This is a genomic window from Thermophagus sp. OGC60D27, from assembly GCF_052400625.1.
Classification (GTDB): Bacteria; Bacteroidota; Bacteroidia; order Bacteroidales; family Marinilabiliaceae; genus Thermophagus.
The window spans coordinates 1-57,671 of sequence record NZ_JBQTGH010000005.1 but is presented as its reverse complement, the minus strand read 5'-3'; the positions used below and the strand labels follow the sequence as shown (position 1 = coordinate 57,671).

At 39.0% G+C, this 57,671-nt stretch carries 35 protein-coding genes (1 of these 35 running past the window's edge); 11 read left to right on the top strand and 24 right to left on the bottom strand.

The annotated features are described in order from the left end of the window. Both ACT29H_RS07480 and ACT29H_RS07475 read right to left on the bottom strand, forming a co-directional pair. On the bottom strand, window positions 1-1,260 hold the 5' portion of the coding sequence (locus ACT29H_RS07480; protein WP_444820994.1) for a TonB-dependent receptor. The gene continues 1,053 nt to the left of window position 1, outside the view; only the first 1,260 of its 2,313 coding nucleotides appear in the window; the start codon lies at window positions 1,258-1,260; its stop codon lies off the left edge, out of view. A 134-nt stretch (window positions 1,261-1,394) separates the two neighbouring features. Continuing rightward, window positions 1,395-2,516 (bottom strand): helix-turn-helix domain-containing protein, encoded by a 1,122-nt coding sequence (locus ACT29H_RS07475; RefSeq protein ID WP_444820993.1) that lies wholly within the window; start codon window positions 2,514-2,516, stop codon window positions 1,395-1,397. Between the two features lie 244 nt (window positions 2,517-2,760). On the opposite strand from ACT29H_RS07475, the gene ACT29H_RS07470 reads away from it, so the two are divergent. Continuing rightward, window positions 2,761-4,902: an FUSC family membrane protein gene (locus ACT29H_RS07470; RefSeq protein ID WP_444820992.1), complete on the top strand. Its 2,142-nt coding sequence runs from the start codon at window positions 2,761-2,763 to the stop codon at window positions 4,900-4,902. On the opposite strand, the gene ACT29H_RS07465 is transcribed toward ACT29H_RS07470, so the two are convergent. From ACT29H_RS07465 to porU, 4 genes are all read right to left on the bottom strand, one after another. Then, window positions 4,875-5,210 carry a thioredoxin family protein gene (locus tag ACT29H_RS07465; RefSeq protein WP_444820991.1) on the bottom strand — a complete coding sequence of 112 codons (336 nt, stop codon included), beginning with the start codon at window positions 5,208-5,210 and terminating at the stop codon, window positions 4,875-4,877. The genes ACT29H_RS07470 and ACT29H_RS07465 overlap by 28 nt on opposite strands. Window positions 5,211-5,282: 72 nt before the next feature. Then, on the bottom strand, window positions 5,283-5,762 hold the full coding sequence (ispF, locus tag ACT29H_RS07460) for a 2-C-methyl-D-erythritol 2,4-cyclodiphosphate synthase (RefSeq protein WP_444820990.1): 480 nt from the start codon (window positions 5,760-5,762) through the stop codon (window positions 5,283-5,285). Window positions 5,763-5,822: 60 nt separating this feature from the next. Beyond that, complete coding sequence (porV, locus tag ACT29H_RS07455) at window positions 5,823-6,992, bottom strand: type IX secretion system outer membrane channel protein PorV (protein WP_444820989.1); 1,170 nt, start codon at window positions 6,990-6,992, stop codon at window positions 5,823-5,825. A gap of 141 nt (window positions 6,993-7,133) precedes the next feature. Further along, complete coding sequence (porU, locus tag ACT29H_RS07450; protein ID WP_444820988.1) at window positions 7,134-10,934, bottom strand: type IX secretion system sortase PorU; 3,801 nt, start codon at window positions 10,932-10,934, stop codon at window positions 7,134-7,136. 662 nt (window positions 10,935-11,596) lie between these two features. Here porU and gldJ point away from each other — a divergent pair. Together gldJ and ACT29H_RS07440 are read left to right on the top strand one after the other, a co-directional pair. Continuing rightward, entirely contained in the window at window positions 11,597-13,087 is a 1,491-nt protein-coding gene (gene gldJ / locus ACT29H_RS07445; protein WP_444820987.1) for a gliding motility lipoprotein GldJ, read from the top strand. A 228-nt stretch (window positions 13,088-13,315) separates the two neighbouring features. Then, window positions 13,316-14,614: a UDP-N-acetylmuramoyl-tripeptide--D-alanyl-D-alanine ligase gene (locus ACT29H_RS07440; RefSeq protein ID WP_444820986.1), complete on the top strand. Its 1,299-nt coding sequence runs from the start codon at window positions 13,316-13,318 to the stop codon at window positions 14,612-14,614. On the opposite strand, the gene ACT29H_RS07435 is transcribed toward ACT29H_RS07440, so the two are convergent. From ACT29H_RS07435 to mtaB, 4 genes are all read right to left on the bottom strand, one after another. Beyond that, window positions 14,584-15,669 carry a glycosyltransferase family 2 protein gene (locus ACT29H_RS07435; protein ID WP_444820985.1) on the bottom strand — a complete coding sequence of 362 codons (1,086 nt, stop codon included), beginning with the start codon at window positions 15,667-15,669 and terminating at the stop codon, window positions 14,584-14,586. The genes ACT29H_RS07440 and ACT29H_RS07435 overlap by 31 nt on opposite strands. A 122-nt stretch (window positions 15,670-15,791) precedes the next feature. Continuing rightward, window positions 15,792-16,682: a lysophospholipid acyltransferase family protein gene (locus ACT29H_RS07430; protein ID WP_444820984.1), complete on the bottom strand. Its 891-nt coding sequence runs from the start codon at window positions 16,680-16,682 to the stop codon at window positions 15,792-15,794. 237 nt (window positions 16,683-16,919) lie between these two features. Next, window positions 16,920-17,717 (bottom strand): inositol monophosphatase family protein, encoded by a 798-nt coding sequence (locus tag ACT29H_RS07425; protein ID WP_444820983.1) that lies wholly within the window; start codon window positions 17,715-17,717, stop codon window positions 16,920-16,922. A gap of 20 nt (window positions 17,718-17,737) precedes the next feature. After that, window positions 17,738-19,108 carry a tRNA (N(6)-L-threonylcarbamoyladenosine(37)-C(2))-methylthiotransferase MtaB gene (gene mtaB / locus ACT29H_RS07420; protein ID WP_444820982.1) on the bottom strand — a complete coding sequence of 457 codons (1,371 nt, stop codon included), beginning with the start codon at window positions 19,106-19,108 and terminating at the stop codon, window positions 17,738-17,740. Here mtaB and ACT29H_RS07415 point away from each other — a divergent pair. Further along, on the top strand, window positions 19,107-19,232 hold the full coding sequence (locus ACT29H_RS07415; protein ID WP_444820981.1) for a hypothetical protein: 126 nt from the start codon (window positions 19,107-19,109) through the stop codon (window positions 19,230-19,232). The genes mtaB and ACT29H_RS07415 overlap by 2 nt on opposite strands. Window positions 19,233-19,279: 47 nt before the next feature. Here ACT29H_RS07415 and ACT29H_RS07410 read toward each other — a convergent pair whose 3' ends face one another. After that, window positions 19,280-20,620 carry a PhoH family protein gene (locus ACT29H_RS07410; protein WP_444820980.1) on the bottom strand — a complete coding sequence of 447 codons (1,341 nt, stop codon included), beginning with the start codon at window positions 20,618-20,620 and terminating at the stop codon, window positions 19,280-19,282. Between the two features lie 757 nt (window positions 20,621-21,377). Between ACT29H_RS07410 and ACT29H_RS07405 the strand changes: the two genes are divergently transcribed. The 3 genes from ACT29H_RS07405 to ACT29H_RS07395 all read left to right on the top strand — a co-directional run bounded on the left by ACT29H_RS07405 (window position 21,378) and on the right by ACT29H_RS07395 (window position 24,031). Continuing rightward, window positions 21,378-22,382 carry an alpha/beta fold hydrolase gene (locus tag ACT29H_RS07405; protein ID WP_444820979.1) on the top strand — a complete coding sequence of 335 codons (1,005 nt, stop codon included), beginning with the start codon at window positions 21,378-21,380 and terminating at the stop codon, window positions 22,380-22,382. 10 nt (window positions 22,383-22,392) lie between these two features. Continuing rightward, a complete protein-coding gene (locus tag ACT29H_RS07400; RefSeq protein ID WP_444820978.1) occupies window positions 22,393-22,638 on the top strand; it encodes a hypothetical protein in 246 nt (81 codons plus the stop codon). Window positions 22,639-23,320: 682 nt separating this feature from the next. Beyond that, window positions 23,321-24,031, top strand: coding sequence for a lysostaphin resistance A-like protein (locus ACT29H_RS07395; RefSeq protein WP_444820977.1), 711 nt, complete (start codon window positions 23,321-23,323; stop codon window positions 24,029-24,031). 153 nt (window positions 24,032-24,184) lie between these two features. Here the strand turns inward: ACT29H_RS07395 and ACT29H_RS07390 are convergent, their stop codons facing one another. From ACT29H_RS07390 to ACT29H_RS07350, 9 genes are all read right to left on the bottom strand, one after another. Further along, complete coding sequence (locus ACT29H_RS07390; RefSeq protein WP_444820976.1) at window positions 24,185-24,955, bottom strand: S1C family serine protease; 771 nt, start codon at window positions 24,953-24,955, stop codon at window positions 24,185-24,187. Then, window positions 24,945-25,562: an OmpA/MotB family protein gene (locus tag ACT29H_RS07385; RefSeq protein ID WP_444820975.1), complete on the bottom strand. Its 618-nt coding sequence runs from the start codon at window positions 25,560-25,562 to the stop codon at window positions 24,945-24,947. The genes ACT29H_RS07390 and ACT29H_RS07385 overlap by 11 nt, the downstream gene beginning before the upstream one ends. Before the next feature lie 908 nt (window positions 25,563-26,470). Further along, window positions 26,471-28,072 (bottom strand): hypothetical protein, encoded by a 1,602-nt coding sequence (locus ACT29H_RS07380; RefSeq protein WP_444820974.1) that lies wholly within the window; start codon window positions 28,070-28,072, stop codon window positions 26,471-26,473. 2 nt (window positions 28,073-28,074) lie between these two features. Then, window positions 28,075-29,463 carry a hypothetical protein gene (locus ACT29H_RS07375; protein ID WP_444820973.1) on the bottom strand — a complete coding sequence of 463 codons (1,389 nt, stop codon included), beginning with the start codon at window positions 29,461-29,463 and terminating at the stop codon, window positions 28,075-28,077. Beyond that, window positions 29,456-32,578, bottom strand: a complete 3,123-nt coding sequence (locus ACT29H_RS07370) for a hypothetical protein (RefSeq protein WP_444820972.1) — start codon at window positions 32,576-32,578, stop codon at window positions 29,456-29,458. Before ACT29H_RS07370 ends, ACT29H_RS07375 begins: the two co-directional genes overlap by 8 nt. Window positions 32,579-32,801: 223 nt before the next feature. Further along, on the bottom strand, window positions 32,802-34,298 hold the full coding sequence (locus ACT29H_RS07365; protein WP_444820971.1) for a hypothetical protein: 1,497 nt from the start codon (window positions 34,296-34,298) through the stop codon (window positions 32,802-32,804). 10 nt (window positions 34,299-34,308) lie between these two features. Then, the gene (locus ACT29H_RS07360) at window positions 34,309-34,758 is read right to left on the bottom strand and encodes a hypothetical protein (protein ID WP_444820970.1); all 450 of its coding nucleotides are present in this window, start codon (window positions 34,756-34,758) and stop codon (window positions 34,309-34,311) included. 6 nt (window positions 34,759-34,764) lie between these two features. Further along, window positions 34,765-36,066 carry a hypothetical protein gene (locus ACT29H_RS07355; RefSeq protein ID WP_444820969.1) on the bottom strand — a complete coding sequence of 434 codons (1,302 nt, stop codon included), beginning with the start codon at window positions 36,064-36,066 and terminating at the stop codon, window positions 34,765-34,767. 920 nt (window positions 36,067-36,986) lie between these two features. After that, entirely contained in the window at window positions 36,987-38,174 is a 1,188-nt protein-coding gene (locus tag ACT29H_RS07350) for an Lcl C-terminal domain-containing protein (protein WP_444820968.1), read from the bottom strand. Window positions 38,175-38,665: 491 nt separating this feature from the next. Between ACT29H_RS07350 and ACT29H_RS07345 the strand changes: the two genes are divergently transcribed. Together ACT29H_RS07345 and ACT29H_RS07340 are read left to right on the top strand one after the other, a co-directional pair. After that, entirely contained in the window at window positions 38,666-39,172 is a 507-nt protein-coding gene (locus ACT29H_RS07345) for an RNA polymerase sigma factor (RefSeq protein WP_444820967.1), read from the top strand. Between the two features lie 4 nt (window positions 39,173-39,176). Beyond that, window positions 39,177-39,842 (top strand): hypothetical protein, encoded by a 666-nt coding sequence (locus ACT29H_RS07340; RefSeq protein WP_444820966.1) that lies wholly within the window; start codon window positions 39,177-39,179, stop codon window positions 39,840-39,842. A 1,219-nt stretch (window positions 39,843-41,061) separates the two neighbouring features. Here the strand turns inward: ACT29H_RS07340 and ACT29H_RS07335 are convergent. The 4 genes from ACT29H_RS07335 to ACT29H_RS07320 are packed head-to-tail and all read right to left on the bottom strand — an operon-like array spanning window position 41,062 to window position 48,580. Then, window positions 41,062-42,492: a SusE domain-containing protein gene (locus ACT29H_RS07335; RefSeq protein WP_444820965.1), complete on the bottom strand. Its 1,431-nt coding sequence runs from the start codon at window positions 42,490-42,492 to the stop codon at window positions 41,062-41,064. Between the two features lie 21 nt (window positions 42,493-42,513). Continuing rightward, complete coding sequence (locus ACT29H_RS07330; RefSeq protein ID WP_444820964.1) at window positions 42,514-44,409, bottom strand: RagB/SusD family nutrient uptake outer membrane protein; 1,896 nt, start codon at window positions 44,407-44,409, stop codon at window positions 42,514-42,516. Between the two features lie 16 nt (window positions 44,410-44,425). Next, window positions 44,426-47,521: a SusC/RagA family TonB-linked outer membrane protein gene (locus ACT29H_RS07325; protein WP_444820963.1), complete on the bottom strand. Its 3,096-nt coding sequence runs from the start codon at window positions 47,519-47,521 to the stop codon at window positions 44,426-44,428. Window positions 47,522-47,563: 42 nt separating this feature from the next. Next, complete coding sequence (locus tag ACT29H_RS07320) at window positions 47,564-48,580, bottom strand: family 43 glycosylhydrolase (RefSeq protein ID WP_444820962.1); 1,017 nt, start codon at window positions 48,578-48,580, stop codon at window positions 47,564-47,566. Between the two features lie 578 nt (window positions 48,581-49,158). Between ACT29H_RS07320 and ACT29H_RS07315 the strand changes: the two genes are divergently transcribed. Next, window positions 49,159-53,166: a hybrid sensor histidine kinase/response regulator transcription factor gene (locus ACT29H_RS07315; protein ID WP_444820961.1), complete on the top strand. Its 4,008-nt coding sequence runs from the start codon at window positions 49,159-49,161 to the stop codon at window positions 53,164-53,166. 196 nt (window positions 53,167-53,362) lie between these two features. Continuing rightward, window positions 53,363-57,436: a TIM-barrel domain-containing protein gene (locus ACT29H_RS07310; protein WP_444820960.1), complete on the top strand. Its 4,074-nt coding sequence runs from the start codon at window positions 53,363-53,365 to the stop codon at window positions 57,434-57,436. The last annotated feature ends 235 nt before the right edge of the window (window positions 57,437-57,671 follow it).

The window sequence follows — 57,671 nt, the reverse complement described above, 5'->3', positions numbered from 1 at the left end:
TGTTTTACCTGTCAGGCGATTGCTTATTCTGCTGTTTAGTGCGGTGTTAATAACCATGCATGTGTTGCTTTCACGATGATCTGCCAAGGGAATTTTGGTGCCATTACGCTGCAGTCGGTCACTTTTCATTTTAAATTGATCGTAGGTAGCCGCAACCGATGATTTTAAATACCCCTTATGTTTCAGGCTTATCTGATGAGAGATACCGACAGCGCCGACATCCGATCCGGTGTCATATTGGTTGTTGTCGAACGTATTGGTCCATTTCTGAGGCTCTTCTTCGGGGACAAAGGATACATTGCTAAGTCCTCCGACGCCCCATATCGAGAAAGTTCCTGTTTTGGGGGTAGGCAGAAAAAACTTAAAGCTCAGATCCTGGTAGGCGGGTAGGCCAAAATCTTCGGCGATCAGTTGCCCCACCAGCCCCATGGTGGAATATCTGTAATTGAAAAGATAGGAGGATGTATGCCGGGAATTAAGGGGGCCTTCCGAACTGATATCGATGCCCTGTGACCCAATTTGGAAGGAGGATTCCCGCCGGGTATTGTTGCCGTTGCGAAAGTTAATATCGAAGGCCCCGGAGAGGGCGTTTCCGTAGTCGGCAGGGAAAGCACCGGTTAGGAAGTCGGAATTGTCCAGCATATTGGCACTAAATACGGTTTCGATGCCACCCCCGTTGTTAACGCCGTTCAGATGATTGGGTGCCGGTATTTCCACCCCTTCCACCCGCCACAGAATACCTTTGGGGGCGTTGCCACGAACAACGATGGCATTGTCGTTAACCCCTTCGGCCATGGTAACCCCTGCAAAGGAACCGGCCAATCGTGAAGGGTCGTTCCATCCCCCTGCATATCGAGATGCTTCTTCGATGGAGAAGGAACGCGCCGATACGGTGGCCATACTGTTTTGGGGTTTATCTTTTCGAAATGAGGGTTTCACGACCACTTCATTGAGTTGTCTGAATTTCTCTTTTAACGCTACATTGATGACCACCTCTTTGGCCGAGCCAACGCTTATTTCACGGAAGAGGGCCGGCTCATAGCCCACAAAACTAAACTGCAGGGAATAGCGGCCAATCGGAACATTCGGCAGAATATAATAGCCTTCGGAATCGGTGGTGGTCCCGATGAGGGGGTTGGAATCGGGAATGATCACATTAACCCCCGGCAATGGGAGGTGCGTGTCGCGGTCCATAACGCGCCCTTTTATGTTTTGTGCCGGTTGTTGTCCAACACTCCAAAAAGGGATTAAGAATAACATCAGAAGAGAAATTGTTCTTGCAACCATAGTGTGTCGATCTGTTTAGTTTTGGGGGCAAGATTACTCTTCTTTTGCCGTGTGGCCGTTCGGTTTTATAAATTGGAACCTCTTTTTTTCAATATCATACCTTCGAGCTATTGGCTTTTTCCAACTTTGGTTTTGTATTCCGATGGAGTCATGCCGGTTAGCTTCTTGAAGGTGGTATTAAAAGCGGTTTTGGAATTGAAACCGGAATCGAAGGCGACACCGATCATGGTTTGTGTGGGATCCTCTTTTTTTAGTAATTCTTTGGCCTTTTCCACCCTGTGTCGGTTGACAAAACGAAAGAAGTTTTCGCCCAAACCGGTATTGATGATATAGGACAACTGGTGGGGCGTGACCTCCAAGAGGGCTGCCAGTTTTAACAGGTTGAGATCGCTGTCTAGATGGGGTTCTTTGACTTGCATGAGCTCTTCCAATTGCTGTTGGTAGGAAACGAGCTCCGAATCGGGTAATACTTTCTTTTTTTCGTGAGTGGCATCAGAAGGTTGTGGCTTTTCGGCAGCATTAAAAAGATCTTTGATTTCGCCTCGGGTGTCGGGGAAAATTTCCTTTTGTCTTAGTGAAAAATAAGCGATAATGAATACCGTTACCAACTGCAGACTGTTGGTAAACAAGTTGAGATCTGTGGTGCTCACAAAGATGTTATGCCAGATAATGATGAGGCAAAGAAGGATGATTTGAATAACGATGTATTCGAGCCAGTTGAGGTTAATACCTTTGGTGTTGGAGGAGTATTGCAAAATATTTTTTCTGTGTTGCCTGATTTTAATATAAGATAGGATGACGTACAGCAGCGACTGGGATAAAATCACTATAATGGCTGCCGGTTTCAGAAAGGGCCATTTTATTCCTTCGCAGCGGATCAAAAAACGGATTGCAATGTAAAGAACCGGCAGAACCAGATGGAGGCTATGTGTCGCGTCAATTTTGAAATGGGGTCGACTGTAGTACAAGATAGAAAAGTATAAGGCAGGAGGTGTGAAAATCTGTAACCCGTGAATGGTGGTCAGAAACAACGGATGGATGGGGCTAAAGCCAGAAAAAGATACGACCTCTTCGAGCCAGAAAGAGGCATAGAGCAGTAGAAACAGGGAAAAGGCGCGATTTCCTTTTTTGTTTATTCCTAACGGGTTGGTAAAAAAAACAAACGCCAAGATCACCAGAGCACCGAAAAACAGAATTATGAAAAGGTTGTTGATGGAGCTATATATCATATTTATATGGTTGTTGATGTCGGTTTAACCCGAATAATGCATTTTCGGGTTTAAGTCGTTATTGCAGGTTTCAAAAATAGGAATCAATATGCAATGGATGATAGGATTTTAGGGAAAGAATAAAAATACTCCTCCCCAATTATAGCGCAAATGTAACGACTATTTAAATGTGGCGGTCATTGTGTAATCGTCAGAAAGGGTTTAATTTCGCATTTATTTGCTGATTATTTAATTGATTGAATAGATGGTAATTCGCCGAAGAAAGACTGTTATGGGGAAGGTTCGCTTGTCCGGGCGATGGATGCGGGCTTTTCTGTTGCATCCCGATTGGATGATGGCCGCCAAAGCCACGATGGTGATGGGGATTGTGATCCTTCCGTTGGAAATATTGGGCTATTCGTTTTTTGCGGTAACAGCGGCATTGGGTGTTCTTGCCGGGGCCTTGTCGGAGACGGATGATCACCCGCGTGGTCGGATACAGTCGTTGGCTTTAAAAGTTGTGGGCTTTGGAATTTCCAGTTTGTCGGTTGAATTACTTCGTCCATGGCCGCTGTTGCTTGGTGGGGGATTGGGGTTATCGACCATTGTATTTATACTGACCGGTGGCATTGGCGAGCGATATCGTGGAATTACTTTTGGGGCTATATTGGTGGGATTATATGCCATGATAGGTTCTGAAATCAGTCCGGCCTGGTACTGGCAGCCGTTACTCCTTCCCGGCGGCGCTTTGTTTTACGGATTGATATCGTTGGGTTTTCTATATTTGCGGCCCTATCGGTTACTGGACGAACATTTGGGGCGTGGTTACATGGCATTGTCGCGATATCTGGATGAAAAGTCGCATCTTTTTCCCAGTGATAAGAGAAACCAGCGAGAGGTTCGGGCAAAATTGGCTTTGCTCAACGTCGAGATGGTCAATACGCTTGATCGTATCAAAGATGTATTGAACAGTTATCGGGATGCCATGGATGATGAGTCGGAACTGGCACCCTGGTTTCATTATTTTATGGTTTTGCAGGCCTTACATGAGCGGGCGGCTTCTTCGCATGAGCGATATGATCTTTTGAGTAATGATCCTGCAACGCGTGAATTGGTTGAGTTGGCGGGGCACACGTTGCATGAGCTGGCTCATGCGTCCGGTTTGTTTGCCGAGGCGTTGCTGGCAGGCAGTCATTATCGACGTCCATCTTCTCTAAACTGGATAATACAGACCCTTCTGGATCGTGTGGAGAAGCTTGACTTAGATTCAAACCATCCGTTGCGTCTATTGGTCGCCAATTTGGAGCAGGCCAATGCTTCGTTTAGCAGGCTGGCCGAGGTGCCGGATGTTCCGGTGTTGCCAAAATTGTTGCGTGACGATCGACCGCTTTGGAAAAAATTTAGCGAACAGTTGAGTTTTAGGCATCCCAGAATGCGCTATGCGCTAAGATTGGCCATCTGTTTCTGGATTGGTTTTTTGATTAGTGAAGTTGCGGATATCGAAAAGGGGGAATGGATTATTCTGACGGTATTGTTTGTGCTTCAGCCCAGCTATAGTGCCACGCGACGACGTCTGTTTCAACGGGTTTTGGGGACTCTCACAGGAGTGATTGTCGGGATATTGATTGTTCAACTCTTAACGATGCCGGGACAGGTATTGCTGATGCTGGCTTCGGCCTTTTTCTTTTTTGTGTGGCTTAAAAAAGAGTATTCGGTTTCGGTGGTGTTTATCACCACTTTTGTATTGTGCGCTTTCAACCTGATATCCAATATCGGGGTTGCGATGATGGTTCCCCGACTGGCCGATACTTTGATAGGTGCTGTGCTGGCGTTGGGAAGTGTCCGTCTGCTATGGCATCAGTGGCAATATAAGAAACTACCGGTATTGTTGGACGATGCTTTGACGAGAAACAGAAACTATTTGGAGGCGATCCTTGCTGAATATGAGCATCCCAACAGCATGGACGATCTGGAATATCGCATTGCGCGCCGGGAGGCTCATCAGGCCGACAATGCTCTTGCGATGGCCTGGCAGGATATACAGACCGAGCCCGAGAAATACAAGTCTTTTCATCGCAAGGCTTTTAAAATGACCTATTTGAATCATGCCTTGCTTTCCTTTATCTCGGCTTTTGGTGCCCATCGAGGCCGAGCAATTGATGTGGCCGAGGGAATCATTGATACAGGACGGGATATTTTGAAAATATTGGGTGACAAGAATCTTTCTCCCGTTATTCGGCAAGCCCAAATGGAGTCCGTTGTTCGTGATCTTCAACAGCGGTTGAAACAGGAAGCCCCAACAGTGAATCAGCAACAGCTGATATTATTGTACAATATCGCCGATATTGGTCACCGGTTGGTGCGTGAAACCGTGGCGGGTCAGTCGTCGCCAAACATCAGAGAATAGGGGCGGTCGATGGCTCCGGCCAATTCGTCAACCCCCAGATTACGACTGAAGCGGAAGGTCTCCTTGCCTTCGAAAAAGACCAACACCGTGGGTACGGCAAAGATGCGGTTTTGGGCTGCCACTTCGGGTTGTTCCACCGTGTTGCAGTAATACATATTCATGGCGGGGTACTTCTCCTTCAGCATAGTCTCGATCTTTGGTTTCAGTACTTTGCATACGCCACATTGTTCGTGGGAAAAATAGACCAGAGCTGCCGCTTCGGAAGAGGTTACCTGATGAAAATGTTCAGGAGATTGTATGGTGTTCATTTTTTAGTATAGAATTTAGTGTGGAAAATGACTGGAGGTCAGCCTGAAGAGGTTAGGGACGGTAATGAGGATTTATTTTTTCACTAGCAAAACCGATGCATAGGCTGCAATGCCTTTTTCTTCTCCCACAAATCCCAGCTTTTCGGTGGTGGTAGCCTTTACCGATACTTGTGATGGATCCACTTCCATTACGCTGGCCAGCGTTTCCTGCATTTGGGGGATGTGGGGGTTCAGCTTGGGCGCCTGAAGGCATATGGTGGAATCGAGATTTCCCAGGTCATACCCTTTTTCACGTATGATCTGCATGGTTTTTTTTAGCAGTAGTTTACTGTCGATGCCTTTTAGTTGAGGATCGGTATCGGGGAAATGGTAGCCAATATCCCTCAAAGCCAGTGCCCCAAAAAGAGCATCACAGATTGCGTGGATTAATACATCTCCGTCGGAATGACCTACCGATCCTTTTTCTGAGGGAATCTTATTTCCCCCAATCCACAATTCATAGTCCTCGGCCAGTTGATGGACGTCATAGCCCATTCCAATTCGTATAGCCATATTTTTGATAGATGTAAGATTATTAGATTTTAAGATTTAAGATGGTTGAAAGGGGTATTCCTAATTGTTTCCGATCATCTGATCCAGATCAAAGCCCAGCGTAAAACGAACCGTGTTTGCCAATGGGTTGTTCTGAACCACCGGAATGATGTAGGAGGCGTCAATATTCAGCATATTGAATTTGATGCCAACGCCGGCAGTGAAAAACTTACGATTCCCTTTGTTTTCGTGTTCATGGAAATAACCGGCACGAATTGCAAATTGTTGAGCATATAAGTACTCCGCACCAACGCTGATGTTGATTTCTTCCAGTTCTTCTTCCAACCCGCGAGGGGCATCGCTGAAGGAGCGGAATATACCGCTGACTACAGAGGCATCCGAGGTGATATATCCACTGTCGTCGTTAGGTGTGGGAACCAGTAATTTATTCAGGTCGATGGTCAGAGACACCTGGTTGTATTCATCAATTTGGGTTGAATAGGCCGCACCAAGTTTTAAATTGGTAGGAATAAAGAAGGCATCATCGCCTCCATAGGATAATTTGGTTCCGATATTGGATATGTTTAATCCAGCGGAGAGAATGCCATCTCTGCCGCCCAGTTCTATCTCGTTTTGATAATAGAATGCCAGATCGGCGGCAAAAGAGTTGCCGGCCTCATAGGTCTCGCTGCCGGAATAACTTCCCAGAGCCAGCTGTAAATCGGAACGGATATAGCGAAAAGCGACTGCTCCGGAAAAATGTTGGGATAAGATACGACTGTAAGCAATGTCTATGGCAAACTCGTTGGGTGTGGCATTCCCGATAAATGTTCCGGCTTCATCGTTAAAAATGATATCTCCCAGGGAAAAATACCTTAATGAAGCACTTACGGTTTGCAGGTTATCGAGCCGTTTATACCCTGCCAAGTAATAGAGGTTGATATCATTGACCAACTTTCTCAGCCAAGGGGTATAAGAGACTGCGGCACCCATTTCCTGTTGAATAAAAGCATATTTGGCAGGATTCCAATGTTGTGAGTTGACATCGGGTGAGGTGGCCACCCCTGTATTCCCCATCCCACCTCCTCTTGATTCGGGTGCTATCTCCAGAAAAGGGACCGCCGTACTGATGATGTTTACCTGCCCCCCTAAATCAGAAGGGGATAATTGCCCGTCCTGAGCTTGGGCATGGACCAACTGGTTCAACAGAATAAATAAAAAGATTAATTTTCTTAATGTATTTCTTTCCATCAGTATATGTGTTTATCTATAATTTCAATTCATAAATCCTTAGGATACGATTATGGGGCAGGTTAAGTTTTGAAAAATGTTTTTTGTTATTTGACCGATGAGGTCAGGGGCTTTTTACTCATGGTGTTTTATTCATATTGTTTATTGTCGGGCGGGTAAAAGTTTTGCCACAAATTGTTCTTTTTTCCCGTTTTGTGCTTTCAGAATTATTCTCACAAAACAGATCCCATTATAATTCCATCCCGATCGTTCCAGTGGCAACAGGTATGGTCCCAGCGCATTTCCGGATATTATTAATTCCTCCTCAACGGTTCCGGTGACCTGTCCTGCCGAGTTCATAAATTGTATGGTGGCATCAATAATGTCATTGGGAATATCTGTGGTTAAAGAGAAATATACATTGTTGCCTGGTTTGACAGGATTGGGATAAACGATAAAATTCCGACCATTTATACCATGCGTTGATGAGACTTTGAAATTTAACGTACCTGCTGAGGAATTATTGTAATTGTCCCATACTTTAAGCGTTAGCGTATGGTCGCCGTCTTCCATTTGCGGCAGTTGATATTGCAGCGTTCCACTTTGAAAATTATCAATATCTGCGGTGTAATTGTCATTCAGTATAATGGGGTTGTTTTTATCTTCATCAATAATAAGCGTAATGTCATGGCCAATCCCCGTACCTGAGGTGTTAATTCCGGATTCGTCGGCCAAACGGGCGTAGAGCATAGGGCGGTTAGTGGTTTGGTCTCCATCATTGAAGTTGGGATGGTTTAGGTACATCCGGATTTCCGGTCCAGAGTTATCGGAGGCAATGAGTTCACTGATGCCACCGATAAAAATATTACTGTAAGCACCGAATGCTTCTCTGCCATCGTCGGCCTGCGCATAATAGCTGATTCTGCCGTAGTCGAGATTATAGCGAATATCCTGAGGTATCACAAATGAGATTTCGAAAAGTCCATTATTTACGGTTGCTCTACCGCTGAAGAGAATGTTGGAATATTCACTGTATTCGAACGGTATATTGCCGTCATTTCCTATGGTTTGGAGATCAACTGCTTTATCAAAAATGGTAATAAAGGCAGTGCCATTAAAATCGTTGATGGTGTTTCCGAACGAATCAGTCACTTTTGCTTTGAGGGTGTTATGCGACATCGCCTTAATGGTGTCGGTACTGCTGGCGATTGGTTCTCCATTCAGTTCAACCGTGCTGATTTGATGAGGCGGGAACATTAATTGCAGAGCAGGGTCGCCCAGCAGTGTAAAGTTTAACTTATTGGTGTTGGCGCCTGATTCGAGTTTTGTACGACGCATCATTTCCCCCAGTCGTAGAGGTTGCCCTGTTTCATCGTATTCAAAAACATGGTTGTAGAAAGCATTGTTTAAGGTGTAATTGAGGCTGGCGTACACAATACGTGTGGTGGAGAGGAGAGCAATACCTCCTCCGTTTTGGGAAAGAAAAACTTGCTCGCCTGCCGAGGTGTATTCGTGATTGTCAAAACGGCTGAATTCGCAAGTTGCCGTGACGAATAAAGGAAGTTTTTGTTTGTTGATCCAACTCTGGATGTCGGAAACAGTTAAGATTTTTTCATGTGCGAGGGCGCTTTCACTTCCATGTCCGGAGTAGTTCCATATGAGTGTTCCTTCAGATATAGCTTCCTGTATATCGTTTTTTGCATCGGGAAATTCCCGTCCGGTGGCAGAGGATGAAACCGGGTAAGCATCAAGATAGATTTTGTTGATGTCAAATTCGGGGTGAGCTGCAGCCACTTTTTGGGTGAGCTTATCCGCATCCCGCATATGGATATTGTTGTCACCATCATCGCCCACAAAGGTTAGTCGGGTTTTCCACCTTCCTTTTTCCTGACTGAGAAGATATGCTTCGGTTTTATCGACCGCGATGGTAGCTTCTTCCAAGGAATTAACAGGGAAACGTCCTATTCCGATGTCGAGTCGGTCGCTTTGTAAATGGTCGCCTTCGTCATCATCGAGAAATCCAAAGAAATCATCTGTTACGAACGAGGCAGTTTGATAAAGAGACGATTGGGACTGATAGGTGGGGAGTGGTGCGGCAGGCGTGTTGTCTATATGACGGTTGTCGAAGCTTCCATCCCCAAAAAGGAGGAGCAGACGGGGCGCCTGATTGCCATTTTGTCCGGCTCTGTCATAGAGCATTTTTATGAAGCCCCTGATGGCACCGGGATCAGGATGTCCCCATGAAAATTCATTATAAATTTGGTCTCTTTCTGCCACTACCACCGATAATCCGGAATGGGTGGCATGGAGGTCAGCCAACCGGTAGGCTTGCTCTAAAAAAGATTTTGGGGCGACAATAACCATTTCGGCCTGAGGTGAGGCATGAAGGTTTTGGTTCGGAATTTCTCCAATAAATTGGGGAGTGGGAAATTCCATGTCGGGGGAAAAGGCCACATATTCTTTTATGTTGGATGTACTGTCTTTAAAGGTCAGTGTGGTGCCGTCGATAGCGGCACTTATTTGTTTGATAAGAAGGGGGTTCGTGACATCCCATACGACAGCGTTGTGGGGCACATCAAATATATGAAATGCAGATATGCCTTCAGGGTTTGCAGAAAGATGATCACGGAATACAATAGGTCCGTTTTTGAGGGTTAGGAGACTTCTGGATTGTAAAATCAGATAGTCGAGCCATCCGACAGAAGAGGTTGAAGTGGGGGCGTATTGGTAGGTTATGCTAATTGAATTGGTGGTAACGGGAAAGGTTATCTTCTCTGCGTTCATCCTGGCATAATAACCCAGATAATCACTCAATGATACGGTAGCAAGTGGAAGGGTGCCTGATGCCAAACCATCGATGGAAATGTTAAAGGCATGAGAGGCGTTCGATCTCCCAGCTACTTGAGTGTAAAGCATGGCATCGGAATTGAGTTCCACATTGGGGATCTCAAACGTAAAGGTTCTTTCGGGGGTTCCTGACGGACTAAATTTTTCGCCCAACCACAAGCACCCGGAGTTGAGCAGATTCTCTTTTTCCGTTTCATGGAACAGGAGGAAGTCATAGGATGAAGACGTGTAATCAGCTTCAATTTCCTCCGTGTTTTGGATCTGAGGTGTCAGAGGTTGGTCGGTGTCAGATACAAAATAAAAGGAGAGTGGGGAATAGAGATGTGGAATGTGTTCGAACATGTTTCTCTGACTGTTCCAGTTCCACTGCCAGGGGCCGGCACTGTAGAAGAAGAGGGCATTGTTTTGATGCCAGCAGGCGATGGGTGGCAGGTCGTCGGGACGGAATTCACTGTTGTTTAAAGGAACCATAACCCCACCGTATCCGTAAATCTGAGCTTTTTCAGGATCACTGAAACCCCAGGTTTTGAGCGTGGCATATGGTATTTTGTAAATTCCTTTTTGGGTAGTTCCGATTTTAACCCATTTACCGGAAGCCAGCTTTGAGTTGGAGGCATACTTTGAAGTGGCTGATTTGAGATCTGTGGTTTTTAGAATCTCACCATATGAAATTGAAACAGAATAACTCAATAGCCGTTGCCAATGATGTTCCTCATTATTTATTCTTCTGAACGGAATAATTTCAAGTTCGACGTACGCTTTTTTCTGAATATAGACTAAGCGATGGTTAAAAGTTGGTGAGAGCTTTTTTACGATGGTGTCAGAAAAGGCCTTGTCACTATGTATTGTTTCCCATGTTAATGCCCGAACATCCACGACGGTTTGTCGGGGATCTGTTCCTACAGGTAAGGGAATCAACGAAACCATTACCGGCCAACCATTCTCCTCTTGATAATATCCCTGACCTTTAAAAGGAAGTTCGGGATACCGGGTATCTTGCCACTCAATTTTTCTGACCATGGTTACAGAGTCGTTAGCACCGGCTCTGACAAAGAAGATTAAGCCCGACAAAATAAGAAGAAATAGAGTCGTTATTTGACCTTTATAATTCCACATAATTATGGATTGTTGCTTCCTTTGCGAATCTTTGTATGTTGGGGTCAAAAATAATTAAATAAATTGGTCTGTTTTTGATTTTGTTTCGTAATATGAGAATTCCCATCTGTTCAGATTGTTATTTGGTTTAGTTTTTTGACTTGATGATTGTTCTATGGAATCCCTACCATCAAAGGTACTGGCTCGGCCTTGATTATTCCTTTTGTTTTTACTTTTTGTTCAATTATAAACGTAAAACACAAAAATAAATTAAAGGTTGTGATCGTTATATGATCAGAGAATAACCATCAGGAGAGGAAGTCGGGGAAATTGGGGAAGGAAGCGTTGTATTGCAAAGGAAATGTATCACCTTAATAGGCTCTTGTTCCACCTGAAATCAAAAAAAAGAATTAAAGTTGGCTTGGTGGTATAACCTTTTTCTATTTTTGTAGTATAAAAACAATGAATTCTTATGGATTTCGTTCTAAGAAACAGAGTCTGTTGCTAGGACGTTTTTTGAAAAGACAGTAAATCGTTGTTGTAAAACGCTAAATAATAGTATTATAATACATCCTTTGTGAATGGATTGAAGAAGAAACTTCTTCTTTTTATGGTAGGGATATTATAATTCCGGGTCTAAGTAAAAACAAAGAATAAGTAAAAGAATTACAAGAAGATAAGTTATGAGATTGGAATCCAGACTTTTTGTTCCCACACTGATGTTGGGATTAATGGTTTTAGCATCATGTGGAGGAGGTGCCCGAAAAAGCGCGTCATCTACTACAGGATGGAGCTATAACGACCCCGAAACCGGAGGGTTTGAGTATAAGGCCGATTTTGAACAGGAAACAGGTCCCGGCCTTGTATTTATCGAGGGTGGAACATTCATTATGGGAAATGTCGATGAAGATGTGATGAAGAATTGGAATAATTCTCCTCGTCGCGTTACGGTTCGTTCCTTTTACATGGATGAAACAGAAGTTCGTAATGTGGATTATCGTGAGTATTTGTATTGGATCAATCGGGTATTTGTTGATATGCCCGAAGTGTACAGAAATGCACTTCCCGATACCTTGGTATGGCGACGTCCGCTGGCCTATAACGAACCCATGGTGGAAAATTATTTCCGTCATCCGGCCTACAGTGAGTATCCCGTGGTGGGTGTAAACTGGCTTCAGGCTAATGATTATGCTGCGTGGCGTACCGACCGTGTGAACGAGATGATTCTGGTGGAAAAAGGAATTTTGGAGCTGGATTTACAACAGTCCGGACAAAACAATTTTGATACAGAGGCTTACTTATTGGGGAAATATGAAGGAGTAGCCGGTAAAAACCAACTGGAAGATCTTGATCCGAATAAAGATACTCGTCGGGTACGTCCCAGTGATGGTATTTTGCTTCCCCGCTATCGCCTCCCAACTGAGGCTGAATGGGAATATGCGGCTTATGGTTTGGTCGGCAATTCCTATGAAGAGAGACTTACTGACCGACGCATCTATCCCTGGAATGGTCACACTTTACGTAATCCTTCCAAAAAAGAAAGAGGTCGTTTTATGGCTAACTTTGTGAGAGGAGACGGTGACTATATGGGTATGGCCGGAGACCTGAACGATGGTGGTGATATTACTGTTCCTGTACACTCCTATTATCCGAACGATTTTGGTTTGTATTGTATGGCCGGAAACGTGAACGAATGGGTGGCCGACGTTTATCGTCCCTTGTCGTTGGAAGATGTGGATGAATTAAGTCCTTATCGCGGAAATGTATTCAAAACTAAAGTTCTGGATGAAGAAGGCTATGTGGTCGAAACCGACGAATATGGCAATATTCAGTATCGTGAAGAAACCGCAGAGGATATCAAAGATCGAGGCAACTATCGTTCTGCAGACAATAGAAATTACGGGGATGGAGATGCCAAATCCAATATTTCTACCGGTGGTAACTGGTCGGCTAGTGAATTGACTACGGATGATATGTACACCGCCAGCACCGGAACCTTGAGTAGTACGATTTCTGATCGTGCAAGAGTCTATAAGGGAGGTTCCTGGAGAGATCGTGCCTATTGGTTGAGTCCCGGCACCCGCCGCTTCTTGGATGAGCGTGAAGCCAGAGATGATATCGGATTCCGTTGTGCTATGACACGTGTAGGAAGCCCCGCCAATAGTAAAAAGTAAACTGGAGTTTTATCGATTATAGCGAAAGCCGGAAATTTTCTTTTCCGGCTTTTTTTATGACCTTTTGGGGACGGATTGAGGGCTATAGATGGTTTTTGGTTAGATCAGATATTTTAAGCGTGTCGGTTGTTCTCTGTTTTATTACCTTTGGCAAATGCTAAAACCAAATTTCTTTTAGTCGATATCTATTGCCTGATCATTTGGTGTCTAATCTCTAATTTTTTATCAATGAATGATATTGTTCGGTTATACGAAATATTTCTTGAATGTGGCCAAGTCACCACCGATACGAGAAAGATGACTCCCGGCACTATTTATTTTGCTTTAAAAGGAGAACGCTTCGACGGGAATACATTTGCGAAAGAAGCATTGAAAGCAGGGTGTCGGCTGGCTGTTGTGGACGATGAAAAGCTGCGTGACGAGGAAGGTTGTTTTTGGGTTCCGGATGTTTTAACGACGCTTCAGAAACTGGCCAGATATCACCGTCAAAAGCTGGATATTCCGGTTATAGGCATTACCGGGAGTAATGGAAAAACAACGACAAAAGAACTCATTGCGGCTGTCTTAAAAAAGAAATATGATGTTTGGTATACGCAGGGTAACCTGAACAATCATATAGGCGTTCCACTTACGCTGTTGAGCATGCCTCCGCGGACGCAGATTGCTATTGTGGAGATGGGTGCCAACCATATGGATGAAATTTCTGAGTTATGTGGGATCGCCCTGCCGAATCATGGACTGATCACCAATGTGGGAAAAGCTCATCTTGAAGGTTTCGGGTCTTTCGAAGGTGTTAAAAAGGCCAAAGGGGAACTCTATGAGTTTCTGAAAAAGAATGGAGGAGAAATTTTTATTAATGTTGATAATGACGTTCTTCTTTCAATGGTTGGTCATTATCCCTGGATTGGTTATGGTACCGGCAAGGATGCCGTGGTTCGGGCAGAGAATGTATCGGCAACGCCGATGCTTTCGTTTGATCTATTCACTTCCCGAGTGACAGGGTTGCGAATAGAAACCCAGCTTGTGGGGCTTTATAATAGAGACAATGTTTTGGCTGCTGCTTCGCTGGGGCATTATTTTGGTATTGAAGAAGAGTTGGTTAAAGAAGCTCTTGAAAGTTACATTCCGGGCAACAATCGTTCCCAGTATATTCGCACCCAACGGAACCAGGTTATTCTGGATGCCTATAATGCTAATCCCACAAGCATGCGGGCTGCCCTTGTTAATTTTAGACTAATGGAACATGCTCGGAAGGTGTTGATTATAGGAGGGATGAAAGAGTTGGGAGAGGAGAGCGTGTCTGAGCACCAGGCATTGATATCAGAAATCATGAGGCTGAATTTTGTCGAATGTTTCTTTACAGGAAATGAATTTGCCGGGATTCTCCCTGCCGACAATCGTTTCAAGTGGTTTAGTGATACCAATTTGTTAAAAGAGGCTTTGCAGAAAAAACCTATTTCCGATGCTTTGATATTGGTTAAGGGGAGCCGGGCCAATCAACTTGAGCGTATTGTGGAATTTCTCTGATGGTTTACTTCCTTTTTTTGAAAAGCAGACATGTTTAGATCCGTAAAGTGGTGTTTTTTCCTGAAAAAGAAGTCGAAAACGATGCTTCCCTGATAAATTTCGGGATGGAGTTTACAGGTGGTGTTTTTCCGTAGCTCGATTCTTTCCTTTTTTAGACGGTGGATGCTTTTGAAATAGTGACGATGTGCTTTTCCCACGGCAGCAAAATTACCAAATTCCCCTGATAAAAGGAATTTGAGGGCTGCTACTCCATCTAATATTAATCGGATCAACATCGTTTTTTTAAAGCCTTTTTCGGGCAGATTTCGGTAAAGCATAAAGAGATTGTTCCGGAAATTCAGGTAAGTTTTCCGTGGTGACATGACATTGAGGGTCCCTCCTCCCAGATGAAAAATTTCACTTTGCGGGCAATATCTGATTTTCAAGCCTTGGTTTTTCATTCTCCAGCACCAGTCAATCTCTTCCATGTGGGCAAAAAAGGCTTCATCCAGGCCCCCCGAATGGTTATACCATTCGGTGCGAACCATCAGTGCGGCGCCACTACCCCAAAAAATCTCATCCGGCTGATCATATTGCCCTTTATCCTCCTCTAATACATCAAATATGCGACCACGACAAAAGGGGTAACCCCATTTATCGATGAAGCCTCCTGCTGCACCTGCATATTCAAAGTGATCGGGTTGGTTTAGGGCTTTGATTTTGGGGACACAAGCGGCGGTATCAGGATGTTGTTCCATGCATTGGATGAGTGGCTCCAGCCATTTCTCCCCCGGGATGACATCCGAGTTGAGTAATACCGTATAAGGAGTGTTTAGTTGTTTCAATATCCGGTTGTATCCTCCCGCAAAGCCGTAATTATTATCGAGCTGAATGATTTCTACCTCCGGAAATTTATCCTTTACCAACGTCGCCGAACCGTCGTCAGAGCCGTTGTCTGCCACGACAATGGATGCCCGGGGATGGGAGGTGTACTTGATTACTTCCGGCAAGAATCGTTCAAGCATAGTGCGTGTGTTCCAATTGAGAATGACTACAGCGACGATTGGTTCAGGCATGATTTTTTATTTCAGGGGTTGGCAGTTGAAAATTGCTTTATTGGATGATAGCAGATACGTATTGATGGTTGTCTTTCTGTTGCACCATCTTTATTTGTAAAATTATAAAATAATCTGATTGTTTATTTTAGTGGCTGACCTTGATAGCGATCTTGATATTTCCAACGTCTGTGTGACCACAGCCAAAGTTCCGGTCTTTCCAAAATGCTCTTTTCCAGAAGTCGGATGTGCCATTCCGTGATTTCATGTTCTTTGGCAGTTTGAGGGGTGCCGTTCCAAGGGATGATGTCGATATGGTAGTATCCTCGTTTGGGCTTTGATACCTTAAAGTAAATGACTTTTCCATTGACCATTTTTGCCATTTTTTCAGGTCCCATGAGGACCGGAGTGGGTTGAGTTAAAAAGTTGGTCCAATATTGAATTTCAGATCTGGCGGGACTTTGATCTGCAATAAGTCCTAAAACAAAACGCTTATTTTCCTTTTTTAAACCCGCTACCAACCGGAGCGTCTTTTTCATGGGGACATTTCCCGATCCAAATCGAGACCTCAGTTTTAGCATATATTGGTCGAAAAGCTTGTTTTTTAATGGCCGGTAAACACTGTATCCGCTTGCTGTAACATGCATGTTTAGGGCCGGCACCCATTCCCAGTTGCCGTAATGTCCCAGAATGGCAATCACATCTTGTCCTTTTTCGGTGGCTTCTTCAATGACCTCAATATTGGAAAAGGTAATACGTTTAAATATTTCACTGTCCGAAATGTGTTGCAATTTCATTGTTTCGACAAAGAGATCACTGAAATGACGATAAAATTTGTGCAGGATATCTTTTCGCCATTGTTCGTCCTTATTTGGAAATGCTTTTTTCAGATTGTGGAGGATGACTTTTTTTCGGTATCCGACCAGAGATACCAAATAGTAAAGCACATTGGAGAGTATATATAAAACAGGTGTTGGCAACCAGGATATGAGCCATATTAATGGATGCCATATATAATACAATAGTTTGTTCATCAGTATGATATTTATCTAATACATTGTTTCCGGGAAGGTAGGGACGGTTGTGGAGAACTCGCATGATTATGAGAGATACTTTACATTTTCTTTCCCCGAAATGCCTGGGCAAGTAGAGACAACCCTTATTGTCATGCTTGTTGCGTTCAATTTTCTTGAGTTATCATTTGTCTTGTTACCATGCACTCTTTTCGCTGTTTTCCTTCGCAGCGCTCTGATCAATTTTGATGCCGACGATTAACTTTTTCCCATAATTTTTGCAATGGTGTTTTGCATTTCTTCGAACATAAGGTTGTTGGCACATACCAGCTCTTTGCCGAAAAGATAGTTATCACCTCCTTTGAAATCGCTGACTTTTCCACCCGCTTGCTGGACCAGGAAAGCCCCGGCGGCGACGTCCCATGCTTTTAAATTGTATTCATAAAAGCCATCGAAGCGGCCGCAGGCGACATAGGCCAGATCAACAGCAGCTGAACCCAGACGGCGCAGCCCATGGCTGTTCTTCATGAAATAGTCGAGGGTCTCCATGAAATTTTGAATCAGTCCGTAGTTGGTATATGGGAAACCGGTGGCAATAAGACTATCGGCTACGGTTGGCGTATTGGAGACATGAATTTCTTTTCCATTGAGCAAGGCGGGACCTCCTTCCCAAGTATAGAAACATTCGTCCATTCCCATTTCATAAACGACACCGACAACCATTCGGTCGTTTTCCTTCAAGGCGATGCTGATGGCAAAGGGATAGAGTCCGTGAATGAAATTGGTGGTTCCGTCTATGGGGTCAATAATCCAGTTGAGCGTGTCTCCAATTTTGTTTGAGGTGTTTTCTTCCGCGATGAACCCGGCTTCGGGTAGTAAATTGCCCAATGCTTCTACCAACCGTTGTTCGGAAGCTTTATCGATTTGGGTTACAAAGTCGTTTTTTCCTTTTGTCTCCACATCCGGCCTATGTTTTAACCTGAAGTTTTTGACAAAAAGACCTGTCTCACGAGCTATTTTAACAGTTTCTTCGCAGATTTGATGATAATTATACATGGTGCAATAATTTGATCGTATTAAATATTTAAATTTTCGGGGACAAAATAAAACGTTTGTTCACCAAATGGTTGTTTCGGGAGTTGTAGGGTCATATTCCCCGAATGGGCCGAAAGGGTCTTGAGTTTTACATCGACAATTTGATTGATTAGGGCGGGGTTGAATGGAAATTCAACCTTTATATAGTTCTCTGTAAATCCATGCATGAGTCCGTTTGAGGGATGTTCTTCAAACAAAACTCTGGCACTAGTGTGTTCGAATTGTTTATAGAATTTACGTACTTTAAAGGCCGACAATTCATGCAGTAAGGCACTTCTTTGTTTTCTTTCTTCATGGGGTACCGAATAATCTATTTTTAATGCCTGGGTATTGGGTCTTTCCGAATAGGTGAACACATGCAGTTGAGAGATGTCCAGCTGGCGGAGGAAATCGTGGGTTTTTTCAAACTCCTGCCGGGTTTCTCCCCGCACGCCGGTGATGACATCCACCCCAATGAATGCATGAGGAAGAAGCGTCTTAATGGTTTCTACCCTTTTGCGAAAAAGAGCGGTGTCGTATTTTCTTTTCATCAGTTTTAAAATCTCGTCACTACCCGATTGCAGAGGGATATGGAAGTGCGGCATAAATTTGGAGGAGTCGGCAACCAGTTGAATGATTTCATCGGTGAGCAAGTTGGGCTCGATGGATGAAATACGAAAACGTTGTACTTCTTCTACTTTTTCAAGACTTTTGAGCAGCTCAAAAAAGGTTTCTCCAGTGCTTTTACCAAAATCGCCAATGTTTACACCGGTGAGAATGATCTCTTTGGCCCCGGCATTACCGGCCTCTTTGGCCTGTTCAACCGTTTGACGGATGGTGGCATTTCGGGAACGTCCTCGCGCCAAAGGAATGGTGCAATAGGAACAAAAATAGTCGCATCCATCCTGAATTTTCAGGAAAGTGCGGGTTCGATCACCCGACGACCAGGACGGCATGAAGCGTTTGTCTTTGGCAATATTGCCAGCATGTATCTCTGCTTTCTCTTTCTTCTCCAGTACGCCCAGATAAAAGGCCATTTCAAGCTTTTCATTGCTTCCCAGCACCAGATCAACCCCTTCAATGGATGCTATTGCCTCGGGCTTTAACTGTGCAAAACATCCTGTCACCACAATAAAGGCTTTTGGGTTAATGCGCAAGGCCCGATGAATGGCGTAACGACATTTTTTTTCAGCACTGCCGGTAACAGAGCAAGTGTTGATTATATAAACATCCGCACCTTCTCTGAAATCGCCCCTGATAAAGCCTTCGTTCTCCAATTGACGGGCAATGGTGGATGTTTCGCTGAAATTGAGTTTACATCCCAGGGTATAAAAGGACACGGTTCGTCGCTGAAATTGTGACTGGTCAATCATGGAACAGATCGTTAGATATAAGATTGAGAAAAATCAAACTGCAAAGATAGCCAATGATTTTGAAGTGCCGGAACCTATTTTATTTTCTCCTGCTCTTCTGTTTTATCAGGGGGTTAATATCTAATGATCTAAGATATGCTGGTCTGAATTTCATCCTGTTTTTATTCCTTCTTAAAGCAGGTCTGAAGCCAATTCTGCGAGATAGCTACGTTCTCCTTTTATCAGGTTGACATGAGCAAAGATATTTTGGCCTTTCATTTTGTCGGTGAGATATGCCAGACCGTTGCTTTGCATGTCGAGGTAAGGCGAATCGATTTGGTGAATATCTCCGGTAAAGACCATTTTGGTTCCTTCCCCTGCACGGGTAATAATGGTTTTTACTTCGTGCGGTGTAAGGTTTTGGGCCTCATCAATAATAAAAAACACATCCGACAAGCTGCGCCCGCGGATATAGGCCAGGGGTGTGATGATCAATTGCTGCTGTTTTTGCAGTTCTTCGATGACGGTCAACTCTTTACTTTGTTGTGGTAGCCGGTTCTTAATAACGCCCAGGTTGTCGAAAAGAGGTTGCATATAAGGCCCTATTTTTTCGTTAATGTCGCCGGGTAAAAAACCCAAATCTCTGTTGGCCAGCGGCATGATGGGGCGAGCCAACATGATCTGTTTATATTGGTTGTGTTGTTGAAGGGCGGCAGCCAGAGCCAATAAGGTTTTTCCTGTTCCGGCTTTACCCGTTAACGATACCAGTGTAACTTCAGGGTTTAAAAGGGCATGAAACGAAAATGCCTGCTCTGCATTTCTGGGGTCAATGCCAAAAGCCGAATGTTTCTCTACGCGTCTAATGGATTCTGTGGAAGGATCAAACCATGCCAAAACACTCTGGCTGGTGTTCTTTAATATCATATACTGATTGGCGGGCAACTGTTCATCCTTCATTGGGAAATCGGACCGCGGCACTTGTCCTTCTTTATAGAGGGCTTCAATAATCTTCTTGTTGAATCCGGTGAAGGTTTCCACGCCACGGTGAAGTATTTCTATGTTTTTGACCTTATCCGATTCATAATCTTCTGCTACCAACCCCAACGATTTTGCTTTCATTCGGAGGTTGATATCTTTGGTTATCAGTATTGTTTGGCGGTCGGGGTTGTGATCCTTGACGTAAAGAGTGATGGCCAGAATGCGATGGTCGGGGGTGTTTTCTGAGAATGAAGATTGCATTTCCGGAGGGAGGGGTTTTCCGGTTTCTATAAAAAGTCTTCCATGACCTTTGCCCAGAGAGATGCCGTCGGTAAATAATTTCTCTCCCGACAAACGGTCCATTTCCCGCACAAACTCACGCGCCTGAAAATTGATCTGATCATTCCCTTTCTTAAATTTATCCAGTTCCTCCAGAACTACTATTGGTAAAACGATATCATTCTCTTCAAAATTATAGAGACATTTATGATCGTGTAACAATACGTTGGTGTCCAGGACAAATATTTTACCTGTTTTTTTCTTTTTGGCGGTCATAGTCTTTGATTTTTATTGACTTATTCTCTAAAGATATTCATTTTTTGGTGGAAATATTGCTTGGACTGAAGGAATTTAAAATTAGAGATAAGAAATTTCTATTGAATACAGTTTATATACACCGGCTTGTTTGGGTCATGGTTGTTTTGGTTCGGTGCCTGCAGACTGGACGTATTCCGGCATACTCAAAAGCTAAGGTGCAGAGAAATCGATGAGATCTTATAGTTTTTTTGATTTTGAGGGAAAGACCTGTAGATGTAAGATTCTCTTTACCTTTTGCTCTTTGTCCCCTGCCATTTTCAAACGCAGAGACGCCAGGACGCAGAGGAGATGGGGCGTTCCATCAACCACATATTTTCAAATTTAAACCTCGCCTACCGGTGTCGTGTAAGAAGACAATTGATTATTTGCAAAGAAAGATTAGTAGCGTTAAATTTATTGATTATCAAATTATAACCCAAGACGAAAATCAAGTCAACCATACCACTGGTCCCCAATCACCCCCGAAACTCTACAGGGATCAGTCCCAAAGGATATTTAGTCTTATTTGGGCACTCACTAACGAAAAAAACTGAAATATATAGACATACATCAACACTGGAAAAATAAATGCAACTCAGGGGAGGGCGCAGTTATATTGGGCACAATCCTTACAAAATTCTTTCTGTTCAATAACTTAACGCAATAAATCAATTTAGGCATAAATATTGACGAAGCAACTGAATCAATCAATCAATCAATCCATATAAATAAAAAAATGACGAGAAAAATAGTATTACTAATTATCGTTTTATGTGGTTTTCAAATCACAAAAGCACAGGACAATCAATTGCAATGGTTAGATATTGAATTGTCAAACTACCAATATCCGTATCAAGTCTCCATATTACCGCTGCATATACAAGAGCAAAACTTAAAAATGGCTTATATGGATATTAAGCCCGAAAACTATAATGGGAAAAACATTGTGTTGTTTCACGGGAAAAATTTCAATGGGGCCTATTGGAAAACAACCATTGAAGCCTTGAGTGAAAAAGGTTTTCGTGTAATTGTTCCCGACCAGATAGGTTTTGGAAAATCATCAAAACCAACTAATTTTCATTATACTTTTCAGCAACTCGCACTAAATACTAAAACATTATTAGACACTTTAGGCGTTGCTAAAACTGCCATTTTAGGGCACTCAATGGGTGGAATGATTGCCTCTCGTTTTGCATTAATGTATCCTGAAACAACAGAAAAATTAATTTTGGAAAATCCAATTGGTCTTGAAGACTGGAAGTTAAAAGTGCCGTACAAACCTGTGGAATGGTGGTATAAGAATGAACTTAATAGTAGTTACGAAAGTATTAAAAAATACCAATTGGTAAACTACTATGACAACAAATGGAAGCCAGAATACGACCAATGGGTAAATTTACTGGCCGGCTGGACACTAAACTCTGACTATAAGACAATCGCCTGGAATGCGGCACTAACCTATGATATGATTTTTACGCAACCGGTAGTTTATGAGTTCAAAAACATAAGTGCACCAACCTTATTAATCATTGGAACCAGAGACCGAACAGCTTTAGGGAAAAATCTTGTTCCTAAAGAGGTTAGGGAAACAATGGGGCTATACGCTCAATTAGGCAAACAAACGCAAAAAGAAATTCCTAACGCACAATTGGTGGAATTAGAAAATGTCGGTCATATGCCTCATATCGAAAGGTTTAATGACTTTATAAACGTGCTGATTCCTTTCTTGACAAGACCTTAAGCGATTTTATTTGGCCAAACAAGAGCCAAACATCACCGTTATTCCGGTGAACCCTAGTTCATTATTAAATACCAAAATGGTTAACGGAGCTTTTGGTCATTATTGGTCGGCAGCAGATAAAGGGGCCAATGTTTTGTATGATTTGGCAGTGGCTGAAATGCATAAAAATAACTCTGGTAAACGCTTCGATAATGAAAAAGGCGATTTTTCTGAAGCCCATAATGACCCTTATAACCAGCAAAAAATGAGCAATTGATTTCTGTAATGAATAAAATCTTAAAATTATAGGTGAAGGTATATCCCACAATAGCTATCTAAGGCAAATTGGACGAGAGGTAGAAGCCAGAAGTCAGAAACCGGATTTTAAAAAGGATATTTGCTCAAAAACGCAGAGACGCCATGACGCAGAGAAAAAAATGAATATTCAAATGTTGGATGGGTAGATAAAAGAAGGAAGTCAGAATTTGGTTTTTATATAAGGATATAAGTGGAAAAAAATAGATATATGATAGAAATAAAGTAGACAAAAATAACCAAACGACCTAATCGCCTTATTACTAGTTATTAAAACTCCTTCTGTCTGTGCACCAGTGAACTTACCCTTTATGGGACATCATTAAAAAACAGACATTTTTCTTTTCCTGAACCCAAAATTCAAAATACATATTCAGTGAGCACTATGGTTCTCACAAGGGTGGCTGAAGCACGAAGCCGTTTATATACTCACCAGAGGTTCAGTTTGCTCACTTTTTTGTCATATGAAGTTGGGTTGAAGAATAAATACATTCACAGAAAAAACTATCTTTGCGGCTCTTTTGTTAAACCCGAATAGAGAGACAAGTTTAAAGGCAGATAGATATAAACCAACTTAATAGGGTGGTACCTTTTATACCGCTATACAGTTCTGCTAATTTGATAACCATAATAATTGTAATACGATGAAAACAGCACTTCAAACAAAAGAGAATAAGCTGTTTCTTAGCCTTACGATATTATTATTGTTAACGGTCAATTACATAATCAGCCTATTCATCGACCGGCATTTGACCGATATCACAGCCTATGATAGCTTAGGGTTTTGGCTTATGATTTCCAATTTCACCTTGATGACATTAATTGTTATAGGTTATAAAAAGTATGCAAATTTAAAATGGCGTGATTTGGGACTGGGAAAACCCCAAAATTGGTGGCAGCCGATTCTCGTATTTATTGGTTTATATGTTGCTTTTCAGTTGTTTGCCCGCTATATTTCGCCTGAAATCGTTAAGCTTGGTGACCGACCAAATGTTTCTCATTTGATGAGTTTAAAAGGAAATTTGCCGGGGCTTATCATGGCTCTTGTGGTAGTATGGATTACTGCCGCTTTTTTGGAAGAACTCATTTTTCGGGGATTTTTGCTTAATGCAATCGACAAGTTGTTAGGCAGTACTAAATGGTCGATGTGGTCTTCGGTGGTAATTAGTTCTGTCATCTTTGGCCTCATTCATGCTTATCAGGGCATTACCGGTATTTTGATTACCGGAAGCGTTGGATTCATCTTTGGCGTTGCGTTTATTTTAAATGGCAGAAGGCTTTGGCCGGTGATGCTCATGCACGGAATAATAGATACCATTTCTTTTATTAGCATATACCAAATGGAAGCGCTGTAAAAAAATTCGATTGAAAAGGGTATGACAATGAAAGCTTGTTCTTAAAAAATCAGGTAGCCTTCCCCCAAAAAAAGGTGGTCCGGAATTAGACAATTTATTAACTTTTAACAGTCAGGTTTTTGGGGGATAGCTAAAAATAAATATTGATTTAAATTACAGAAATCTTTCAAGCCTCAAAAGTTTAATATTAACCGCAAAATTAAGATTTGCTTCACCCATTCCGGCTGTCGTGATTCCAATTACTTCACCTTTCATATTCAGTAAAGGCCCGCCGCTACTTCCATGCGTTATTTCTGTTGTAGTTTGAATTAAAGAGTTATTAAGCCTAAGAGCAGAAACTATACCTTTTGTTAAGGTGCTTTCCAAACCTCTGGGATTTCCAATAGCAAATACGTCCTGGCCTATCTGAGGTTCTTCCTTTGCTAATGGAATAGGATTTTCTATTTTGTAATTTCCAATATTAACCCTAAAGATGATATAATCGTTGTCTTTATCTTTTTCTAGGACTTCAATTATTTTAAATTGTTGTCCATCAAGAGTTTTTATTGATTCCATGCCTTTGTTTGTGCCTTCAAAAACGTGATAATTGCTTACAGCCAAACCATTTTTTGATACGAAAAATCCTGAGCCTTGAAAATTATTTTTGCCATCGGAAGTAATAATTAGGAAAACAGATTTTTTGTACATGTTGTATAGTTCGTTCAAAGACAGCTTACTTGCTGCATTTCTTGATTTGGAATAAGACTCCGGATTTGAGGTTGGTGTCTCGTAGTATAGATTTGATTCTCTGGCAATTGAATTTTTCTTTCGGTAGTTCCGTCTACCAGATGGTGAACAGCCGGAACAGCCCTGTATTGAATGTAAAGAAATAATAAACAAAAAGAAACATGCAATTTTTCTAATATAGACCATTTTAGTTGTCATTTTGAATTTTTCCCATTTTGGGTATAATGTGAATAAGAAACTGTTGGTTTTTATATTCTTCAGCTCCGGAATATTCTCTGATTCCTTCCGTCCCACTACCTGAGATTTGAATTTCGCAATCAGAGGCATTAAAAATTATCCCGTTTGATTTCCAAAAACGGTAAAGGGATAGAGCTCTTTCATAACTTAGTTCAAAGTTTCGTGCATAATTATCTTTTGATGCCATCCCTTCAATTACAACAAGATATTTGATATCGAATTTTTCAAATGAATCTTGGTTTTTGAGGTCGTTTATAAGTGCAAGAATTGAATTGCCAACTTCGATTAAGTAACTAAAATATTCAGGTTTAATTTCGGCACTTCCTTTGTCAAATTGAATCTGTTTATTCAGTTTAAATCTTTTATATTCCGGCTGATATTCGAAGTATTGTTCTGGAAGTTTTTGAACAGCTGTTTGCAGTTCTTGAATCTTTTCTAACTGTTCTTCAGTAGTTTCCAAGTTGTTTTTTAAGTAACCTATAGTTACTACAAATAATACAAGCATTACGAAAAACATGCTTGTCATAAGATCCGAATAACTTATCCAAAAAATATTGTCTTTTTTCATTCGCATAATTTTTAACTCATTGGCCGAATGGAATTCATATGATTTAAAGTTTATATATGTTCTTGTTGTGACAAACTTTTTGGGTCATGCTCGTTTCATTCGTATAAAGATTGTGTGAGTTTATTGCTTGGATGAAACTAGCTAATAAGTAATTTGTTGATTAGATTTTTGCTCATTTAAATAAATAGAATAATTACTTTTAATTAAATCCCAATCTTTATTTTTCCCCTTTTTATTCTGAAGGAACTAAATTAATTAAGTATCTCTAAAAAGTATGTAATGCCTATATTATTGCTAAACTACTTGGATTGTAATTTGTTGTTTAGCAGAGGTATCAGGGTTAATAACATAATCCGATAGAGTAAAAATTAGTTTTTTTCGTCACCATCTTCTAATTGAAACTTGGGGTTGGGGTAATTTTCTTTCATTTCTTGGTTTTAAAATCGTAAATCCAATACAAAATAATTAGCGCCAGATTAAATCCAATAATTAAAAATCCTGCGATAGAAAAAATAAGTGAAGATGGGGTTACAAAATTTACATAAACTATAGAAATTAATATCAGCTCAAACAGTAAGTAAAATTTACTCCCAATCTGATGTGAAAGTTTTAAATAGTTGTTTGTGGTAAACAGAATCAACCAAACGTAGAATAGACCTATTAATGCTCCGCTGCATATCTTCCCGATGAATTTATGTAATGTTGGCAATGAGTCGATAGAATCGAATTGAGAGAGAAGATAGGGAAGATTGAAGAATTGCAGTATTGAATTTTGCCCATCCAATTTTGAATCGAATATATGGGCGTTGTTTATAAATAAATGACCTAACAATAGAATAGGGACAAGTGTAATTGTTAATAAAGACCTTCGCCATAACTGTATTGAGGAGATGTTTTTCATCAGCATGCTAAAAAACTTTTTTTATTACTTTATCTAAGGTTATAGGTTCTGGTTTTTTGGAGGTTTTGTCTTTATTTGTATTTGTTGGTTTATAAGTATTTGAGTTTCGAATCTGAACTTTTTTTATATTTTCCTCTATAGAGTTTAATTTATTTAACAGTACATCGTTTTGTTGAAGAAAATGGATGTTTTTAACCGTAGTATTTATCTCTTTAATTAATTCAAGATTCTCGAGTTGGGAAAATTTGGGAATGGCCTCAGAGTAGGCCTCCTGAAATGCATTAATATATTGGCTAGTAATGTTGTTAAGGTTGCCCTCAATTTCTTTGTAGATTTTATTCAATTCTATTTCGTGGTTTCCGGTGCTTTTATACAAATTTTCAACCATGCTTTCAGTTCTTTTCTGTAACTCACTGATCGCTTCTTCAAAATGGGATTCTGCAATACCAACAGCTTTCATTGCAGAGGCACCGGAATTTTCAATTTTTTCGAAATGGATTGAAAGAAATTTTAATAATTTTTTTGAGTCACTTAATGAAGTTTCAATATTGTTTATAACTCTGTTAATATCTGACGTTCGTTTACCAAATTCTTGAAGCTGAGAAGCGATTTGTTCCATATTAGCCAAGTAATAAGAAAACTGTTTTAGCGTTTCAAGATTGTTTTCAAGTTTTTCGAAAAGTTCAAGATTCCATTTTGAGACTTTATGAACGTTTATTCTATCAATTTTTTCTACCATTTCCAGCTGAAGTTGAAGATTTTTCTCGGTTTTGTCGGTGGCCTCAAGAACATTATCCGTAATTTGCGTGGCTACTCTTGAAAACCTGTCCAAGCTAGCTTTCAATCCCGCAACTCCTGTTTCTTCAGCTTTTATTAGTTCAGGAAGCAAGGTTGCCTGTAGATAGGTTAACTGGCTGTTTTTATCTTTTTGTACGATTCGCTTTGCTTTTTTATAGGCGAATGACGACAGATATGTTGTCATTACTAATCCGCTTAAGCTTCCAAACATAGCAATTTTTACCCCATTGATTAAGGCGTTAATTCCGGACGAGAAGCCTTTCCCGCTCAGCTCTGGCATCGAAAATAAACCAAAGATTATTCCAATCATTGTTGCTGCCAAACCCAAATAGAGTGGAAGGGATATGGATTGGGTTATTTCATCATCCTTTACTTCAATTTCTCTATCAACGATATCCTTGATAATGCTGAAGTTGACTGCAGCACCATAGTTGTTAATGAGATACTTATTAATGGCATTTCGGATAGTTAAGATCGTGTCATTTTTCCCGTTAGTGTCCACCAACGATAATTTTAGAATTTTATTATTATTGGTGATTTGGATTGAATTGTTGTTTGATTCTTCCTCATTCTCAGTAAATACTTCATCAGGATCAAAAGTTGCACTTCCTATTTTTTCTTTTGTGACGATCCCTTTCCTTAAAAGTAACTTTGATAAGAAAACTTTTTTAAAGTTAGATATTTTGTTATAAACTATGACAAAATGATAAAGCTGATAAATAATTACACCTATAATTATAACTATTTCTAAATTATGCCATAGCGTTGAACCGGGAATATATTGGTTGACATCTGTTTGTAAAAATATCATTTTTAGCAAAGTTTTATTTTGATTTTATTATTCGAATCAATTATCCATCGATCATTTTGAAGTGTTACTTTCCCGCATTGCTTTAATTCAATTCTTTTTGCGGTGGAAAGGTTTTCCATATTCTCGATTTCGCAAACTGGTTTTAAATAGGATTCATAGCGATTGATGGCTCTTCCATCACTGTTGCCCGGAATATAGAATATTTCACCACTGGTTGAGGATTCTTCAAAAATAATTTTATAGAAATTTTTCCCATTGTTCGATGTTTTTGCATTTGACAATTTAAAACTGCCATCACTTTCCGGAATTGAAAAATAGCTCGTTACTGTTTTTTTAGAAATTTTTTTATCAGATTTTATACTATCATTGGTCTCTTCAGTATTCGAACCATGATTTTGAGACAAAAGTTGCTCATTTTTTTTTACGAGTTCATACTTTTCATGCAAAAGTTGCTCATTCTTTTGCTGTGTTTCGCGTAGTTTTAAGGTAATATTTTCTAAATCATCTTCGCTCTTTTTTACTTTTTCTTTATATTTATTTTTCTGTTTATGCAGGACATTAACAGCCTTTATGAAATTAAATAAAAATGATGATTTACCGTTCTCTTCTGTATTCAAATATTGGTTATATTCTATTTTAAGAATTGATTTTATTTTATTTTTTGAAATTTTGAAAACTATCAACCCTCCAATAAAAATGCCTACTACCAAAAAGGCGCTATACATTAAATAGGTTTTCCATGGTAGGAATACATAATTTCTTGATAATTCTTTGTTTTTATTATGTCTGTTTGGTTCACTTGGTCTATTTGCAAGAGTGTCTTTTTTGTTTTTTTGATCTGTGGATGATCGCGATGAAGTAAATAAATTGTTGAGAGATTGGTTATATCCTTGAACAATCTTTCTTTTTGTTGCATTCCAATGTACTCTATTATTGATGTTATCCCCGTTTGGGTTTGGAATATGGTCTATAGTTACTTTATCATTTGATCCTGTAATTCTTTTCAACTCAAAAAGAGCACCCACCTCGACGAAATTTTGAATACTATTTTTCAAGGGTTGAAAGATGTTTTTTTCACAGCTTTTCCAATCATATTTAGGATTGGATAAGAAATCACTGAGGAAATTATACTTTAAATTTATAATAGATGTATCATCCTCTTCAATAGACGAGATGAATTTTTTTTCAAAATCATCTTTACCTAATTTTTCTTTGGGGTTTAATGAGTCTTTTGCTGCTTTGTAATCCTTCATATAAGAAAAGATAGCTTCAATAGCAGCTCTTTTTGCCCAGTAATTATAGGCTTCAGTAGAATCCTTGAATTGCTCAATAGCTAAGGACGTTTGTAAAAAAACAAGAGACAAAATTATGGATGTCAAAAATCTATTCATTGTTTGATTTGTTATCGGATAGTTTGAATGACAATTTGTTTAATATACCAATCAGCGGATAGAAAAAGAGAGTTTCCTCTATTTTTGATTCATGGTCATTTTTATGGAAGGCTTTTATACCTCTTATAAGAAAATCTTTTATCCCGCTATTCCTCAAACTTTTAAATGCGTTGTATGCCTCTGTTTGTATTCCAAATTTTGATTCAATTCGAACCGTTTGAATATATTCATCCAAGACAGCATAGAATTTTTTTATGGATTCTTCAATTTGTAGCATTTGCGGATGTTCCAATTCTCCATATGTGGGTGTCTTTTGTATGTCAGTTTCCCTATTTAGCAATTGTCCCCAATTGTCATTTTCGGTCCCACCAATCCAAAATTTAATAGGCAAATCATCAATGTTCTCGTTTATCCCTGCTTTTAGAACTCCTTTACAAGTTATTTCTTTTGGAATGGAGGACAGTTTTATTTGGATAGAGTCATCAGCTTTTTTATTGTAGACCTTTTCAAATATAAATTGAATCATATTTGAAAGGTTATTTAATGATTCTGATGGGTCAATTATTGAGGCGGTTTTTGAAGCCGTACCACTCAAAAGAATATACTTCGGGATATCAATACCGGCTTTTTTGAGGAGATTGGCAGAGTAATAGGTTACTGACCCATAGAATATTAATATAGATAATTTTAACTTCCTGTTTTTTTCTAACAGTCTTGTGAAGCTAAAATTAAGTTCTTTTTCTTGTTCAAGAGCAAATAAAAAATTACAGAAATCTTTCGAACTTTTGCGTTGATTAAGAATGTTTTTTAGAATTAGTTCTTTTTCTGAATCATTTTTTATGACGTTATAAACATCTGTTTTAAACGTTTGAACAAAACCATTTTGTGTCGGATCAACTTTTAGCTCTTTAGAAGGATATCCATCACCAAAAATGGCATTACCGGCAAACTTGAATGAGGAGATAAGTTTTGCTTTTTTGTCATCTTCGTCGAATACGGCTATATCAGATGAACCTCCTCCAATATCAATGGACAAACTCAAACCTTCTACAGAAGATTTATAATATAAATAAGGCGCAATACTTTCCGGGACTTGTATAACCCTTTTGGCAGGTTCTTGCTGGAATATCTTTTTATAAACATTTTTCCACAGTTTATAGAATGTTCCAACTTCATCTTCATTCATGCTAACGGGATAGAACCATATGATAGTTGACAGCGATGGGTCTCCGCCCAATTGCAATGTTTTATAATAGGCTAATGTGATAAGATATTCTAGATATAACTCAATCTTCTTTTCCTCGATCGTATCTGCTAAATTACTCCATTTTAATTCAGTGTTTAGCTCAAAGTAGCGAGGAACTGGTTGTTTTTCAAGAAGAAGGTAATTGTTGGCATCTTTTATTATTTCAACCTTTGTATTAAAATCGGTGTTAGTATTATGGATAAGTGCAGTCCTTAACGGGAAACCTACTTCATCATTTTCTTTCTTTTTTGAAAAATTAAATGGTAAAATTTCTTTCTCAAAGGTACTTACATCCTCTAATATTATGGGGTCAATGGATATATTTCTATTGATTAATGTTTGTAGCAATGGGGTAGGAAAAGTACTGTCAAGAGGCATTGGATCGTTGTTGCCAATTTGGTATTCCATATGTGTATTAGTAGTTCCGAAATCAATGGCAAAATTCACCTTCGATGTTCCCTTAGTTTCTGCCATTTGAGGAATAACATAACCTACGATTGAATTAATTGATATGCCATATACATCAGGTTGATCGTTAACGCTATAATATTTGCTTATTAATTCTCCATATTCGCCACTTGTCCTTATTTTGGGTTTTTGGGGAACGTTTTGGCGTCCGTTTTTTATAGTCAATAATCCTAACTCTTCAACCTTGTCTTCTCTGTCATCAAGTAACCCTATATAATGGGTTATTTTATATTTTTCAGATTTCAAGAAAGGGAAAAAAGCTAGGTGGACATTTAATTGCACAATGTTTTTATCGGCCGAAGAATACTGTTTTTTTAATAAAATTTCTCCCCCTTTAACAGGAATTTTTAGTTCTGCGTCAACATTTCCTCCAGTGCGTTCTTTTATGGTTAAAAATTGTTTGACACGTTCCGGTTTAAAATATTCAAAGAAAGTGGGTGATAAGGGTAAAAGATGTTTTTGGGCACCACAAGTTATAAATTTCGAATCATCGATAGAATAGGGTAGTTCAATGATTTTGTCTTCAAAGAAATTACCGGCGGATAACCAGTAATATTGGTCGTTTTGTATTGGAAGTTTAGATTTGTCAATAGGGTCATTGTTTTTATAAGGGACCTCAGTTTTTTCATCCCATAAAATACCTTTGGTGGTATAGGTCCATTTTTTTGAAAACGGGTAATTGGGCAACACTAATGGTTTTACTTTGTTATTTGAATAATCGGATTGAATAACAAAGTCACTTTCCTCTAATATGTTCTCTGTATCAGTTGGCTGAATTCCAAGTTTTATTCCTAATACTTCACATATGTCATCTTTGTTTTCTAAAACACAACATGCCTCATATTTTGACAAATCATCAGCACTAAGTTCCGCTATTTTTTGTGTTATGTCGCCGCTTAACAGTTCTTTGGCTTTTTCAAGATATTCATAAACTTCGGGGAAATAATGGGCAAATTTCGGTTGTTTGGCCAATGTATAGATATATTCAATAAAGGAGGGTTCTCGTTCGGGAAGAGATGCATATTCATCATCGAAAAGCTTATCATGTCCAATTTGTATTTTTAGTTCTGCTGTCACTTTTCTGACATCGGGTGCGGCGAAAAACATTGTTGCAGGCGACGTTCCCCCAATTATTTTATTTGATTCTCTGTTCAGGATGAAATATAGTTTGTTTGTTTTCTCAAAATTGTATAGGACCTCGTTTTCAATATCCTCATCTTTTACACTATCTTGATCCCAAAACAGAGAAAGTGTTTCAGCATATTTTTTATGGTTTCTTTTCCCATTTTTAATTAGCTCCTTCAATCTTTCTTTTGGATTCCACGCAACAATGCGAATTTTTTTGTAGAATTTGGGTGAAGAAAAGAATAGCTGAGCAACATCAAGAGCATCAGATACCAATTTATGATGTGCTGTTTTTCCGGTTATTTCATTTTCTGCAACCCATTTAAAGGCTGACTTTACTAAATCTATTGTTGCAAAAGGGGTCGGTATGGATGTAGCAACATCTTTCCCTTCTGTTTTTATGGTTCTAAGATGCTCTGAGGTAATAATTCCACTTTTAAACCAACCTGTTTTTTCGGTGGCACCTCCTTCGTGAATTCGGAAAATCCTCTTAGCCATGTTAATCCTCTTTTTTTAATATCTTTTTTTGCTTTAATACTTTTTCTGTCGACCTGCCAAAAATTTTAATAAGTGTGGTATGTTTTTTTTCAGGTGTCGATTTAATATTTTTGTTGGTGATCAATTTACAATTTTCAATATCAATGAATTTAAAGCTTTTTGTTCCTTTTATATCCTTGCCTTTGACTAAATTTAGGGCGTCGTCCCATCCAATGTTTTTGAATGGAATAAAAGCCGGTTTATTTTCAGACATTTCTTCCAACCATTGAATAAAATGTTGGTTAAAAGCTTCTATTTGTATTTTATATTCTGAACTCTCAAAATAATTTTTATCTAGGAATGAATTTTTACTTTTATTGACAAGTTTAATATTGCTTTTTGTCCATCGAGAAATGTTGAGGGCCTTTGGAAGTCCGGTTTTCAAATATTCCGCAAATAGCTTGTATTTCGTAAGTGGCGCTACAATTTCTTTTTGATCTTTTAGGCTCAGATGGTTAAAGTGTATTTCTTCGGTGTCTTCTTCTATTCCGAACTCTTTAACCTCAGTTCTATCGCTCATATTATCGATGTTCTCGATAAAATCGAAAATAGCTAAAGCCCCTGCCATCTCTAAGAAGTGAGCGTTGTTTTTCTGTTCTTTTCCACCTACAGCGTATTCGAAATGTTTGGTGTTTCCTCTGTTGCCAATAAAATAGATCGAATTAATTTTATTGGGTTTTATGATGGTTCGGTTGTAATAGTCGATGGCTATTTTTGCCTTATCTTCAAATGAATCCGAATTAATTTCATCTTTTTTATTTAAAGCAAAGTAGGGTAGGTAGGTGATAGCCCCAATTGGTGCGTGTCTGATTTTGGCACTATTAGGTATATCAATATTTCCACGAAGATTTTTTAGAAGTAATGGGAAGCCTGCTGCACCTGTTCCACCGAAAATCGAATTTATGATAAAGATGGCATCATCATCGTTAAAGGTGGATCCAAACCGCCTAAAATCCTCCGAATCTGTGAATTGATTCAAAACGATAGCACCCATGTTGGGGTTTCCTTTAAATCCCACATTCAAATTGGAATTCAAGTTTTGTTCGGAGTAAAGTAGCCGTGTGAAATTTTTATCATCTTTGGAGGAGGTAAAATCCTCATCAAGGGTGTTAAATCCAATGTAGCTACCGAATGTGTTCATATCAACATCATTCAGTTGAAATTGAAAATAGTCAGGGTTTATTACAAAAGATTTATTGGCAAGTCCATTTATGGTTTTTATTTCCTGACTAAAGAAATCGTCGGGCTGGTTAACTTGGTTTCTGATTTCCTGATACAGCTTTAAGATATCTTTTGTCCTGTTTAAGTCGCCGTTACTGGTATCCGGGTCAATAATTATTGGGATAACAGTGTCGAAATGATTTTTTAATTTGCATCCTGAGGCCAAAAGCATTGTCAGAGCTTTAAGAACTCTTGAGCCTGTTCCTCCAATTCCGAATATATATAATTTTCTTGCCATTGTATTTTAACTAAAAAGGTAAATGAGTTTGAATTTTACTGCCTTGTTTCGAAAGAAAACTGGTTAAAAAACTAATAAAAATACTCAATAAGCTATTTACCAAGGCATATTTAATTGTAAGTGATTTTGCATATTCTTCAAAATTTGATTCGGGATTTGCTAAAGCATCCATTAATTGTTGGTTTCCTGATAAAAATATTTGGTTATTAGCAATTCCCCATGTAGCTAATCCGGTAATTATAACCGTAACAATCAACCATATTAACCAATGCCACCATTTACCATATGGATATTTCCATAGGAAATAAAATCCCAGAAACATTAGCATCGGGATAAAAATGAATATAGAGGCAAGGAGGAGATAGCCTCCAGTATCGTACAATGTGTCAAAAATCAATGTGAATTGAGGGTCATATAGCCCAAACCATACTTCATAAATAGTTGCTATTAAATCATTCATACTGCATTAATTTACTAAGTCGAATTGGAAGGTTGCAATGTAAGATTCTTTATTTTTATATTGATATGCTTCGCAAATACCATCCGTTAAAAACTTAAATCCAAATGTGTGAGATGTATCTCCAATTATATTTCTTTCAGTATCGATGTTGGTCTTTTCTATCCAATCGGGAAGAATGTTTTTTAAAGAAATCTCAAGTTGACAAATAGGATTTTCGTTGGTTGCAATTGTAATGAGATGGGTCGGGGTAAAGTTTAGACCATATAGTTTGATATCTCCAATTCTGGATATTTTTTGAATTGAAAATTTTGAGTGGTTGATAAAATAGTTTGATTTAGTGGTAAGATAAGTGTCGGAAAAAGGAAGGCGTGAATAATCTACCGCTATAGTGAATTGAAATCCTTTACCGTTCCTGTCAGTTTTTACTCCAGTAAGTTTGTTTTTATTTCTTTTATCAAACTTAAAATTGCCAATTTTATTATAAGCTGTCGCTTGATAGGCGACATTTACCTGGCTCATTTTTAAAAATCGTGCAAAATTAGAATATCCATTAAGCGATTTAATATATTCATTGGGGAAATAATCATTTAACAGTTCTGTTTTTCCGAAAATCCAAACATAATAAGGACGGTGCTGTTGCAGTTTTATGCTTCCGCCAGTAGAAGCGAAATATTTACCATCAAAATGTGAGATCAACTTTATAATAATTGTTTGCAAATCGCCTTCATTTAATCTTTCAATGAATCTGCTTCTGGTTTCTCGCCCTTCTGTTGAAAGCTCATTCAATGGTGATGTGGGAGATCCGATATCATATATGCCATCAGAAATAAGAATTGATATTGTGTCTTTTTTAGCTTTTGATAATGCCAGTTGGAACATTGCATTAAGATCGCTTTTGGAAATATCCCCACAATTAAATCCTTTTACATTTAACTTATCTTTTAAATCAGCTGGATTATTTCCTATGTAAGTGATTTTTAACTCTTGTTCTCCGTTAATAAAAAAAAATTCCCGAAGGGTCTTTTCTTCTGCAAAACTTGGTTTTTCCGTTAATTCAGAAACAACATCAACGTATTCTGTAAAACCATTAACAAAACCAAACATGCTCCCCGAATTTTCCAAAAAAAATATTGCTTTCCCAATTTTTCCTTTTGTTTGAATAGGGGTTGCTTTTTGAGCAATTGTTTCAGGTTTTTCTTCGTTTAAAGATGCGGCTGGAGTATTTGATCTATGCCTTCGGCACCCACAACTCGTTAAGTGAGTAACAAAAGTCAGAAAAATAAGACTAAGAAAACAAAGGTTTCTCATTGTATGATTGTCTTTAATTTTGTTATACTTTCTTAAATGATATTGAATTTATAGCTTTTCGCAAAGTAAAGAAATATTTACAAACAGGAATCCATTCGACAAAATGGGAAAGAAAAAAGTCCATTCTATCGATTTCCAATAACTAAATTTATTAGTGCTTATGTGAAAACAAATTTTTCATCTTTGCGAGATTTGTTTCCCTACCACCATTTTTTTGTTGTTTTAAAATGGAAACCAATAAACATTTTATTTGATTTTCGAGTGTCTAAAATTATAGAAAAATCAAAAAATAACATTGAAAAATTGATTAATAGTTTATAGTTTTTGTTGTTTACGTCAAGTGTTATAGGTATTTCTTGTTTTTCAATATCCCTCAACTTACAACTATTATTCATTTAAATATTTGCAAAGCACTAAAATAGATTATTATCGGTAGAGCATTCTGAATAACAAAACTGTCTCGTTCTATGTGATATTGTGAAAGTCTACAGCCCTTGGAGTGACTTTAACGGGTTTGCTGTTGTCTTTTTTCATTAAAAGAAGAAAACAATTGACAGTTTTCACCTCACCCAAAAAATCATTCTTGTCATGACAGTGCCGATTACCTTTGGCTCAAAAACGCAAAGACGCCATGACGCAGAGAAAAAAATAAATATTCAGATGCTGAATGGTTAGATAAAAGAAAGGAAGCCAGAAGCCGGAAGTCAGAACCCGGTTTTTAAAAGAATATAGTTGGAATAAATTGGAAAAAAGCAGAAATAAAGTAGTTTGATTCATCTAAGTTGCTAATAACTAATGACTAATCACTAAAAACCCCTTCTGCCTTCTGCCTGTGCACTTCTGCCTTAGAATTATATACATGTCCTTTTGTGGCAAAAGGCTCCATACAGGTTTCATATTATCAATTTATCCGTTTAGAATTAATCTGCATCGCGAACCAGAAAGACGTAATTGTAGTACCTTTCTGCATCTTCACCGGCCGGACCATTTTCGTCTTTAGTGTCGAAACGCACGGCCCCGGCACCATGAAAATCGTCTCCCTCGTTGTTCACCGCTCTGCCGGCAGCGTAATACCATGCGTAATAATAACCGGGACTGGCAGTGGAAAAATAGGCCGAAGTGCTTGACCAGTAGTAGGGATAATCATCGTTTCCGGCTTCGTTTATAATTTGCGTACACTTGAATAATGCATTAAGAGCCGGGCCAACATTGTCGGCATCGGTAGCTGTAGGCGACCGCGTATAATCGGCAATACTCTGTAATTCTTTAATATTTGGCAATCGCCAGTCGGTGTAGCCTGCCAGTTCCGAGTTTTCTGCATAGGCCAGCGCGTCGGCCCAGTTCATGCCTTCGTCACTATCGTATTGTGACCACATTAATCCGGTAGCGTTATCCGTTATGGTAGAGTCGCCGTTCTCTGTAAAGTCATTGGTTCCGTATGTGTCGCCCCGAACTGCCCGTACATATTTGCCTCCTACCGGACCGGTAGCATTGGCTGCATAGGCTTTTATGTGACCGGTGACATGATTTACGCCAAAAGCCGCATCGGTGCCGCCTTCAACCGTCACACCCACATACTTGTTGTTTGCCCAGTATTGTTCATCTTTAGATATTTCATCAGTTGCCAGGTCAAAGTAATCCATATTGATGTAGGGCCATCCACTTTCGAAGTCACTTATCGAGAAAAGCTCTTTCACCGTTGGCATGCGCCAGTCATCGTACCCCCCCAATTCCAGATTCTCGCAGTATTCTACCGCTTCGTCCCATGTGAAATTTTCTGATGACGGGGTTTGTTGCCACATTAAACCGGTAACATTATCTGTTACGGTGCCGTCACCATTGTCGGTATACGATGCGCTGGTGCCTTTTTGGTAATGTCTATCCTGGCCATAGAGCTCATCGCCTTCGACCAAACCGCTTACCGTTGCTCCATCCGGGTCGTAGGCATCGGTTTGACCCGTGGCCACCAATACGTAATTGTTTACCTGGAGGTCGCTCGTTTCGTTGGTGACTTCCGTTGTCTCATCATCTTCACAACCGGTAAAAAATAACGTTGAAAATAGTATTGCCAGACTTAATGGTTTTAAAAAACAGGATGCTGTTTTCATAATTTTAAATTTTATTACATTGTATTGTTTATTGCGAAATTATTGGTATTCAAATAATTTAGTTAATGGAATCGACAATTGAGAAAAGTTTATCGATAAAATGACTGACTGGATATACCAATCTTTTTTTTTAATTGATGATTGGTTGATTTAGACGAATTGATGGATGGTTTATATTATATTAGGGATATGATTGTAACCCATCAGTTAATCTGTTTCGTGAGGATTGTGGCCTTTTTAATCACTAACCGCTAACGACTCGTTTCAGGGAAATCACTCCCGAAAAAAAAATATGCATGCAAAGTGTGATTTTTCAATATTTCTGCGAATAATAAAATAAACATTAAAATTCATTCGTAAATAATTTATTTATCTCATTGGCCGAATGGAACTCGCATGGCTTAGTCAAATTTATACATGTCCTTTTGTGGCAAAAAGCCGCCATGCTCGTTTCATTCCATGAAGAATTTCATTAACAGACTATGTCACCGATGAAGGAAAGCAAAAAAGACAAATTTCTAACGACAATAGATTCGCATAAAAAGATTATCTATAAAGTTGTCAATTCCTATTGCAGGAATAGAGAAGACAGGAAGGATTTGGAGCAGGAGATAATTATTCAGTTATGGAACTCATTTGACAAATATAATGCTGAATACAAATATTCTACCTGGATGTACCGAATTGCACTTAATGTTGCAATATCCTTTTATCGGAAAGAGAAAAAATGGTTGGTTATAAATGATTTTTATAACCGGGACTCGATCTATACTATAGAAGATCAAAATGACAACAAAACAGAATTAGATCACAATATTAAACTGTTACAAGAATTCATTAACAGACTGAATGAATTGAATAAGGCGCTGATGTTGTTGTATTTGGAAGAAAAAACGTACGATGAGATAGCGGAAATTTTGGGGATATCAAAAACCAACGTGGCAACAAAAATCAGTAGACTTAAACTCAAATTAAAAAAAGAATTTAAAAAAATATAAGGTAATGGAAGCAGTTGAATTAAATAAAATTATGAAAGCCTACGATAATAAATTGGATAAAACACTCCAATTAAATTTATCATCAATGAATGCGTTACAGCTTAAAAAAACTCAAAACAGCACAAAGAAAATTCTTAGATCCAGAATTTATGAGGTTGTAATATTTAGTTTCTTAGCCATCTTTTTAGGGTGGTATATCGCTAATAATTGGGAGCAAACTCATTTGGCCATAAGTGGAATTATCCTTCATGTCTTTTCTTTGATTGCGTTAGTGGGTAGTATCGGACAGGTGGTATTATTGCAACAAATCGACTTTTCAAAACCAATTGTTGAGATCAGAAAAAAGATAGAGCTGGTTAATTCTCATGGATTATTATTCGTAAAATTAATTTTTCTTTCTGCGCCGGTTTGGTGGTCGTATGCAATTGTCGGACTGGATCTTTTTTTGGGGATTGATATTTATGTTCATTTAGACCAGGATTTTGTGGTTCGATATATAGTGATCAACTTTCTTTTGATCATTCCACTGGTCTGGTTCTTTAATAAATTATCGTATAAAAATCTACACATAAAATGGGTGAGAAAAACCATAAGATTATTTACCGGAACAAAAACAGTGAAAGCATTGGATTTCTTATCCGATATTGAGGCCTTTAAAAATAAATATTGAACCTTGTATTGTTTTGGGGGACTAAGTCATCTTTTTCAACTATTGGATATTCCGGAGCAAGCTGACCCACGTCACCGGTGACATTTTGTTTGAAAATGCTAATATAGGCTTCCCTTTTTTGTCGTCTTCCCCGCATCCCGAAGCTTGCTTTCCACGATGGTCCGATTGGCTCAAAAAACGCAGAGACGCCATGATGCAGAGAAATGATTAGAAAGAAAATGGAAGCCAGATGCCGGAAGTCAGAAGCCGGATGGTTATTTCGGTTTGATTGTGCCAGACATTTCGGTCAGCCTGTGCCAGTGTGTGAGATGGTGCAATAGTAAAATAAGTTTATTCAGGTTTGAAATTATCTCTTCTTAGAAAGGGGCCGTTTAGATCGGTTCGATGGGAAGAATTTTCCAGTCGGTCGAGTATTGCATCGGCAATTATTCCTTCACCAATAATATCCTACCATACAGACACCGGGATTTGTTACGGGACAATTGTAGATTTATGATTATATCGGTCATTTATAATATCTATTAGTGTTTCACTGTCTTGTTTATCAGGGGGGCAATCTAAAGTCATCTGGGATTAAAAGATAAACTTTTGATAGTTTGTTAAGTTCTTTCATGTAGGTGCCATCAATCAGGAACTTGTTGAAATGAGGCATAGCACTGCTATGGTGAATGGATACAAGTTAGCTTGCGACTTGATTGGCCGCAATTTTAATTCGTAATAGATTTTCTAAGGCATTTTCGAGTTTAATCCATAAGATCAAGTTTATCCGCCATGTCGCTTTTTTATGGGCGATATAGCGGTTTTTCCCTGATCTCTCAAACTGGCACAAGTCGAACCGAAAATCCTGACACAAGTCGAACCAAAATCTTTTATTGCTTAGGCCCTATGACTGGCACAAGTTTACCGAAATAGGTGGCACATTTTGAACCGTTTTAGCCGGTTCCGAAAGTTGTATTTGTAAGACCTGGTATTTACGAAAATGTTGAGTTTACCCTATTAAAAGAGTATTTTTTTAAGGAAAGGCGTAGCGAAGAAAACGTAACTCTATGGACATAAGTTAATTGTAAAAAATCACATTGATTTTTAACGAATGATTTTTTTAAGAGAGTGGTTGTAAAATGTGTTGTAGAGTCCAAATGGAAGAAAAAGGAAAAAGGAAAAATAAAAAAATAATCAACCGTGTCAGGTTGGAAAGGCTGACACGGTTGATGTGGTTCGGTTATTGTTTAAAGAAACTAATTTTCATAGTGTGTAAATTAAATTCCAACGTATAGATTCCTGATGGTGTATCAGGAGGGAGTTGCCATTTCAGGTCTCCGATATTCTCAGTGGTTGCATATTGTTGATCAGGGTCAAATGGATTTGCATTTGGAGTCAGGGCAAAAATCTGATAACCCCAGTAAGGATCTCCGACAAATTTGAAAGCATTTTCTCCATTGGTTGAATTGTAAACAAAGTTTCCTGTATAACTTATGACTTCCGGTCGGTTAATGAGATCTTTTTGTTCCAGTTTGCAGTTCTTTATAGCAACACCTGCATCCCATCCGGCATCAGCCACAGCATCACCCACAACCGCAATGTCGCCTGTTGGGGAATTGTAAACATCCAGAAATATCAAAGACAGATCACCAATGTTTACGGTCATGACATATGTGGCTGTTTTATCAACGCTAAACATTTCACTTCCTTCATTATTAAATTCCAGTTTTGCGGGGTCTGCACCTTTAGTATAAGCTGGCCATACAGCTTCTTCGTTTTGAATAAAACGAAACTCGGTACCGATTTCAAACTCTCTTTTCAGATAGAACACACCGGTTCCGGGTTCAACTTCATTTAGTGGGGTTATGGACTCACTTCCATTTTGGGAAATTACTAAAAATAGGCGATTGATTGGTGTAGAAGCCATTGTTACTTCCAAATTGTTGAGATCAATTGTTATATAGTACTGCTCCGGATTCTCTACAATGAAATGCTCGCCTTCTGCTGTTTCTGAATATACAAGAGATGTTTCGGTATCTCCTTTCATGTAGGCCGGGAACCCGTTTTCCATATTCCGGACAAACCAAAACTCGCAAGCACTAAGTTCGCCGCTCCAGGTGTAAACGCCTTCATCCAGCATATTCATTTTTATGTTTTGTTTATTGCCATTGGAAAGAACTGTTAGAAACATATTGGTGGAAGGATCATATCCGATCAGGTTGAACGTTGTTTTGGATACTTCCGGCTTCATATACTTTGATGAGTTTTCAACTATTGCAAATAACTGAGCTTCAATTGTAACTTCGTCCCCTGGTGTTATATTCCAAGCATGCAATAGGTTGTTTAATTCCCGCACTGTCCATGATATGGTGTAAGTGTCCTGATCTATTTTGATCAACTCGCTTTCCAAATTCCTCATTTCAGCATGAACCAGTCTCAGGTAATAGACCAGATCAATATCCGGGCCGCGGTCAGACGCCTTATTCCAGCTGAAAGAAATTGCTTCTTCAGTTTCTTCTGATTTTTGTAAAATTACATTTTCCTTTGATGCACTGATTTTCATCTGATCAGAAGGAACTTCAAGTGTGAAGTATTCGGGTTCTTCGTTACAACTGATCAATAATATAAAGAAAAATAAGACCAGGTGTATATATGTTTTAATCTTGTGCATAATAGTTCATTTAGATGAGAATTATTTCCAAAAGGGAGCTTGGATAAGATTTTGGTTTTTTTCGAGTTCAGAGATAAAAATAGGGAACCAATAATAGGCTTTTTCCCAAATGCGTGATTGGAATTCTGTGCGTTTATAGAACTCACTGGCATTTTCGCCACTGAAATTCATCCCGTAGCCAGCCCCGGTCACTTCCGGGAGTTCTTCTGCAATTTTCCAGCGCCTAATGTCATCCCAACGTGATCCTTCTGCACATAATTCCACTCTGCGTTCCATTCTGATTGCTTTACGAACAGCGTCCTGATCATCTTCAATTCGAATAAAATTGGCGTCAGCAGGATCCACGGCATCAAATGTATATTGGCGTATTCCGGCTCTTTCCCGGACCATGTTTAGGTACTTGATAGCTTCTCTACGGGCATCTCCTGTGTTGTAGGCTTCGTTTATAGCCTCGCTAAAATCTAAATAAGAGCCGGCTAACCGATATAAGAAAGGTTGTCGCCATTTCCATCTGTTATCTCTTGGATTGTCAGTTGGAAATATTTTTTTGCGTACCAGATATCCATTTTGAGGTGCATCATGAGTATAATTATTATCCATTCCGTTTTTGAAGAAATCGAATTTGCGTTCGGCCAGAGCATACCAAGATCCGTTGTAGCTGACAGTGGTGTAGAAGCGGGGTTCTCTGTTGCAGTACATATTGTAAGTTCCAGATGATGTTATTTCTCCCGGGTTTCCTGTTCCACCTGTCCATGAAGTGTTCCTGACTTCTTTATGGTCAGAAAAGCCTGTTTCGGTATATCCACTATTCGGGTGATTGATGGGTAATCCGTTTTTTGTAAAGAATGCATCTACCAGTCCCTGGTATACTCCCAGACCTCCACCTCCACCAAATTCTGGTGTAACAGCCTTAGTAGTATAATACTTGAAGTTGTTCCAGTCATCCTTTTTTGTATAGGGGAAGAGGATTTCTCTGTTTCCTTCATAGTAATCAGTCCAAAACATATCTTCTAAAGAAGTGAATGGGTCAATTGTCCCATCGTCATTGTATTGTACAAACAGTTCATGCCCTGCTTTTTGGGTCTCCTGTAAAAGTAATTTACAAGCGTCAGCAGCTCTTTCCCATTTGGCAGGATCATATGTTGTATTAAAGAGAGGCTCATTGTTGCTGTTCACATGTCCTTCATACCACTCATTTCCGTTAACAAGCGGACTGGCGGCAAATAAGAGCATCTTTGAGCGGATTGTGAGGCACATCACTGATGTTACCCTTCCATATTTTTCCATACTCTGATATGAGGGTGGGAGTTCCTTTGCTGCTTCCAACATCTCCTGATCCAAATAATCAATAATCTCGTCAAATGGAGTTTGCCCGATCATTAAGTCTGACAGATTAAAATCTGTCGGGGTAATATAGTCAGGTTTAAAAGGAATAGGTCCGTAAGTTTTGACCAACAGCCAATAATAATAAGCTGCTAAGAATCTGCATTCAGCTTTCATATAATCCACTTCCTTTTGTGGTAGGTCGGCATCAGGAATAGCATGAACTCTGTCTATAAAAATGTACGCCTGTCTGATGAGTTGTGGCATTTTTTGCCAATAGCCAGCTCCCCATTGCGTATTCGGAGTCCATTCTCCAAATATTTTTGGAATATTGGGCCAGTCCCACTGCTGCCATCTGCGGGAGGGCGTAAGGTCATCTGCAAAAATTTCCCAACCGGCAGTATTTAACCATTCCATACCAGGGTTGGGTATTCCTGAGTACACCCCAGCAAGCCACGATTCTACTTTGGTTTTATTATCGAACACCATTTCAATATCTAATTCGGTGTCCATTTCTTTGTCCAGATAATCTGAGCAGGAGCTGATTATTACAACTCCGATTATAGCTGCTATTATGTATTTTATTCGATTCATTTTCATAGTCCTTTAATTAAAAGTTGATGTCAATACCGAACATTAATGATCGCATTCCCGGGTATTTAAGTCCGTCACTGGTATTTAATTCGGGATCCCACATTTTAAATTTTGAGAAATAGAATAGATCATTTCCGCTTACATAAAGACGTGTACTTTTGATACCTGCTTTACCGGTAAATTTCTTCGGCAAAGTGTAACCCAGTTCTAATAATTTACATCTCAAAAAACTTATGTCTTTTTTCCACCAAGTGGAGGCCCGGTAGTTATGCTTGTTTGGGTTTTCATACAGACGTGGCCAGAAAACATCCTGAGATGGATTATCCTCTGTCCAACGATCGGTGTAGTTTTTGTATATATTCCCCAGTAGACCCTGTCCACTTCCCGGCAAGAAATAGGTAGAACCACCTATGATCCGATAAGTGTCACCGACACCCTGAAAGAAGTAATTAAAGTCCCAGTTTTTATACTTTATATTACCTCCAAAACCATATACCATTCGGGGGTCAACTGTACCACCAATATAACCTTCATCTTCATCGGTTATAGCATTATCTCCGTTTTGGTCTTTGTACATAATATCTCCCGGGCGAACTTGGGCGCTTCCCACTGAGTGTGTCGGGATATCACTTTTCAGGCTTCCGTCTTCTTCAAAATCGTCGGCGGTGAATAGTCGTACTGCTTCCAACCCCCAAAGCGTATTCATTGATTTTCCTGTAATACTGCGGTGTGTACCTTTTACTGCATCGGGCTCATCAATCTCATCAATTCTATTTTTTGCATAGGTGAAGTTTCCTCGGAAACCAATCCACCAGTCCTGATTGATCTCTTTATTGTATGTTAATGAGAACTCCAAACCTTCGTTGGTAACTTTTCCAAAGTTGGCCCATGGATTGGTAATGAAACCTGTTTGGCTTGGTATGATGTTGCGTTGCATGAAGATATTACTTCGCTTCTCCCTAAAAAGGTCAAAATGGAAGTCTAACTCGCTCCATAGGCCTAATTCAAATCCTACATTATATTTAAGGGCAGTTTCCCATGTAAGATCGTTTACGCCAATTTCGCCTTCAGTGATTCCCTCGCGTCCGATTTGACTGGTATCACCCCAGTCGTATCCGTTTGTACCGGTGAAGATGGTAGTCATATAGGCAAAACGGCGTCCTCCGATATCGTCATTACCCGCTTTCCCGACTGAACCTCTGATTTTAAGCTTTGTAATTGCTTCCTGGTTGTATGCCAAAAATGGTTCTTCGGATATTAGCCATCCTACGGCTACAGAAGGGAAAAAGCCAAACCGGCTTCCTTTATCGAAATTTTCAGATCCGTTGTATCCAAAATTGAATTCTGCAATATATCTTCTGTTAAACATGTAAGAGACCCGGCCGGCAATACCTTGTTTACGATATGGCTGAAAACTGCCATTGTCAAAACTTTGTTGGTTATATAGAAACAGTGCATCTACGTCATGTAACTGGTTGAAAAGACGGTGATAAGTAAGGGTTGATTCAAAATAAACATTTTTGGTGCCATATCCCGATTCGGTATAATGACCAAGGGCATCATCTCCATATTTATAAATTCCGTGTATAAGGCTACCATCTATTTCTCTTCCCGATGCAACATGATGATAGGTGGGTGTCATGGGTCTTATCATCCTTGAGTTGCTGTAGGAGTCAAATGAGAACATCAGTTTGGCTTTCAATCCCTGAGTTATTGCTTTCAAATCTTGTTCGATTGAAAACAATGATTGTATTTGAGAAGATGAGGCAATGTAATAGCCGTTTTGAGTTGCCATAGCCCATGGGTTTGTTCTATATGGAATAAGAGGTATAGTCCCATCGGAGTATCGGGCCGGATGTACCATCGGGCTGGTGGTAAATGCTGCTGCAAATGTGTTATCTGTACTTGAGTTTTGGCCTCTGCGTTTCTGTAAATAACCACCAATATTCATTCTCAATGTGGTTGAATTGGTGATGTCTATATCCACATTTGCCCTCATGTTATATCTGTCCAGATTTATTCCTGTATCATATGGCAGCGTTTTGTCAGTTTCCAATATCCCTTTTTCGTTGAAATACGATCCCACTAGAGAGTAGCGCAAAAAATCAGATCCTCCGCTTACAGACATATTGGCCCGTGAAGAATAAGCATAGTCTTTAGTAATTTCATCCAACCAGTTTACGTCGGGATACAAATCCCTGTCATACCCGGTATATGTCCGATAGATCTCTTCCTGAGAATAGGGTAGTTGTGTTTTGTCTTCTTTTAATTCGTTCAGTAATTGCATGTATTCGACAGCTCCTACAAATTCAGGTAGTTTTGTGGGTTCAGAAATAGATTGTTCGAATCTTACATTCACTGAAGGAGCTCCGATCTTTCCTCTTTTAGTATTAATTACAATAACTCCGTTTGCTCCGCGAACTCCGTACATTGCACTTGCAGACGCATCCTTTAGCACTGAAAAAGACTCTATTTCTGAAGGATCGATATTGTTCAGATCACGTTCTATTCCGTCGATGAGAACCAAGGGGTTTTGGTTTCCTGAGAAACTTGAAATTCCCCTGATCCAAAAGTTGGAGTTGTCGTATCCCGGTTCGCCAGATCGTTTTACTGCTATAATACCGGCAACCTGACCTGCCAAATTATTGGAAATTGACCTAGTAGATCCGGATTGCATCACCTGGGGATTTACCGTTTCAATAGATCCGATTACAGACATTTTTTTCTGATGTCCGTAACCTGTTACCACAATTTCTTCCAAATTGCTAATTTCTTCCTCAAGAATGATATAGAAGTTGATTTGGGAGCCTACGCGGATCTCCTGATCCTTAAATGAGATGTAAGAGATTAATAGGACAGATTCTTTACTTGGAACTTCCATGTAAAAATGACCGTTGACGTCAGTAACAGTACCAACCGAAGGATTCTCTTTTAGTCGTATATTCACTCCTACGAGTGGATTTTTTTCAGAATCTACAACAGTACCACTAATTCGGATTCCATCCTCCTGTATGATCTTATTTGGATAAGAGGAGGGGGTTTGGTCGATTCCATACATGTTTATACAACTGCATAAAATCCCAATAAAGAGGAGTGTTTTTTTTATGGTCATAATATATATATTCATTGTAAATCAAAAAAACTTTTTAAAACTTTATTCCAAAACGGGCTTTTTAGCTGAAATTGAAGGAGTGCCATCGTTAACCGTCGGCCATCCGTTTTCCCAATGTACCTGATCCAGAAGTAAAACTCTTCCTACCGGGTTTTCTACTTCTATTCCATGGTAAAGAATCCAATCAACACCTTCATTATCCTGGATGATTTCAGAACAATGCCCATTTCCTACGAATTTTTCATTAGAGCCTATTACAACCTCATATCCGTTGTCCATCATGTCTTTTCCTTCTTTGTCTACATAAGGTCCTAATAATGACTCTGAACGACCAACAACCAGATGATAGGTGCTGTTGACACCTTCACAACAAGAGCCTACAGAGGCAAACATGTAATAGTAATTGTCTTTTTTATGAATGTAAACACCTTCAAAAGCAGTTCCTGCTATCTGTTTTTTTTCTGCTTTATATTTCAAACTCAGTCCATCATCAGTCAATTCTATGGCATAAATGCCAAAAAAACTTCCCCAAAACAGATATTTCTTTCCGTCTTCTTCAATGTAAAATGGATCGATAGAGTTATGTACTCCGATTTCGTTGCTACGGAAAAGTTTTCCCTGATCATTGAACGGCCCTTGGGGGCTTGCTGCTGTAGCCACTCCTATTCCGCAGGTATTGCCGCCACCCCATACGGACATTGAGTAATACAAGACATACTGATCATTAATATAATTTATGTCAGGAGCCCAAAGGCCTCCATTGGGCTCAAAATCAGGACGGGTTTCCTCTGAAAATGCTGTTCCAATTAATTCCCAAGATACAAGATCTTCTGATTTACAGATGGGAGTGTTTCGGATATCTTCAGTGGCATATAAGTAATAATTCCCATCCCGTCCTTTTATGATTGACGGATCAGGCATGCTTCCGGGATATACCGGATTTGAATAAGTCGTTTCTTCGGACTTTTCAATGATTTTGTCCACACCCTCTTCACCATTGCAACCATTCGTGAAAGATATTGTGGTTGCCAGAAACAAGGAAAGATACATTTTTTTCATAGTTTTATATTTAATTGAAAAATAAATACTAAATTTTCCAGACAAATGTATTTTACACCTATAATAATGATGAGTTGGTTTCTTTCATTTTAATGTAAAATTCTTTCAATATGGGGTTCACGTTTAAGAATTACCGCTGCATGGTTGCTTTAAGCCAACAGCTTTTCTTTCTTTGAAGTCAGATTCCTCTTTTGTATTTGTTAATGAACAGGTGTGAAAAAAAGAAGATTTTATGTATAAGAACTTTCTTATTCTGGTAAAGGGATAAATATTTCCTGGAAAGCTTTTAACCTATCTTAGAGTCATAAGACAGGTAAGATGTAAACAGTAGACAGGCTGAAAGTCTCTTAGCAATAGTTCAGAGTAACCCTTTGGGTTTTGAGGATTGCCTCATACTCTTTCTCATTGTTAGTGGCGATGTAACCAAATATTGAGGAGGTATTGTAAAAAGGTCTCTGGGGTATTGCCCAGACTATGCTTAAAGACCTTAAGCCTTTTAAAAGCACAACAATATTATTTATTCCCTTTCAAGGAAATAGCGAGGTTTTAGATTAAGTGATTCAAAAATTTTAACACTCATGAGAAGTTTGCTTTTTATATGCGTAATAATTGGGGTCTTTAATACCTCTGCTTTAATTGGCGGTAATAGTCCTTATTTTATTCGTTTGGATGCAGAAGACGGATTGGCTCAAAATACAGTGTATTGTATTTTGCAGGATGACAGGGGATTTATGTGGTTTGGAACAAAGGATGGTCTTTCACGTTATGATGGATTCCAATTTCGGAATTACAGGCATGAAAAAAATGATTCCACCAGTATTGGGAACAATTGTATTCGTTCTCTGTTTCAGGATTCTAATGGAAGAATATGGGTGGGTACCGATGTTGGCGCTTACATTTATCACCCTGATCAGGATCGTTTTGAGTTGTTTGATGTTACCACAAGTAACGGAATAGGAATAAAAAATGAGGTAAATGATATAAAACAGGATCATGACGGTATTTATTGGTTTGCTGTGGATTGGCAGGGAGTGTTTTCATATGATCCAGATAACGGGAAACTTAAATTTTATGAACTGGATGCAGTTGTTAATGCCTGGTGTATCCACGTTGATAAAGAAAATAAGGTTTGGATAGGTACTCATGGTGGAGGACTCAACTACTTTGATGATGAAAAACAGCGGTTTGAAAAGGCCGTATTTTCTACTCCAGAAGAGCAGGATTCGAACAATGATGATGTTTTCAGGATATTTCAGGATAATTACAATGATCTTTTTATTACAACTGCCAATAGTGGCGTTAAACGACTTAATCTGGTAACCAATAAGATCGAACAATTTTTACCATTACAGAATTTTTCTTCTCTTTTTTTCAGGGATGTGATACGAAAGTCGGATCAGGAAATATGGTTTGCAACCGGAGGGGGTGTCTGTACTTTTGATATTCAGAAGAAAAAGGTTGAGTTTCTTAAACATAGTCATTTTGATCCATATTCTTTGTCAGATAATGCGGTTTATTCCATCTATAAAGACAGGGAGGGAGGTGTTTGGATTGGCACCTATTTCGGAGGTGTGAATTATTATCCCTATCAGTATACGCCGTTTAATAAGTTTTACCCCATAGAGAAAATAGATAAACGTTATACAATGGTTGGCAGGAGGATCAGGGAGTTTCAATTGGCTGAAAACGGAGATATTTGGATTGGGACAGAGGATGGGGGTCTGAGTTTGTATGATCCGAATAAAAATGTTTTTGAGCATTTTTTCCCAGATGGGCAGCCTGGTAGTATTTCTTTTAATAATATTCATGGATTGCTTGTAGATGGGGATCTTTTGTGGATTGGGACTTACAATCACGGTTTGGAAATAATGGATCTGAAAACCAAAAAAATTGTCAGGCATTATGACAAGAGTAATCAGGAAAACTCTCTTCCTGATAATAGCATTTTTTCCATTTATAAAGATCATTCCGGGCGTGTATGGATTGGGACACTTTATGGATTGTGCTACTACAATCCGGAGACTGATGATTTTACTCGGGTTTCGTTTATGAAAAGTATTTTTATAAGTGATATTTTGCAAACCAAGGATGGAATGATTTGGGTTGCAAGTTTGGGAAAGGGTCTTTTCCGATTTAATCCCGCCAATAATGAATGGACAGTTTTTAAAAACAATCCAGGAGATTCAACGAGTTTATCACACAATAAAGTAATTTCTTTATTTGAGGACAGTCAAATGTCTCTGTGGGTTACTACCGAAGGGGGGGGTGTGTGTAGATACTATCCTGATGATGAGAGTTTTGAAACGTTTGCTTCCGGTGAGGGCTTGCCCAACAATGTAGTCTTTAAAATTGTGGAAGATGATTTTTCAAATCTTTGGTTTTCTACAAATCAGGGACTTGTTTGTATGAGTTTAAACGACTTTTCAATTAAAAAGTACACCAAGAGTGACGGATTACTGAGTGATCAGTTTAATTATAAATCGGGTATTAAGGACAAAAACGGTCAATTATATTTTGGAGGATTAGATGGTTTTATTTCTTTTGATCCAACTACGTTTATTTCTAATATAATACCTCCTCCTGTTTACATAACTCAGTTTGATCTTTTTAATACTCCGGTTAAGCCGGGAGAATTGAATTCACCTCTTAAACAATCAATTGAGTTTACCGAGCAAATTGAGTTGGATTATAACCAAACAAGCTTTAGCTTTTATTTTGCCGCTTTAAGCTTTGTGGCCCCCGAAAAAAACCAATACAAATACATGCTTGATGGATTTGATAAAGATTGGATCTCTCCGGGAAAAGTAAATAAAGCGGTGTATTCAAATATACCACCGGGTAATTATGTTTTCAAGGTAAAGGCATCAAATAATAATAACGTTTGGAACGATGATTATGCTTTTGTAAAACTATACATTCGTCCACCTTTTTATCTTACCATTTGGGCTTATATTACCTATGCTGGCGTTGGGTTTGGGTTAATTGTTTTATTGTTTATTATTTACAGAAATAAAATTCGGGCAAAGAACAGGCATCGTCAGGAAGTTTTCGAGAATGAGAAATCCAAAGAGATGTATAATGCCAAAATTGCATTCTTTACTAATATTACTCATGAAATCAGGACTCCATTGAGTTTGATAAAAGGACCTCTCGATTATATTTTAAATGAAAAGGTAACTGCTAAAGAACGAGAGGAATACCTGAAAGTTATCGACCGAAATACCAATAGATTGTTGGATTTGAGCAATCAATTATTGGATTTCAGGAAGACAGAGCAGGAGAACTTTTTGCTTAATTATATTGAGATTGATATTCCTGAATTGATAGAGGAGGTATATATGAGATTTGCTGCTGCAGCACTAAATCGTAATCTCCATGTTGAGAAATCTCTACCATCAGAAAATTTTTATGCAGATGTGGATAAGGAGGCTCTGACAAAGATCCTGAGTAATTTATTTAGTAATGCCATTAAATATTCAGAATCGTACATTAACCTTGAACTAACACAGGAAAACGAGACATTTATTGTTACAATTAGTAATGATGGAGATAAAATAGATGAGGCGATTCAGGAAAAAATATTTGAGCCATTTTATCAAATAGATAATAAAAAACAAGAACATGTTATTGCCGGTACAGGGTTGGGGTTGCCTTTGGCTCGTTCATTGGCTGAGTTGCACAATGGAACCCTGGAGTGTTTGAATTCGCATGCTACATTAAATGTATTCCGTTTAGTGTTGCCTCTTAAACAGCCAAATTCTATTCGCATTAAATCTTTGGATTCGGTAGATGCGCCAGACTATCAGGTTTCGGAGGCTGCTGATAGATTTGCGAAATTAACTAAGCCGTCTCTTTTGGTTGTTGAAGATGATGTAGATTTCAGGAACTTTTTGTGTAATCAGTTAAGTCGTCATTACAACATTAATAAGGCAGTTAATGGTGTTGATGGCCTGAAAAAACTTGAAGAGGAGCATGTGGATATAATTATTTCAGATATAACAATGCCGGTTATGGATGGCTTGCAGTTCTGTGAAGAGGTTAAATCTAATCTGGATTATAGTCATATTCCTATAATTCTTTTGACGGCGAGAGCAAATCTTCAATCGAAGATTGAAGGATTGGATGTGGGGGCTGATGCTTATGTTGAAAAACCTTTTTCTATGGAGTATTTGTTGGCTCAGGTATTCAATCTGCTATCTAATCGAAATAAGCTGAAAGAATCTTTTGTTAATTCACCTCTTGAGAAAATCAGAAGTATTGCTCCTACAAAAGCTGACGAGGAGTTTCTTAAACGTGTTACCGATATCATCCATGAAAATATTTCTGATCCCCGATTCAATGTTGATCAGCTTGCCAGTAATTTGAATATGAGTAGGTCAAGTCTGCATCGAAAGATTAAAGGAATATCTGAGTTGACTCCCAATGAATTTATTTTACTCACAAAACTGAAAAAGGCTGCTACTTATATTCAGGAAGGAATAAGAGTGAATGAAGTTTGTTTTTTGGTTGGCTTTAGTTCTCCTTCCTATTTTTCAAAAGCTTTTAAAAAGCAATTTGGGGTTTCCCCAACAGGATGGCTTCGATAGTTTGATGGCAAATTTACAGGTGTCCTTTTTTGGTCATCAATTGGCTTGTTTTTGTCTAAAAACAGGTGTGTTTCCTGGGGTATAGTTTTTGACAGAATTTTACATACAAATGACAGAAATGGCATGATTGTTTTACGAATATCGGATTAAGTTTGTCCTTCGATGATTTTTTCAACTAATTTAAAAATAAGGAATAATGAATTTTTTTATAAAGAAGATTTTCTTTTTATTGGCTTTAATGCTGGTATTTCTTGTTAAAACTCAAGGTCAGGAAAATCCGGTTGCTGACCCACAAGCAATAGTTTTGTCAGGGAATATGCGGTTTACAGTTCTTACTCCTGAAATGATACGAATTGAGTGGAGTGATAGCAAGAATTTTGAAGACCGGGCTTCCTTTATTGTTGTTAACAGACGATTACCTGTTCCTGAATATAATACCTTTACAAAAGACGGGTATTTATACATTGAAACAGAAAAGTTGGAATTAAGGTATAAGTTGGGGACTTATCCTGTTACAAATCCTGTCAGTTCTGAAAACTTAAAGATTTCTATAAATCTGCCCGGGTTTTCGACCTATTGGTATCCGGGGAAGCAGGATCCGTTAAATCTTAAGGGTACTTTGCGTACATTGGATCATTCCAGCGGAGATAATCTCCGAAATGGTATGGAAGATGGCCTCTTGTCTCGTTCAGGCTGGGTTTTGCTGGATGAAGCTAAACGAAACGGAGATACCAGTCGAAGCTTATTGTTTGAAGATCAGGGCGGCGCTTTTGACTGGGTTGCTCAGCCTGATCCGGGGAACAAAATTGATTGGTATTTCATGGCTTATGGAAACGATTTTAAAAAGGCATTGCTTGATTTTACCAAAATAGGGGGTAAGCAGCCTATGCCTCCTCTTTATGCTTTTGGTTATTGGTACTCAAAGTATGAGAAGTATTCAGCTCAGGATTTCATGGAAATCGTTAATGACATAAAACATCATGATATTCCTATCGATGTAATGGTAGTCGACATGGATTGGCACAGGGATGGTTGGACAGGTTGGAGTTGGAACAGGGATTTGTTCCCAGATCCTGAAGGTTTTATTGAATGGTTACATCAAAATGAATTAAAAACTACTTTGAATCTTCATCCTGCTGATGGAATAGGTACTCATGAGGATCATTTTATTGACCTGGCAAATGACTTGGGACTTCCAGCCGATCAAACCATTAAATGGAATATTGAGAATCAGACATTCTATGAAAAGTTTTTCAAGAATATACTGCGTCCACTTGAGGATATAGGTGTTGATTTTTGGTGGTTGGATTGGCAGCAATGGATGCTTGCTCCCGAGATGGATGATTTGGGTAATACGTTTTGGCTGAATTATGTTTTTTACAATGATATGAAAGTAAATAGGCCCGAACGGCGCCCTATGATTTTTCATCGTTGGGGAGGGTTGGGTAACCATCGCTATCCTATCGGATTTTCAGGGGACAGCTGGGCTACATTTCCCACGTTAGCTTTTCAGATATATTTTAATTCTACAGCATCTAATGTTGCTTACGGTTATTGGAGTCATGATCTTGGGGGACATAATCAGGCAGGTCCAAACAATCCCGAGTTGTATTTACGATGGATTCAGTTTGGTGTTTTTTCGCCAATTACCCGTACACATGCTACAAATGCTGAACATATAGAGCGACGCATCTGGAAATATCCGAATTTTGAACTTATGCGTGATGCGCTTGAGTTGCGGTATGCTTTGATTCCCTATATCTACACCAGTGCCCGGCAGGCCTATGATACAGGAGTTTCTCTTTGCAGGCCACTTTATTATGATTCCCCGGCTGACAATGAAGCATATAAGCAAGAAACATCTTATATGTTTGGTGATCAAATATTGGTATCTCCAATTGTAACAGCCTCTGAAAATGAGATAGGTACCGCTTCCAAGTCGATTTGGTTACCCGAAGGAGAGTGGGTTGAAGCAGCAACAGGAACTATACTGGAAGGAAAGCAGAATTATAAAAGAATTTTTGCGCAGGATGAAATCCCTTTCTTTTACAAAAGTGGAGCAGTAATACCGATGTTTTCTGGTATTAAACATTTAAAAGATAGGCCTGATACCTTGGTTGTTAGGTTCGTTCCAGGAGAAGGAGGTGAATTCTCCTTGTATGAAGATGAGGGAGATAATAATAACTATCAACATGGAGCCTATACAAAAACTAAAATTGAACAAATTACAGATGAACAGCAAGGGCAATATATTATTCATCCCCGAAATGGTGCGTTTTCTAATATGCCCGATGAACGGAGTTATGAGTTGCGATTAATGTCGAAACTTCCTCCGGATAAAGTCATTGTTGATGGTATTAATTATGAATATTCCTCCGTTCCACGTGAAGGTTTTTGGAGTTATGATGGGAAAGAATTGGCCATTGTAATTAATATTTTACCGAAAAAATGTGATCTTAAGACCGTTGTGGATGTGGACTTTAATGACAATCAGGCAGAGGCAGATGAATTGTTTGCCGGGAAAGCAGGGCAAATGAAAAGATTACTTCAGTGCCGAGATTCATTAACTGTGAGAATTGATGAGACTCTCCCGGAAGAGTTTTCCGAGTTATGCCAAACTGCCGAAAAAATTGCCTTAGAGCCTGATCTTACATTGACCTTACTACAGGAGTTTGATGAAAATATTGAAAAATCTTTTGAATTATTATTAGGCTTAAAAAATGCTCCAACGGAGGAAATAAAAGAGTGGAGAGATTTTATTTTGCTTGGTAATTCCCCTGAATCAGAATCGTATTATGGAGATTCTGAGACAGATGAAAAAGATGGTGTAAACACTGATGGGACTAAATTGTGGATTGTTGGTTCTGCAATTCCAGGAAATGTAGCAGTATTGACTGAAGATCCAAGTCAGACGCCTGGATATTTTCGTTATCACGGAGAGTTACTATCTGGTGAGTTTAAAATTATGAATACCCCATCTGTACAGAGCAATACTGTCTTTTATGTTCCCTCTTCTGAGCATGTGGAAGCTGTAGGTATTAGTCCAATGAAAGCAACTTTTGATTCAGAATTAACCGGATGGAGAGTGGATATTCCTGATGATTCTTACAAGTTGAAAATTAATGCTATTGGGAAAACGTTTGAAGGGGAACTTTTCAGGGCAAGGGAAGATTTGTATATTGTTGGGGGAGCTACAGAAAATGGTTGGGATGCTGGTAGGGCAATTCGACTTAAAAGGGATGAAGAAAATCCGAACTTGTATGTCTTTTCAGGTGAGTTAAAAGAGGCTGCAACAGGTGATGACAGGAATCAATTTAAGTTTTTGGGCCAAAATGATTGGGGTCCGGTTTCTTTTCATCCTAAAACACCACAGGAATCAATTTTTGGTTCGCGATACATATATGAGAATTATCCGGGTGATCATAAGTGGAGTATAGAAAGCGATAAATCGGGTGTTTATGTGATTAAAGTAGATTTGTTGAAGGAGACTATTTATGCCCGCTACACCGATTCTTTCTTATATGGGGTTTATATAAACGGAGTTGAATGGACCAACTTGGATGAAGTATATGCGTTAGATTGTGAAATGATGGATCAACCTCTTGAAATAAAAATTGTACCTATACAGGGGAAAACGGTTGATGTAGGAAATGTAATTCATTTCACCGCAACAGATCCTGGAATGAATATTTTTGAGTTTACCATTTCTTCGGAGAATGGAGTGGACAAAAAATCCTATCAGCTTAAGATAAACAGACCATTTGATTTTTCAGACCTGGTAATTCAGAATGAGGATAATTCGCTTACGGTGAATAACAATCCGGTTTTAAATGGTGGATATAAGTTTAAAGAGTTTGCGTGGTATGTAGATGGAGGATTGGTTAGTCAGAATATGACTTATTCTCCTCCTGCAGGTAATGCCGATAATGATTCAGATAGTGGAGAGATATATGTGGTGAAAATGGTTGATGATAGTGGAAATATGTACCAAACTTGTCCGGTGGAACTTAAGCTTGAATCATTATCCTGTTTTATGGTTTATCCTAATTTTGCGGAGGCAGGTGAGACTGTGAATGTAGAGGGGATATTGAAAGAGGGTCAATTGTCAGCAAAATCAAAATTGAAGGTTTTTGATATAAATGGTAGAATGGTTCATGATCAACCGGTGGATGGAGATAAAACCAGTTTTGAGATGAACTTCCCAGGCTTTTATGTGGTTCAACTTATTTCGTCATCCTGTATTCGTACTGCAAGATTGTTGATTCATTAATTGCCTCCTTATTATCTTCGTTAATTTTTTGCGGAGATGTATCATTTTAATGGTGTTTGAACTTTCAATAACGGAAACTTGCCAAAAATGAGGTTTGGAAAATAGAGCTCAGGTTGATTAAAATTTAAATCAAACTTTCTGTTCCAGAGAGTTTGATTTTTTGAGAGTGTAAAATAAACTCTGTCCATAAACTAATCAATCTTAATATTGCAGTTTATGACAGACAAGAAAAAAG

Coding starts and splice junctions, on each gene's coding strand:
- ACT29H_RS07475 (WP_444820993.1), bottom strand. CDS start 2,516: ATGATATATAGCTCCATCAACAACCTTTTCATAATTCTGTTTTTCGGT.
- ACT29H_RS07470 (WP_444820992.1), top strand. CDS start 2,761: ATGGTAATTCGCCGAAGAAAGACTGTTATGGGGAAGGTTCGCTTGTCC.
- ACT29H_RS07465 (WP_444820991.1), bottom strand. CDS start 5,210: ATGAACACCATACAATCTCCTGAACATTTTCATCAGGTAACCTCTTCC.
- ispF (WP_444820990.1), bottom strand. CDS start 5,762: ATGGCTATACGAATTGGAATGGGCTATGACGTCCATCAACTGGCCGAG.
- porV (WP_444820989.1), bottom strand. CDS start 6,992: ATGGAAAGAAATACATTAAGAAAATTAATCTTTTTATTTATTCTGTTG.
- porU (WP_444820988.1), bottom strand. CDS start 10,934: ATGTGGAATTATAAAGGTCAAATAACGACTCTATTTCTTCTTATTTTG.
- gldJ (WP_444820987.1), top strand. CDS start 11,597: ATGAGATTGGAATCCAGACTTTTTGTTCCCACACTGATGTTGGGATTA.
- ACT29H_RS07440 (WP_444820986.1), top strand. CDS start 13,316: ATGAATGATATTGTTCGGTTATACGAAATATTTCTTGAATGTGGCCAA.
- ACT29H_RS07435 (WP_444820985.1), bottom strand. CDS start 15,669: ATGCCTGAACCAATCGTCGCTGTAGTCATTCTCAATTGGAACACACGC.
- ACT29H_RS07430 (WP_444820984.1), bottom strand. CDS start 16,682: ATGAACAAACTATTGTATTATATATGGCATCCATTAATATGGCTCATA.
- ACT29H_RS07425 (WP_444820983.1), bottom strand. CDS start 17,717: ATGTATAATTATCATCAAATCTGCGAAGAAACTGTTAAAATAGCTCGT.
- ACT29H_RS07415 (WP_444820981.1), top strand. CDS start 19,107: ATGGAACAGATCGTTAGATATAAGATTGAGAAAAATCAAACTGCAAAG.
- mtaB (WP_444820982.1), bottom strand. CDS start 19,108: ATGATTGACCAGTCACAATTTCAGCGACGAACCGTGTCCTTTTATACC.
- ACT29H_RS07410 (WP_444820980.1), bottom strand. CDS start 20,620: ATGACCGCCAAAAAGAAAAAAACAGGTAAAATATTTGTCCTGGACACC.
- ACT29H_RS07405 (WP_444820979.1), top strand. CDS start 21,378: ATGACGAGAAAAATAGTATTACTAATTATCGTTTTATGTGGTTTTCAA.
- ACT29H_RS07395 (WP_444820977.1), top strand. CDS start 23,321: ATGAAAACAGCACTTCAAACAAAAGAGAATAAGCTGTTTCTTAGCCTT.
- ACT29H_RS07390 (WP_444820976.1), bottom strand. CDS start 24,955: ATGACAACTAAAATGGTCTATATTAGAAAAATTGCATGTTTCTTTTTG.
- ACT29H_RS07385 (WP_444820975.1), bottom strand. CDS start 25,562: ATGAAAAAAGACAATATTTTTTGGATAAGTTATTCGGATCTTATGACA.
- ACT29H_RS07380 (WP_444820974.1), bottom strand. CDS start 28,072: ATGATATTTTTACAAACAGATGTCAACCAATATATTCCCGGTTCAACG.
- ACT29H_RS07375 (WP_444820973.1), bottom strand. CDS start 29,463: ATGAATAGATTTTTGACATCCATAATTTTGTCTCTTGTTTTTTTACAA.
- ACT29H_RS07365 (WP_444820971.1), bottom strand. CDS start 34,298: ATGGCAAGAAAATTATATATATTCGGAATTGGAGGAACAGGCTCAAGA.
- ACT29H_RS07360 (WP_444820970.1), bottom strand. CDS start 34,758: ATGAATGATTTAATAGCAACTATTTATGAAGTATGGTTTGGGCTATAT.
- ACT29H_RS07355 (WP_444820969.1), bottom strand. CDS start 36,066: ATGAGAAACCTTTGTTTTCTTAGTCTTATTTTTCTGACTTTTGTTACT.
- ACT29H_RS07350 (WP_444820968.1), bottom strand. CDS start 38,174: ATGAAAACAGCATCCTGTTTTTTAAAACCATTAAGTCTGGCAATACTA.
- ACT29H_RS07345 (WP_444820967.1), top strand. CDS start 38,666: ATGAAGGAAAGCAAAAAAGACAAATTTCTAACGACAATAGATTCGCAT.
- ACT29H_RS07340 (WP_444820966.1), top strand. CDS start 39,177: ATGGAAGCAGTTGAATTAAATAAAATTATGAAAGCCTACGATAATAAA.
- ACT29H_RS07335 (WP_444820965.1), bottom strand. CDS start 42,492: ATGCACAAGATTAAAACATATATACACCTGGTCTTATTTTTCTTTATA.
- ACT29H_RS07330 (WP_444820964.1), bottom strand. CDS start 44,409: ATGAATCGAATAAAATACATAATAGCAGCTATAATCGGAGTTGTAATA.
- ACT29H_RS07325 (WP_444820963.1), bottom strand. CDS start 47,521: ATGACCATAAAAAAAACACTCCTCTTTATTGGGATTTTATGCAGTTGT.
- ACT29H_RS07320 (WP_444820962.1), bottom strand. CDS start 48,580: ATGAAAAAAATGTATCTTTCCTTGTTTCTGGCAACCACAATATCTTTC.
- ACT29H_RS07315 (WP_444820961.1), top strand. CDS start 49,159: ATGAGAAGTTTGCTTTTTATATGCGTAATAATTGGGGTCTTTAATACC.
- ACT29H_RS07310 (WP_444820960.1), top strand. CDS start 53,363: ATGAATTTTTTTATAAAGAAGATTTTCTTTTTATTGGCTTTAATGCTG.